Origin of the sequence: Variovorax boronicumulans (assembly GCF_030812215.1) — a bacterium.
GTDB lineage: Bacteria > Pseudomonadota > Gammaproteobacteria > Burkholderiales > Burkholderiaceae_C > Variovorax > Variovorax boronicumulans_C.
Genome location: NZ_JAUSSG010000010.1, coordinates 220,935 through 275,819, shown reverse-complemented (window position 1 = coordinate 275,819; position 54,885 = coordinate 220,935). Strand labels below are relative to the sequence as shown.

Sequence of the window (54,885 nt, the reverse complement as noted above, 5' to 3'; positions counted from 1 at the left end):
ACCAGCAGGCCGGCACCATGTCCGGCGGCGAGCAGCAGCAACTGGCCATCGGCCGCGCGCTGGTGGGCAACCCGGCGCTGATGCTGCTGGACGAGCCCTCCGAGGGCATCCAGCCCTCGATCGTGCAGCTCATCTGCGACGTGCTGCGCGCGATCCGGCGCGACCTCGGGACCACCATTCTTTTCGTGGAGCAGAACCTCGACACGATCCTGGACGTGGGCGAGCGCGCCTACGTCATGGAGAAGGGCCGCATCGTCGGGCGCATCGAGCCCGGCCAGATGAACGCGCAGGCAGTGCGCGCCCACCTGATGCTCTGAACAAAACCCACCAAGGAGAAGACCCGATGAACTGGCTCGACCAATCGATCATGCACACCCGAGGCCTCGGCCGCGGGCGCAGCGTGGACACGCACGAACTCACCGAGGCGAAGCAGGGAAAATTTCACTTCACCATCGGCCCCTACACCGAGCCTGTACTGACGGTGAAGCCCGGCGACCGCATCGTGGTGGAGACGCGTGACGCCTTCGACGGAAAGGTGAAGACCGAGCAGGACCTGCCTTCGAAGGTGCTGACCATGCCCTTCGTGAATCCGCAGAACGGGCCGATCATGATCGAGGGCGCCGAGCCCGGCGACACGGTCGCGGTGCACATCGAATCGATGGCGCCGCGCGGGCCCAATCCGCGCGGCACCTGCTGCATGATCCCGGACTTCGGCGCGCTCAGCGGCACGGCCTTCACCGCGCTGCTGAACCAGCCGCTGCCCGAGACAGTGCGCAAGATCGACGTCGATGAAGAGGGCGTCTACTGGAGCAAGCGCGTCACCTTGCCCTACAGGCCGCACATCGGCACGCTCAGCTGCTCGCCCGAGATCGACTCGATCAACAGCCTCACGCCCGACCAGCACGGCGGCAACATGGACCTGCCCGACATGGGGCCCGGCAGCATCACCTACCTGCCGGTGCGCACGGCCGGCGGGCGCCTCTTCATCGGCGATGCGCACGCCTGCCAGGGCGATGGCGAGGTGTGCGGCACGGCGGTGGAGTACCCGAGCCTCACGACGATCCGCGTTGATCTCATCAAGGGCTGGAGGCTCGAATGGCCGCGGCTGGAGACCGAGGACATGATCATGGCGATCGGCAGCGCCCGTCCGCTGGAGGACGCGACCCGCATCGCCTACAAGGAACTCATTCTCTGGATGGAGGCGTCGTACGGCTACGACCGCTGGGACGCCTACATGATGCTGAGCCAGTGCGGCAAGGTGCGGCTCGGTAACTTCGTGGACCCGAAATACACGGTGGGCGCAGGCATCTCGAAACAGTACCTGGCGCCCTGAACCGCTAGATCACGCCCTCGAAGAGCATCACGTCGACTTCTTCGCCGGCGGCGACGTGGCCCTGGTCGTGATGCAGCACCACGAGGCCGTTGGCCTCGACCATCGAACTCAGCACGCCCGAACCCTGATTGCCCGCGACGCAGACCTCGGGCAGTGAACCCGCCACAGCCTTCACGAAACCACGCTGGTACTCGGTGCGACCCGGCTTCTTGCGGATGGGGCCGCTGCTGCGTGCGCGCAGCAGCGGCGGCGGTGCCGAGGCCGCATCGTGGCAGCCCATCATGCGCAGCAGCGCGGGCCGCACGAAGGCGAGGAACGTGACCATCACCGCCACCGGATTACCGGGCAGGCCGAACAGCACGGCAGGGCTCCTGGCCTCGCCCCCGTCACGCGGAATCAGGCCGACGGCCAGCGGCCGGCCCGGACGCATCGCGACGTGCCAGAAGGCCATCTCGCCGATCTGCTGCATCACCTGGCGCGTGTGGTCTGCCGCGCCCACGCTGACGCCGCCGCTGGTGACGATCGCATCGGCTTCGCTTGCAGCCCGCTTCAACGTTGCCGCCAACGTGGCGGGATCGTCGTGCACGAGGCCGAGGTCGATCACCTCGCAGCCCAGGCGCGCGAGCAGGCCGAACACGGTGTAGCGGTTGCTGTCGTACACCGCGCCTTCGCGGGGCGGCTCGCCGATGCAGAGGATCTCGTCGCCCGTCGAGAAGTACGCGACGCGCAATTTCCGCAACGCCGGCACGCCCGCCAGGCCAAGGCTTGCGACCATGCCGAGGGCGGCGGGCGAAAGCCGCTCGCCGCGCTTCAGCGCAGGCTGGCCCTTCATCAGGTCCTCGCCGGCGAAGCGGCGGTTGTCGCCGCGGCGCAGCACCCGGTCGGGGAAGCTCACGATGTCGCCTTCGACCCGGCAGAACTCCTGCGGGATCACGGTGTCCAGGCCAGCCGGCATCATCGCGCCGGTCATGATGCGCACCGCATCGCCCGCAGCCAGCGCGCCGCGCCAGGCCGCACCGGCGAGCGCGGTGCCCACCACGCGCAGCTTGATGGAATGGTCGGTGGGGGCGTCGGTCGGGAGGATCGCTCCATCGAAGGCATAGCCGTCCATTGCCGAGTTGTCGTGCGGCGGCACGCTCACGGGCGAGACGATGTCTTCGGCCAGCACGCGGCCCAGGGCGTCGCGCAGCGAAACACTCTCCTGCTGTGTGACGGCAAGGGGCGCCACCAACTGGGCCAGCGAGACCTGGACCGCATCGACGCTCAGCGTGTCGGTGTCATGGCCAGGCAGAGCGGCGGCGATGTCGGCAAGGCTGCTCATCGATTCTCGAGTGCTTGCAATTCGGCGAGCGTGTTGGCGTTGAAGAAGGCGTCGGGCGCATCGCCGGGCCGGTCGAAGGGAACGAACACGGTGCGGTGTTGCGCGGTCCATGCCTGCACCTTGCGACCGCCGGCTTCGGTGAAGCGCATCAGGCTTTCGTGCAGATGGGTGCGCAGAAGGCAGAACACGGGCTGCGGGCGCAGCACCGGCGCCGTACCGCCTTCGGTATCGGGTGCGGTGACCATCGCGATCTCGGCATTGCCGGCTTCCAGGGCTTCGGCCAGACGCGCTGCCAGGTCGGTCGGAAAGCGCGGCGTGTCGCAAGGCACGGTGAGCAGGAAAGGCGTCTCGCAGTTCTCGAACCCCGTGAGAAATCCCGCGAGCGGCCCGGGGTAGTCCGCCAGGCTGTCGGTCAGCACCGGAACGCCGAAGGCTTCGTAGGCCGCCAGGTTCCGGTTGGCATTGATCAGCATCTGGCCGACCTGCGCGCCCAGGCGCAGCACCGCATGCAGGGCGAGCGGCACGCCGTTGAAGTTCTGCAGGCCCTTGTCGACCCCGCCCATGCGGGAGCCGCGTCCGCCGGCCAGCAGCAATCCGGTGATGTCGGCGGGCGCGATGGCGGGGTGCGTGGGCATGGCGGCAGTCACCGTCATCCGCCGATGTAGCTCATCTCGACGCGGCGCGGCGCCTTGTCGCCGGCATCGCCGTGCGCAGCGTCGTCGGGACCGCGCAGGGCGCGCAGCTCGGAGTAGCGGTCGGCCCGGCCCTGCCAGATGTGGCCGATGGCCGAGGAGATGTCGTCGTCGCTGGCGGCGCCGCGCAGCAGCGGGCGCAGGTCGTGGCCGGCGCTGGCGAAGAGGCAGAGGTACAGCTTGCCCTCGGTCGACAGACGCGCGCGGCTGCAGTCGTGGCAGAAGGCCTGGGTCACGCTGCTGATCACGCCGATCTCGCCACGGCCATCCGCATAGGCCCAGCGCTGGGCGGTTTCGCCGGGGGTGGTGGCTTCGAGCGGCACCAGCGGAAATTCTTCTGCGATGCGCGCGACGACGTCGGCCGAGGGCAGCACCTCGTCCATGCGCCAGCCGTTGGTGGCGCCCACGTCCATGTATTCGATGAAGCGAAGCACCACGCTACCGCCGTGGTGCTCGCGGAAGTAGCGCGCCATCGGCAGGATTTCCTGCTCGTTGGTGCCGCGCTTGACCACCATGTTGACCTTGATGGGCCCGAGGCCGGCGGCCTGCGCCGCGTCGATGCCGGCCAGCACGTCGGCCACCGGAAAGTCGACGTCGTTCATGTGGCGGAAGACCGCGTCGTCCAGGCTGTCCAGGCTCACCGTCACGCGCTGCAGGCCGGCGGCCCTGAGCGCGGCGGCCTTGCGTGCGAGGAGGGAGCCGTTGGTGGTGAGCGTGAGTTCGAGCGGTGCGCCGTCGGGCGTGCGGATCTCGGCCAGCTGCTCGATCAGCGCCTCGATGTTCTTGCGCAGCAGCGGCTCGCCGCCGGTGAGCCGGAGCTTGCGTACGCCGTGCGCTGCGAACAGGCGGGCCAGGCGCGTCATTTCCTCGAAGCTCAGGAGCGCGCTGTGCGGCAGGTACTTGTAGTCCTTGTCGAACACATCCTTGGGCATGCAGTAGCTGCAGCGGAAGTTGCAGCGGTCGGTCACGCTGATGCGCAGGTCGGTCAGCGGGCGGCCCAGGCGGTCGTGCAGCCGGCCCGTGGCGGGCACGGCGATGTCCGGCACGGCCACGGCGGGTGGCGTGCGGCCGATCTGCGAGATCGGGATGACGGTGCTGTGGCTGCTGCTGCTGTTCTTCATGGCTTCGAGGGGAGGGCCCGATTTTGCGCCAGGCCTCAAGAGCCTGTGAGCAGCAGGCTACTTGATCACCGCCGCATAAATCATGTCCCGGGTCAAGGATCTGTAATGTGTCCGGTATTTCGGCGACTGCAGCATCAGCACGACGAACATCTCGTTCTTCGGGTCGACCCACATGTAGGTGCCGCCCGCGCCGCCCCAGTTGTATTCGCCGCCGGCCGAGGGGTAGGGCGCCTCGCCGTCGTTGCGGCGCACCGCGAAGCCCAGCCCGAAACCGTAACCCGGTCCCGGCAGGTAGAGCGGGCCGGGGGTGATGCCGGCGCCCGCGTTGGAATGGTCGGCGGTCATCAGCGCGATGGTGCGCGGGCCCAGGTAGCGCTTGCCGTCGAGCGAGCCGCCGTTCAGCAGCATCTGCAGGAAGCGCGCGTAGTCGCCGGCCGTCGACACCAGCCCGCCGCCGCCCGATTCGAGCTTGCGCACGATGCGCGGGTCGTTCAGGTCGGCGCCCACGCCGAAGCTGCGGTCGGTGGGCAACGGCTCGGCAATGCGCGACTGGCGGGCCGGCTCGGGCACGTAGTAGGTGGTGTCCTTCATGCCCAGCGGATCGAAGAGGCGCGCCTTCTCGAACTGGTAGAGCGACTGGCCCGACACCACCTCGATCACGCGGCCGAGGATGTCGGTCGACTGGCTGTAGTCCCAGGTGGTGCCCGGCTGGTAGGCCAGCGGCAGCTTGGCCAGGCGCTGCGAGAACTCGGCGTTGGTCGGGTCGTTGGCGCCCAGGCCGGCCGCGTTGTAGGCCTGCTTGACCAGGCCCGGCCCGAAGAAGCCATAGGTCAGGCCCGAGGTGTGGCGCATCAGGTCCTGCACGGTGATCGGGCGGCGCGCGGGCACGGTCTCGAGCACCGGCTTGCCGTCGGCGCCGAGCTTCTCGATGCCGACGGTCATGCTGGCGTACTCGGGCAGGTACGCCGAGATCGGGTCGTCCAGCTTCAGGCGGCCATCTTCCACCAACATCATCGCGGCCACAGAGGTGATGGGCTTGCTCATCGAGTAGATGCGGAAGATGCCGTCGCGCGGCATCGGCGTGCCTGCGGTCGCATCGAGCTTGCCGACCGGCTCGAACCAGGCCACCTTGCCCTGGCGGGCCACCAGCAGCACCGCGCCGGGGATCTTGCCGGCGGCCACGTCGGCCTTGAGCACGTCGGTGAGCATCTGCAGGCGCTCGGTCGACAGGCCGACGCGCTCCGGGGAGGCGGTCGGCCGCGACTGCGCGGCCGCCAGCAGCGGCATCGCCAGGCCGAGGCCGAGCACGGCCGTGCGCAGGGTGCGCTTGAAGAAGTTCATGGTGTTGTCTCCGTCCTTTTGTCGTTGATGGAAGGCTGGCATGACGGTCTTGGCGCCGTCTCCGGAAGTCTTGTTCGCGAGGCTGGCTAGCCGCGGCAGAGCTTCAGGTTCGTGCGGGTTGCGCGGACCACGGGCAGGATGTCCTCGGCGTCGGCGGGCGGGTAGTTGTCCTTCACGCCCTGGTCGGTCCGCGCGGCGTCCTCGGCCAGCGGCTCCAGCGTCTTGAGGCAGCCCGCGCGGTCGCCGAGCTTGAATTGGGTCAAGGCCAGGTCGTTGCGCACGCGGCCCGTGGTGATCCAGTCGAGCGTCTTGCCGCACTCGCCGAGCACGGGGGTGAGGGTGGTCAGGGCGGCGCTGTAGTCCTTGGCGTCGTACTGGCGCTTGAATGTCTTGCGCGTGGCGGCCACCGCCTTGTCGGCGCAGGCCGGCGTCGGCTTGATGAAGATGCCCTCGAAGGAGGCGCGCATGCCGCAGCTCTGGCGACAGTCGTCGGAGCCGTTCGTGGCGACCTCGACGTTGCCGCCCTTGAGCGTGAAGCTCACCACGCAGCCGGTGTCGTCGATCTTGGCCTTGCCGCGCGCGATGGTGCCGTCCAGCGTGCACATGTGGGCATTCGAGCCGACCGTGGTGATGTTGAAGCGTCCGTTGGGCTTGACCTGCAGCGACCCACCGCCGCCTTCGTAGATGTAGTCGCCGGCCGGCGGTGTGGCGAGTTGCGCACAGGCGACGCCGGCACCGAGGAGCAGCAGCAGGAAGGTCGACACGAGGGGCAGGACGCGGTGCAGTTTCATCGGTGCAAAGCCTTTCGAAGGACGCGGGGCAGTGTATCGGGCTCGTCGCGGAAGCCGTCCGATTTGGCTTGTTTGCAGCATGTCGAGGTGTGATGTCTTGACGTCGCCAATGCGAATTACTATCATCTGCGTGCCTGAGTACGCACACGTCGACAACGCAAAGGGCTCTTTCAATCAAGGAGCTTCCGACCGTGCCGTACACCCTCCCAGCCTTGCCCTATGCCTTCGATGCGCTCGAACCGCACATCGACGCGCAGACGATGGAAATCCACCACGGCAAGCACCACCAGACCTATGTGAACAACCTCAACGCGGCCGTCAAGGACACGCCGCACGAGGGCACGCCGGTCGAGCGACTGATCGTCGACATCGAGCAGTTGCCCGAGGCGCTGCGTGCGCCGGTGCGCAACAACGGTGGCGGCCATGCCAACCACAGCCTGTTTTGGACCGTGATGGCGCCCGCCGGCCAGGGCGGCGGCGGAACGCCCACGGGCGATCTCGGCAAGGCCATCGATACCGACCTGGGCGGCTTCGACGCGTTCAAGGAGGCCTTCACCAAGGCTGCGCTTACGCGCTTCGGCAGCGGTTGGGCGTGGCTCTCGGTCGCCAGGGACGGCAAGCTCGCGGTGGAGAGCAGCGGCAACCAGGACAGCCCGCTGATGCGCGATATCGGCTCCGGCCACACGCCGATCCTCGGGCTGGACGTGTGGGAGCACGCCTACTACCTCAAGTACCAGAATCGCCGTCCCGAATACATCGCGGCGTTCTACAACGTGGTGGACTGGGCCGAGGTGGCCCGGCGTTACGCCGCCGCCGTTGCGGCCACCGGCAGCTGAGGACATCGCCCATGAACGACGAGCCGCAACACCCGCAGGGCACGGTCGCCACGGCCCGGTCGAGGCCGACGCCCTCGGTGCGCGAATGGATCGGGCTGGCCATCGTCACCGCAGGCGCGCTGGCGCTGGCCTCGCAGTTCTGGCAGTTCGTGCGGTCCGATCCGGTGGTGTGGAACGCATTGCTCGGCGGCTCCATGGCCGCGCTGGCAACCGCGCTGGGCACGCTGCCCGTGGTGTTCTCGCAGAAGCTGCCCGAGCGGCTGCAGGACACTCTTTTCGGTTTCGGCGCCGGCGTGATGCTGGCGGCCTGCGCCTTCTCGCTGATCATTCCCGGCCTCGACGCGGCGAAGAACATCGGCGTCTTCGGCGGCGGCAGCTGGGCTGCGGGCGGCGTGATCGGCGCGGCCATCCTGCTGGGCGGGATCGTGCTCATGGTGATGGACCGGGTGCTCCCGCACGAACACTTCATCAAGGGGCGCGAAGGGCAGTCGGCAAAGCAACTGCGGCGCACCTGGCTCTTCGTGTTCGCGATCGCGCTGCACAACGTGCCGGAAGGCTTGGCCATCGGCGTGGGCTATGCGGGCAACAACGGGCTGCGCGCCGACGCACTGGCCACCGGCATCGCGATCCAGGACGTGCCGGAGGGGCTGGTGGTTGCGGTCGCGCTGCTGGCGGCCGGCTACAAGCGCTGGTTCGCGGTCGTGATCGGCATGGTGTCGGGGCTGGTCGAGCCGCTGGGCGCCGTGTTGGGCGCGGCCGTCGTTGGCCATTCGGCACTGCTGCTGCCGTGGGGGCTGGGTTTCGCGGCGGGCGCGATGCTGTTCGTGATCAGCCACGAGATCATTCCCGAGTCGCACCGCAAGGGGCACGAAGCCTTCGCGACGAGCGGGCTGATGCTCGGCTTCGTGCTGATGATGTTGTTGGACACAGCGTTGGGGTAAGACTTTCCCCGTCTCCTTCGTGGGACACCGCGGAACCGGCTTTGCCGGGCCGCTGGTGTCGCCCCCGGCGAGGGGGTTGGCGAAGCGACACGAAGTGCGCGTAGCCTGGGGGAGAGCCTATTGCTAGCCGTGCTTGACGGCGACGGTCTTGAGCGTCGTGAAGCCGTACAGCGCCTCGAAGCCCTTTTCGCGGCCGTAGCCTGACGACTTCACGCCGCCGAAAGGCAATTCAACCCCGCCGCCCGCGCCGTAGTTGTTGATGAACACCTGCCCGCTGCGCACGCGCCGGGCCATGCGGAACTGGCGCGAACCGTCGGCGGTCCACACGCCGGCAACCAGGCCGAACTGGGTGGCGTTGGCCAGCGCCACCGCCTCGTCTTCGTCGGCAAACTGCATCGCCGCGAGCACCGGGCCGAACACTTCTTCCTGCGCCAGGCGGTGGCCGACCGGCACGTCGCGCAGCAGGGTGGGCGCCTGGTAGAAGCCGGTCTCGGGTGCTTCCTCGACAACGACGCCCTGCGCCACCATCGGGATGCCGGCATGTTGCGCGTCGCTCAAAAAGTCCCACACGCGCTGCTGCTGCGTCTGGCGGATCAGCGGGCCGACATCGAGGTCCATGGCCGCGGGGCCGACGCGCAGGGCTTCGAAGGCGTGGCCGAGGCGCTCGAGCAGCGGCTCGTAGATGGCGCGCTGGATCAGCACGCGCGAACCGGCCGAGCAGGTCTGGCCGGCGTTCTGCACGATGGCGTTGATGACGACTGGAATGGCCGCATCGAGGTCGGCATCGGCAAAGATGATCTGCGGGCTCTTGCCGCCCAGTTCGAGCGTGACCGGGCAATGCCGTTCGGCCGCCACCTGCTGGATCAGCGTGCCGATCTTCGGGCTGCCGGTGAAGCTGATGTGGTCGATGCCTTCGTGCCGCGCGAGCGCATCGCCTACCTCGTGGCCGTAGCCCGTCACGATGTTGAGCGCGCCGGCCGGAAAACCGACCTCGGCCGCGAGCTGCGCCACGCGGATCAGCGAAAGGCAGGCGTCTTCAGCCGGCTTCACCACGCATACGTTGCCCGCCGCCAGCGCACCGCCCACGCTGCGTCCGAAGATCTGCATCGGGTAGTTCCACGGAATGATGTGGCCGGTGACGCCGTGTGGCTCGCGCCAGGTGAAGACGCTATAGCCGTCCTGGTAGGGGATGGTCTCGCCGTGCAGCTTGTCGCAGGCGCCGGCGTAGAACTCGAAGTAGCGCACCAGCGCCGCCGCATCGGCACGTGCCTGCTTGACGGGCTTGCCGCAGTCGCGCTGCTCGATCAGCGCGAGCTCGTCGACGTGCTCGGCAATCTTCAGTGAGAGCTTGTAGAGCAGGCGGCTGCGGTCGGCGGCGCTGACCTTGTGCCACACGCCTTCGAAGCAGTCGCGCGCGGCGCGCACGGCGGAGTCGATGTCGGCGGCATTGCTGCGCTGGATTTCGTCGAAGGGCTGGCCGTCGGAAGGATCGATGACGGGGAGGGTGCGGCCGGAGGAGGACGGGACGCCGGCGTTGGCGATGTAGTTGAGCTGCATGGGGCGGGATTTTGCGCGATGCACGCCAAACCCGCGGTCCAGCGGCTGGCTTGCCTTACTTCGCCGCCGTGGCTTTCGGCAGCGCCCGCACCGCATTCAGCATGCGCTCCACATGCTTGTCCGGATTCAGGTTCTGGTAGTAATAGGCGACCTTGCCGTCCGGCGAGATCACGTACGACAGCCTGTTGGCGAAGTCCGGGCGGGTCTGCATCAGCGCGTCGAAGCCGTTGATCACGGTCTTGGCTTCGTCCGAGGCCACCGGAAACCGGCTCTGACAGGACTTGACCGAGAACTTCGACAAGGTGTCGATGTCGTCGGCCGAAACGCCGATCACGCTGGCACCCAAAGCCGCGAACTGATCCACCGCCTCGGCGAAGGCGTGGGCTTCGATCGAGCAATCGTTGGAGTCGGCCGCCGGAAAGAAGTACAACACCACCGGTCCCTTGGCCAGCGCGTCGGCCAGCGAATAGCGGAAGGTCTTGCCGCCCAGCGCGGCGTTGGCGGTGAACTTGGGTACGGGGTCGCCGATGTCCAGGGCCGCCCAGGCGGGGTGTGCGAGAGCGCCAAGGGCGGCTAGGGCCGTCGTCAGCGCGATGCGTGAGAGGATCGAGCGGGCCATGATGTAACTCCGTGCAGGTGTGACGCGAATTCTAGGACGGCGCACCTTTCGGAGAAGCGAAATGAAACTGCCGCACCCCGGCCAGCGTATTCATGGCAGCGACTGAAAAACGAAAGATGGAAATCATCATCATGAACGGCTGGGATCGACTTCTGCGCATGGCGTTCGCGGGCCTTCTTCTGGCCGTGCTCGCCGCCTGCGGCTCGCTGCCGCCGGCGAAAGATCGCCCTGCCGAACACGCCGCCTTGGCCGACCCATCGACCAGGCTTGCCAGGATTGCGGCCGCTTCCACGCCGCCGGGAGAGCATTCGGGCTTTCGGCTGATGCCGCTGGGCGTCTATTCGCTCGACGCGCGCATCCAGCTCGCGCAACGCGCGCAGCAGTCGCTGGTGGTGCAGTACTACCAGCTCGAGAACGACGCCGTCGGCCGCCTGCTGCTGCGCACGCTGCGCGAGGCCGCGGCGCGGGGCGTGAAGGTGCGGGTGCTGGTGGACGACCTCTACACCGCCAGGAGCCAGCAATTGCTGCTGGCGCTCTCGGAAACGCCCAATGTGCAGGTGCGGCTCTACAACCCGTTCTGCTGCGGCCGCAACGGTTTTCTCTCGCGTCTTGTGGCCTCGCCCTTCGAGATCGTGCGGCTCAACCACCGCATGCACAACAAGCTTTTCATCGCCGATGGCACGATGGCGGTGGTGGGCGGCCGCAATATCGCCGACGAGTATTTCGTGCTGAGCGAGGCGCAGAACTTCATCGACATGGATGCGCTGGTGGTCGGCAAGGTGGTGCCGCAGCTCGAATCCATCTTCGATGCCTACTGGAACAGCGTGCAGGTCTGGCCCATTGCCGACATCGTGAAGGGCGAGGGCGGCCGCACGCCCGGCAGCGCCGAGTTCGACGACTGGATCGGCATGGCTGCGCCGCCGCCGAAGATCGTGCTGCCGCCGTCCGACATCCTGGGCTATGGCCCGATCGCCGAAGAGCTCGATGGCGGCCGCATGGGCCTCCTGTGGGGCGAGGCGCGCGCCATCGCCGACCCGCCGACCAAGCCCGAGACGATGACGGCCGATGAAGCGATCTCCACGAGCGTGACGATGAAGGTCTGGGGGCTTCTGATGGACGCCAAGACCGAGGTCGACCTGACCTCGCCGTACCTCGTGCCGGGCGAACGCGGCATGGCGGCATTCGACGATCTGGCCAAGCGCAAGGTCAAGCTCACGCTGCTGACCAATTCGCTCGCCGCCAACGACGAGCCGCTGGTGCACACCGGCTATGCGCGCTACCGCGAGCGGCTGCTGCAAAGCGGCGCCGACCTGTACGAGCTGAGCCCGCAACGCACGAGCAAGGGCGAGCGCTTCGGCATGTTCGGCAAGTCGCTCGGGCGGCTGCACGCCAAGACCGCCGCCATCGACAGGACGCGCATCTTCATCGGCTCGATGAATCTCGACCCTCGCTCGGCCAGCCAGAACACCGAGATGGGGCTGGTGGTCGACAGTCCGCAGTTGGCGCGCGAGATGCTGCGCATCATCAACATCAGCAAGCTGCAGAACTCCTACCGCCTGCGGCTGGCCAAGGACACCGGCACGCTGCAGTGGCTGACCAACGACGGCGAGAAAGAGGTGATCCTCACCTCCGAGCCCGAGTCAGGGTTCTTCCAGCGCTTCTACAACCGGCTCATCGCCCCGATCGTTCCCGAGATGCTGTTGTAGCCTCGGGGGATGGCGCAGACCTTCACTTCACTGCCCGCCCTGCAGGTCATGCTGTGGGGCTTGCTTTTCTTCGGCGGCATCTACCTGGGCTTCGGCGCCATCACCTGGCTGCTGACGAAGCGGGTGCTGCCGGCGCTGGGCATCGGGCGGGTGCTCGATCCGCGGCCATTGCAGCCGGGGCAGTTGCGGCGGGAGCTCGGGCAGTCGGGCATCTCGGTGCTGATCTTCGGGCTGGGCATGGTGTTTCCGTGGGGCTTGCTGCAGCTGGGATGGGCGCGGCTCGACCCGGATGCAGGATGGCGGCAGATCACTGTCGAGATCCTCGTGCTCGCGGTTTGGAACGACGTGCATTTCTGGATCAACCACCGCCTGCTGCACACGCGGCTGCTGCGCCGCTTTCACGGGCCGCATCACCGCTCGTTCGTCACCACGCCATGGGCTACCTACAGCTTTCACCCGATCGAGGCGCTGATGCTCGGCAACGTGATCCTGTTGCCGATGGTGGTGCACGACTTCAGCTTCTGGTCGCTGGCAGCGGTGCCGGTGTTCAGCTTGTTCTTTAACTGCGTCGGGCATTCGAACTACGACTTCTTCACCGGGGTGTCGTACAGCCACTGGTTCGCGGCGAGCCGCCGGCACCATCTGCACCACGCCTGCCACAACGGCAACTACGGCTTCCAGTTCACCTTCATGGACCGGCTGTTCAGGACGCGCATCGCGGCGGACGCGGCCGAGCCGCACTTCCAGGCCTTCCGGGACAAAGAGGCGCGGCGGCATGGCACGCCTGCCTGAGACGCCGTTGCGCCGCCTGCCGCGCCTTCGCCATTGGCGCGACTGGCAAAGCCTCGCGTACCTCGTCGCGCTGCCGGCGTTGGTCGCGTGGCAGTGGGTGCACGGCTTCAACGCGCTGCTCTATGCGCTGATGCTTTTCCTCACGCTCGGCGTCGGCGTGATCCACCACAACCACGTGCACCTGCGCATGTGGCGCGGGCGGCGCATGAACCGGCTGACCGATTTCTGGATCACGCTGCTGCAGGGCCATCCGACCTTCGTGTTCTGGCCCGCGCACGTTGCCAACCACCACCGCCACCGGCATGGACCGAAAGACGTGGCACGAACCTACCGATTCGGCGGCGACACCAACCACCTGTGGGGCTACCTGCTGCATCCGTTCCAGGCGGTCTGGGTGCTGATGCCGGTGTTCGTCGGCTGGCTGGCGCGGCTGCGGGTACACAAGCGCGGTGCGTGGCACTACTGCATCGCGCAGTACGCCGTTTGGCTTGCGAGCTGGGCCGTGCTGCTGGCGGTCGATTGGCGCAAGGCCTTGCTCTTTGTGATCGTGCCGCAGCTGCATGGCCTGCACTGGCTGCTCGCGACCAACTACCTGCAGCATGCGCACGCCGATGGCCGGAAGGCGCCGCGCAACGCTGCGGACCAGGGAGCACCGGGCGATACCGCCGGTGGCCGATTGAACTACGCACGCAATTTCGAAGGGCTGGTGAACCCGTTGCTGTTCAACATCGGCCTGCACACCGCACATCACGAGAACCCGCATGCCCATTGGTCCGAGCTCACGCACCTGCACCGTACGCGCTACCGCGCGCAGGTCAATCCCGTGCTCAACGAGGGCGGGCTGGTTCCCTACATGGCGCGGGTCTTCGTGCTGGGGACCGTGTGGCCGCGTTTTCGCAGCCGCTCGCTGATGCCTCCCGATTCCTCCACTCACTGAACCATGCCTGTTTCATTCCAACGCGTGTACCTCGAGAGCGCCGGTTATTTCATGCCGGGCGATCCCATTCCCAACGACCGCATGGACGCGTACATCGCGCCGCTCAACCGCATGTCCGAGCGCATCAAGCGGCGCATCCTCACTGAGAACGGCATCCTCACGCGGCACTACGCCATCGATGCGGAGGGCGTGACGCAGCACAGCAATGCGCAACTCGCCGCCGGTGCGATCCGCGATTGCCTCAAGCGCGGCGGCGCGGAGCTGTCGCGCGTGTCGCTGCTGGCCAGCGGCTCCTCGGGCGGCGACACGCTGATGCCGGGCTTCGCCAACATGATCCAGGGCGAGCTCGCCGCCCAGCCGATGGAGACGCATTCGGTGCATGGCATCTGCGCGGCCGGCGTCTCGGCGATCCAGACGGCTGCGCAGGGCATCGAACTGGGGGCGCATCGCAGCGCGATCGCGGTGGCGAGCGAGATGCCGTCGCGGCTCTTCAAACGCTCGCGCTTCGCGGCGCGTGGCTATGAAACCGACTTCGACTCGCACTTCCTGCGCTGGATGCTGTCCGATGGCGCGGGGGCGTTGCTGCTGTCCGATGGTTCGCCTGCGCTGGCCGGCGCGCCCGGGTTGCGCCTGAAGTTGAGGTGGGTACATCAGCGCGCCTTCTCGGGCGACTACCCCGTGTGCATGCAGCTCGGCCTGACCGAAGACCGCGCGCGCGGCCACCTCGACTTCGGTTCCTGGGCGGAGGCCGAAGCCGCCGGCGCGTTGTCGCTGCGGCAGGACATCCGCCTGCTGCCGCACCTGTTCGACATCGGCATTCACGAGTACGCGGGGCTGGTGCGCGACGGCTGGGTCGATCCGAAGCGGGTCGATCACTTCCTGTGCCACTACTCGTCGGAAAAATTCATCCCGGTGGTCGAAGACCTGATGAACAAGGCCGACCTGTCGATTCCGCGCGAGCGCTGGTGGAGTAATCTCGCGTGGCGCGGCAACACGGGCGCGGCGTCGATCCTCGTCATGCTGGCCGAATTCCTGCACACCAAGACGTTGAAGCCGGGCGAGCAGATCTTCTGCTACGTGCCCGAGTCAGGACGCTTCATGGCGGCGTACATGCTGCTCGAAGTCGAAGCGGCCGATGCAGCGCCCGTGACGATGGCGGCACCCCACGCGGCCGCCGTACCGGACGACGATCTCGTCATCGCGCCCCCGCACGATCCCGCCGCCGCTCCCGAAGGCCTGGGCGCCTTGCTCACCGAACTGGCCGCCATCTGGCACGACTACCGCTCCCGGGTCTGGCGCACGCCGCTGATCCGGCAGATCCGCGAGCGCCGCCTGGCCTTGCCCGACTACCTGAACTGGATGGAGCAGTGGGTGCCGCAGGTGCGCGAAGGCAGCAAGTGGATGCGCGAAGGCGCCGCCTCGCTGAGCGAGCCGTACCAGATGCTGGCTTCGCTGATCGATGTGCACGCAGGTGAGGAGCAGAACGACTTCAACATCCTCTTCAGCGACTACAAGAAAGCCGGCGGCACGGTTGCGCAGATCGACGACCTGCGCCGCAACCCCGGCGGCGAGGCGCTCAACGCCTACCTGCACGGCCTGGCCGCCACACGCGACCCGATCGGCCTTTTGGGCGCGATCTACATCATCGAAGGCACGGGCCAGCGCATCGTGCCGGCGCTGCTGCCGCTCATCAAGGCGAGCGTGAAGCTGCCGCCCGACGCCTTCCGCTTTCTGGAGTACCACGGCCACAACGACGAGAACCACCTGAACCGCTGGCTCGCCGCGGTCGAGATGGTCATGGCCATCGAAGGACAGGCCCGCGCGGCCCGCCAGATCATCGATACGGCGCGGCATACGGCCGCGCTGTACCTGATGCAGTTCCAGCACATCACGGAGCGGATGCCGCATGAGCCGCCGGGCCGCCCCAAGACGAATACCGCAGCCGCAGGCGGAGGTTTCCAATGAGCCGAACGCCTGAATTCCTGACGCAAGCGCACGACGAGCGCGATCCGAGCCCGTGGCTCGCGCTCTATCTCGACCAGAGCACGCCGCTGCCGGACAACGTCAAGTCGGCGTGGCTCGCCGATTCGAGCTCGGGCTCGCGGCAGTACCTGCTGCCGTTCCTCAGGCCGATCGCGCGGCTGACGATCATCCTGATCCAGGTCGTGAAGGTGTTCGTGCCGCGCAACTGGTCGCACTCGATGCTGCTGCACCGCTTTCTGGCATGGGGGCTCAAGCGCTTCGTGTCGCCGGAGGCGAACTGGCTGATCCTGCGGCATTTTCACCTGGGGTCGCAGGTGCTGGCGTTCATCGGGCGCAACTCGCCGGCACCCGTCACAACAAACCCGCTGGAGCCGGCGGACATCGACGCGCTGAAGGACGAGATGTTCCTCAAGCACGACCTGAACCTCTTCAATTTCGTGATCCGCCTGAACACCGCGCTGCGCGAGAAGGGCGTTGCGCTGTGCAAGGCGGAGGAGGTCGATTTCTCGATGATCAAGGAGCCGGGGCTGCGGCTGGAGGACATGCCCCATGGCAGGCTCAATTTCCTCGACCTGCAAAGCGCCATCGAACTTTTCACGCCGCTCTACCAGCTGATGCTGACCGACAACGATTTCTGGCGCGCGGCCAACTCCCTGCAGCTGGACGAAACCATCGGCATCTACACGGCGACCATCCTGAACGCGCCCGAGCATCTGATTCTGGTCAACAACAAGCACCCGTTGGTACCCCTGTCGACCCTGCGGGCGGGGCACCGGCTGGTGATCCACGGGCTGTCCACGGAAATGCTCCACAGCCTGCTCCAGCGCATGCAGGCAGCCCGGAAAGCAGGGGAGCCGGAGACGGCCCTGTACGACCAGCCACTTGCATAGGCGTATGCTGCCCCCAGATGCGAACCATGAACACGACCCATAATCCGTCCCCCAAGACCGATCTGGCAGTGACCCATGTGCTGGCTCAACTGCTGGAGCGGCTCGAGCACAGCGCCGTGCCCGTTGGCGCCGAGCAGTACCGCTCGGTGGTCGAGCACCTGGTGCATGCGTTCGAGGATGTCGCGCCAGGCGCCGATCTGGGCCGCCTGCTCGATGCCTATCCGGCCGCATCCGAGGTTTATGAGAACCTCAACTATCAGCACGCCGGGCTTTGCCGCTCGGCATTGGATGTTTCCCTTGCGGCTGAAGTCAGCGCTCGGGAAGCCATTGCACGCGCCATGGGCGGTGCCAAAACGAACAAGGACAAGACGCATGGCGAAGGGTGAAGTGAAGACGGCAGTGGTGGCGGACGGCCTGCGCTACAAGACCAAGACACCGGGTTCCCCGTTCCGCGCTTCGGCGTCTTTCAGCGGGGCGACCATGTCCTGCTTCATGTGCGGCAAGCACCGTGTGCGCTCGCAACTGCGCACACGCCAGGTGCTGGGCAAGTCGCAAACCGTGTGCGCGCCTTCGTGCAAGGCGCTCGATGAAGCGCTGGAACAGTCGGAAGCCTCTTCGGGCTAACTTTCAGCTAGCACGAAGCGGCGACGTTTTGGCGACATGCCCGCGTGAACATGTCGCAGATATCCTTCCAAAACGGACTTAATCGATATACAGTTAGACACAATTGATGCATGTGATTGCATTCATTCAAAAGTTCTAATCTGTAGCCGATGACAAAACAAATCCAGCAAGGCCTTGGCTGCCCGGCATCGGGCGTGGACGTTGACGTCGACGCATGCAAAGGGGGGCAGCCGTGAGCAAACCCCGCCATGTCGTCATGCAGGTGGTCAAGCGCTCGTCCGGCAGCGCGACGCACCATGTCGAATTCCTCATGGACGACAACTTCGCGGAGCGCCTGCGGCAGTTGCGTTCGCTGGTGCCGCCCCTGGGCACGCTCAACAAGCAGCGCGATCTGGTGATCGACAAGGTGCGCGTGCGCCTGCCCAATGCCATCTGGCGTTCCGGCAACGAGATCGACATGGACGGCGGCGTCGAAGGCTCCTGCATCGTCATCGCGGCGGAAGGCTCCTTCAACTGCGGCGGCAAGGATCGCAAGACGCGCGAGAAGCTTGTGACCTACAACTTCTCGATCGCGCGGCTGGTCGAGCTCCACGCCGAGCGCCCCGAGGGCGAAACGCTCTACATCCGCGATGGCACCTTCGCCAACGACGAGCCGGCCGACTCGGCGGCCGGCCGCTGGGTTGCGTCGATGCATGAGCTCGAAGTGGTGATGCGGGTGCCCGATGCGCCCTCGGATTTCGACACCCTGCACGACCTGTCGCCGCGTGCCGAGCAGCAGCAGGGGATTGGCCGCGGCACGCACCGCGCCAGCATGTTCTAAGCCGCTACGGCGGCAGCAGGGGGCGCCTCTGGCGCGGCACCCACGGGCGTGTACTGCGCCCGGTTGTCGGCCAGCCAACGCGTCGACAGGCTGCTGTCCTGCTGCGCCGGATGGAAGTCGGCACGCAGGTAACTGCGCCAGCCGCCCAGGTTGCCGCGCAGCAGGCCGTTCTTGCTCAGCAGGATGCGCGCCGCGCTCTTCCAGGTGGCCCATTTCCACAACTGCTTTTCATGGCGCAGGTTGTCGATGGTCTGGTGCATCAGGTCGCCGAGGAACATCACGGTCACGCGGCGGAACCAGCGCCTGCGCCATTCGTCCGAACCACCCGTGGCCTTGTAGATGTCGAAGGCGACGGACTTGTGCTCCAGCTCTTCGGCGCTGTGCCACAGCCACATGGTGCGCAGCCGCGGCTCCGCGCCGTCGAGGATCTCGGGACGAGCCAGCAGCCACTCGGCGAACATCGCGGTGAAGTGTTCGGTGGCGGCGGTGACCGCCAGCGCGTGGCGCGGATCGGCTTCTTCCATCAGCGCCAAGCGCTTGTTCGCGCGTGCCGTCCAGCCATCGACCAGCCCCTGGTTCTCCAGGTGGTTGTTGAAGAGCGAGTGAATGCGCCGGTGCGTGGCCTCCTGGCCGATGAAGCCGCGCACGTCGGCGCGGTACTTCTCCTGCACCTCGGGCGGCAGCGTGGCCACGGCGTCGCGAACGGCATCGATGAAGAACTGCTCGCCGAAGGGAAAGCTCATCGACAGGGCATTGAAGAAGGCGGTCGAGAATGCATCGCCGCCGCACCAGTTGCGGGCAAAGGGCGATTGCAGGTCGATCAGCAGGCGGCGAACAACGAGTTCAGTCATGAAAACAATCCTCGGGACATCATGGGCAGAAAGATTGGTACAGATGCGTACCGCATGCCTCCATGGTGCGGACCGATGCTGGTACTGTCAAGTACCAAGACGTAGGAAAATGTGCCATTCATGAGCGACACCATCGAAAAAACCGTGGCCTCCAAGTCTGCCGAGGGCACGGAAAGCGAGCACTATGCGCGCCTTTTGCAGGGCATGGCGCAGGCCGTGGCGGCCAAGGGCTATGCCGACACGACCATCGCCGACATCGTGCGCGAGGCCGCCGTGTCGCGCCGCACCTTCTACGAGCACTTCGGCACCAAGACCGAATGCCTGATCGCGCTCTACGAAACCGCCAGCCGCCTCGCATTGCAGGCCGTGAGCGAGGCCTTCGATCCCGCGCAGCCCTGGCATGCACAGGTCGAGCAGGCGATGACCGCGTACTTCGATTACCTGGCGCAAGACCCGGTCCTGCTGCGCACGCTCTTTGTCGAGATCCTGGGGCTCGGGATGCCGGGCCTGGCCGCGCGCCGCCGGGTCAATGACGAGATCGCCAACTTCATCCAGGTCGCGATCAACAGCAGCGGTACCGAAGGGGGCCCGGCCGCTCACCTGACGAGCGAGATGGCGATGACGGTCGTCGGCGGCATCAACGAACTGGTGCTGCAGGCCATCGAGCAGGAGCGTGCCGGCGACCTGCGCGAGCTGGTGGCGCCCGCCACGCGCCTCGTGCGCGCCGTGGCAGCCGAGAGCCAGCGCTAGGCGGCTTCGCGGTCTGCGCGCCGCGGCGTGGCGGCGACCCGGAGCACCAGCAGCCCCGCAACGGCGAGCGACAGCAGCACGCCGAGATAGGGCAGCACGTCGTGCAGCGGCGCGCCCATCTGGTTGAGCCTGAGCGACGCCTGGATACCCGCTGTGCTCGGAAACACCCAACGCAGGGCCTGCAGCGGCTCCGGCAACGCCTCGACGGGCCACGAAAACCCCGAAAGAAACGCCATCGGCAAGGCGGTGAACAGCAGCACCTGCAAAGCCCGCTCGCGGTCGCGGAACCAGCACCCCAGCAGCAGCCCGGCCGTACAGATCGCAGGCACGTAGAAAAGCAGCAGCACCAGCGCGCCGAGCGGATTGCCGCCACGCGGATAGTCCTGCAGAAAGAACACCCAGCCGAAGTAGAAAAGGCCGCTCAGGAAGCCGAAGGCCGACAGCGCCCCCAGCCGCCCGAACCAAGCCCTCATCCCCGCGCGCAATCGCCCAGCCTCGGCCCAGGTGCCTGCCAGCATCGCCGCGCCCATCAGAAGCGTCTGCTGCAGGATCAGCAGCGCCACCGCAGGCACCACATAGCTCCCGTAACCCTCGGTCGGGTTGAACAGCGCCACCAGTTGCGTGTTGAGCGGACTGCGGCTTCGCGCCGCCTGCACCGCGCTTTGTCCGCCGGTCTGCAGCTTGCGGATCTCGACCCCCGCCGAGACCGTGCCCACCGCCTCCGAGAAGCCGTACAGCACCGCCTTGTTCAGCAGCGCATAGGCGCCGTTGCCCTCGATCGTCACCACCGCCGAGAGCCCGCGGATCACGTTGCGCTTCAGGTCCGACGGCAGCAGCGCATAGCCCTCGATCTCGCCGCGCCAAAGCGCCTGCTGCGCCTCGTGCACGTCGGACGTGACCAGGCGCACATCGAGCCGCGGATTGGCCATCGCGAAGCGCGCGATCTGCCGCGACAGCCCGCTGTGGTCTTCGTCGACCACCGCCACCGGCACGCGCGTCACGGCCTGCGCGCCATAGGGCCACGGGTAGAAGAAGCCGTAGATGATGGGCGCGAGCAGCATGATCAGCAGCACGCCCTTGTCGCGCAGCACGGCGAGCGCGGTGTCGCGCCAGGCGGCGCCGAAGCGGGTGCGCTTGGGGTCGAGGTGCATCAGCGGCCTCCCCAGGTGTCGGGCGCGGCCGCGGCGCGCACCAGCGCAGCGGCCGATGCGGCCAGAAGCAGGGCAGTGCCCAGCACCATCCACAGCGGCGTGGCGACCGAATACGCGAGCGGCGCGCCCATCTGCAACTGCTCCATCTGCACGCGGATGTAGTGCGTGTAGGGCAAGAGGCTCGCCCACATCTGGGCAAGGAGCGGCATAGCCACCAGCGGAAAGCCCACGCCGCCGAAAGCGAACGCAGGCGCGGTGATGAAGCCCGTGGCCGAGAGCGCGGTGCGCAGCGACCGCGTGAGCGCCGAGACGAACGCGCCGAGCGCAATGGAGAGCGCGAGGAACACCACCAGCGCGAACAGCGTCCAGCCCACCGACCCGACCGGGTGCCAGCCGCGGCCGGCCGTGATCCACAGCATCGCCGCGATGCCTACCACCGACAGGCTCGCGAACGGCAGCACGAGCTTGCCCGCCAGCGCGGCCAGTGCCTCGTGCCAGCGTGGCGCTGCGCCCAGCCATTCGGCGATGCTGCGATCGCGCAGTTCGCGCCCCACGGCCCAGGCACCCGCCGTCATCGCCAGGATGTGCAGCAATGCCGGAATGAGCGCCGCGCCCAGGAACTGCTCGTAGTCCGTCGAAGTGTTGAACAGCGCCACCATGCTCGCCTTGATCGGCTCCATGCTTACGCGCGCGGCCATCATCGACTCGCCGCGCTTGTTGCGCACCGCGAGCTCGACGCCGCCCGAGACAGTGGCCACCACCGTGCGCACGTCGCGCTGGATCAGGCTCGAATGCGTGCCCAGCTGCGCGTTGTGCAGCAGCACGACCTGGCCGACGCGCCCGCGCTTCACATCGCGGTTGAGGTCGCGCGGCAGTTGCACCGCCGCATCGACCGCGCCGCTGGTCAATGCGCGCGCCATGGCGCCTTCGTCCGCGTAGTACTGGGTCACGCGCAGGCCGGGCGTGGCATCGAGAAAGCGCACCACCTGCCGCGAAAGGGCTGTGCGGTCCTGGTCGAGCACGCCGATCGGCAAGCGCTCGGGCAGGCCGGCCGAGAAGATCCACCAGATCAGGAACACCGCGAGCAGCGGCACCCACGAGACCATGGCCAGGTCCCAGGGCCGGGTGCGCAGCAGCGCGAATTCGCGCTGTGCGCTCGCTGCGGAGAAGCCGCGCAGGCTCATCGCCGGACCGTCAATCGACCAGCACGCTCATGCCGGGCCGCGCGCCGTCGATGAGCTTCAACGGCCGTGCGCGGACTTCGAAGGTGCGCACGTCGAAGCCGTTGCCGCCACGCGTCGCGCGCCAGGTCGCGAAGTCGGGCAGGGCGGCGCTGTAGTAGACCTTGAAGCGGGCCACGCGGTGCGCGTCGGACTTGTCCTTATCGTTCACCAGCGCCGGCAGGCGGGCATCGAACTCGCTGCCGACCGCAAAGCGCGCGAGCCGGTCTTCGCGCACGTTCAGCACCACCCACTGGTCGTTCAGGTCGACCACGGTGACCACCGCCACGCCCTGCGGCGACAGCTCGCCGACCTTCGCGAGCACCTTGGCCACTTCGCCGCCCACCGGGCTGCGCAGCTCGGTCTCGGCCTTGGCGGCTTCCGCCTCGGCGACCACGCCGGCGACCTGGCGCGCCTGCGCGCTGGCTGCCGCCTGGTCCTCGGGGCGGGCGCCGATGCGCGCCATGTCGTACTGCGCCTTCGCCGCAATGGCAGCGTCGCGCGATGCCTTCCAGTTGGCCTCGGCCTCGTCACGTTTCTGGTCGGCGACCAGGCCTTCGCGCGCGAGGCCATCGACGCGGCGGAACGAGGTCTGCGCAAGCTGCGCCGCGGTCTCGGCGCGCTGCCACTGCATGCGTGCCATCTCCACTTCCTGCGGGCGGGCGCCGTTCTGCGCCTTGTCGGCGACGGCCTGCGCGGCCTGCTCGGCGGCCGTGGCCTGCGCGAGCTTGGCGCGCACTTCGGGGCTGTCCATGCGCACCAGCAGCGCACCGGCCTGGATGCGGTCTCCTTCCTTCACCGCCACCTCGGCGATGCGCGCAGTGACCTTGCCGGCCACGTCGGTCTCGCGCGCCTCCATCTGGCCCTGGAACACTTCGGCCGCGGGCTGCGAGGCGCGCCAGAAGCCCCAGACGAGCAGCGCCAGCACCAGCAGCGCCGCGGCGATGGCAATCAGTTTTCGGGTCTTGGCACTCATCATCAATTCACCTTCAAGTCGGCACGCGCGATGTACTCGGAAAACTTCTCGGAGAGGCCCGCGCTCTCGAGCAACTGCGCGAGCGCCTGCACGTACTCGTTGGCGGCCTGCGCGCGCTCGGTCAGCACTTTGGCGCGGTTGGTCTCGGCGTCGATGAGGTCGAGCGTGGTGCTCGTGCCTTCGCGCAGGCCCGCCACGCGCAGCTTCACCACTTCTTCCGAAAGCTCGACCGAGACCTTCATGTCGAGGTACTGGCGGCGGGCGTTCTCGAGCGCACGCCAGTTGCGCTCGACCAGCAGCGAGATGTCGCTGCGCGCCTGCGCATCCGTGTGCTCGGCCTGTTCGACCTGCTTTTGCGAAGAAGCCGAGAGCGCATCGCGGTCCACCGAGTCGTACAGCGTCCAGCGCACGCCGAGGCCTGCCACCCAGTCGGCATTGCCGCTCTTGAGCTGGCGTGTACCGAAGGCAATGACCTGCGGCCGGCGCAGCGCCTCCTCGCCTTCGTGCAACTGCTCGGCCTGCGACTTCTTGGCCGCGACCTTGCCGAGGCCGGGGTGCCGCATGAGCGCCGAGTCGATGAAGTAGTTGAGCGGCTCGATGGGCGTGCTGATGAGAAAGAGCGGCGTCTGCGGCGCCACCGTACCGTCGGCGCGCACCGTGCGGGCGAGGGCGACGGCCGCCAGCGCTGCGTCATCCTCGGCCTTGCGTGCGTTGCGCCGGGCCTCTTCGTAGGCGGCGCTCGCCTGCAGCCGCTCGACGCGCGAGATCACGCCAGCCGCGAGCATCTTCTGCGCAGCCGCGTCATGCTGGGCAATCGTGCGCTCGGCCTGTGCGCGCAGCGTGGCCGCGCGCTGCGCGAGCTGGGCGCCGAAGTAGCGCTGCACCAGCAGCGTGTCGACTTCGTGGCCGGCCTGCTCGGCATCGGCCTGCGCCTCGCGCGTCTGCGCCGAGACGAAGCCGCGCACCGCATCGGTCGCACCGCCGAGGTAGATCGGCCAGACCGCCGAGATCGATGTGTTGGTGCCCGTGTCGTGCCGGTTGAGCGTGTAGCTGTTGGGCAATTGCGGAATCGGCACGCGCGAGATGAAGCTCTGGATCGACGGCGGCAGCGACTGGCCGATCTGCCCGAGCTTCTGGTTGAGCGGATCGAGGTCCAGGTTCAGGTTGGCGTTGTACGCGTAGGCCAGCCCCGAGACGTTCACCACCGGGCCGCCCAGGCGCTTCAACCCCTCGCTCTGCAGCTCCTTCGATTCGACGGCCGAGCGTGCGGCGGCCAGCTTGTCGGAGCGCTCGACCATGCGGGCACGCGCCGCATCGAAACTCAGGGGCAGGGCGTCGGGGCGGCTTTGGGCAAAGGCCGCCGCGCCCAGCGCCAGGGCGGGCAGCGTGAGCAGCACGAACCGGAGGGGGCGATGCGGAATGAGCACCTGGCCGTTGCGTGTCAGCCCGGCTTTCGCTGCGCCGGGTCGTAGAAGAACTGTTCTTCGGCGATGCGTTCGCCGTCCCAGCGCTGCCAGGCGATTTCTTCCATGCGCATGCGGGCGCCTCCCTTGAAGGTGAATTCGAAGATCCAGTGAATGCCCACGTGGTCGCCGTTCACCAGCACCGGCCGCACGCAGGTGGGCACCACCGATTCGGTGCGGTCGAGCACGGCGCTCTCCTGCGCGACCAGCGTGCTGCGGCCCCGCCGCGGCTCGGTCTGGTTCTCGCGCATGGTGGCATCTTCGGTGTAGTAGTCCTCGATGGCCTTGGCATGCGCGCCGCCCTCCACGGCGGCAATGAAGGCTTCGAGCCGTGCGGGTGTGGGCATGTTCAGGACTTCACTTTCACTTCGACGCGGCGCGCCTCGGAAGGCGGGCCATCGGCCTGCGACTGCTCGGGCTTGGCCAGCTCGATCTTGTCTTCGGGCGCGCCCGCGGCCTTGAGCGCATCGCTCACGGCCATGGCGCGCTGCTTGGCCAGCTCGGCGTTCTTCGCCGGGTCGCCGCTCGCGTCGTGGTAGCCGCTCACGAGCACGGTGCTGCCGCTTTGCACGGCCTTGATGACATCGGCCAGCGCCTCCTTGGCGTTGGGCGCGACCTCGGAACTGGCGCTCGCGAAGTAGAACTTCACGATGCCGTTCTCGACCTTCACCGCAGCGGCTTCGGCCGCCGTCACGGCGCCGGTGGCAACCGCCGCAGCCGGCGTGGCCGGGGCCATGGCCGCGGGTGCCGGCGCAGGCGCGGTGGCGGCCGGCGGCGTCTCGACCTTGGCGGGTGCCATCGCCGCCGCATCGCCAGAATGGAACTTCACCACCAGCGGCACGATGAGCAGCGCCACGATGTTGATGATCTTGATCAGCGGGTTCACGGCCGGGCCGGCGGTGTCCTTGTAGGGGTCGCCCACGGTGTCGCCGGTGACGGCTGCCTTGTGCGCCTCGGAGCCCTTGCCACCGTGGTGGCCGTCTTCGATGTACTTCTTGGCGTTGTCCCATGCGCCGCCGCCCGTGCACATCGAGATGGCGACGAAGAGGCCCGTGACGATCGTGCCCATCAGCAGGCCGCCCAGTGCCTTCGGTCCGAGCACGAGGCCCACGACGATCGGCACCACCACCGGCAGCAGCGACGGGATCATCATTTCCTTGATGGCCGCGCCGGTCAGCATGCCCACGGCCTTGCCGTACTCGGGCTTGCCGGTGCCTTCCATGATCCCGGGGATCTCGCGGAACTGACGGCGCACTTCCTCAACCACCGCACCGGCTGCGCGGCCGACGGCTTCCATGGCCATCGCGCCGAAGAGGTAGGGAATCAGCCCGCCGATGAAGAGGCCCACGATCACCATTGGGTCGCTCAGGTTGAAGCTGATATTCAGCCCGAAGCTCTCCAGCTTGTGGGTGTAGTCGGCAAAGAGCACCAGCGAGGCGAGGCCGGCCGAGCCGATGGCGTAGCCCTTGGTCACGGCCTTGGTCGTGTTGCCGACGGCATCGAGCGGGTCGGTCACGGCGCGCACGCTGTCGGGCAGCTCGCTCATCTCGGCGATGCCGCCGGCGTTGTCGGTGATGGGGCCGTAGGCATCCAGCGCGACCACGATGCCTGCCATGCTCAGCATGGAGGTGGCGGCCACCGCGATGCCGAACAGGCCGGCCAGCGCGTACGACGCCAGGATCGCGATGCAGACGAAGATCACCGGCCAGGCCGTCGAGCGCATCGAGACGCCCAGGCCCGCGATGATGTTGGTGCCGTGGCCCGTGGTCGAGGCCTGCGCGATGTGCTGCACCGGCTTGTACTGCGTGCCGGTGTAGTACTCGGTGACCCACACCAGCGCGGCGGTGAGCGCGAGGCCCACGAAGCAGGCGCCGAACAGCTTCAACTGGCTGCCGCTCGCGGCGATGGCGTTGTCCGGAATGATCCAGGCCGTGACGAACCAGAACGCGATCAGCGACAGGACGCCCGCGACCGCCAGGCCCTTGTAGAGCGCCGGCATCACGTTGACCATGCCCGGCGACGCCTTCACGAAGAAGCAGCCGATGATCGACGCGATGATCGACACGCCGCCCAATGCGAGCGGATACAGCACCGCGTTGCCGGGCGCCGTGGTGACCATCAGCGCGCCGAGCACCATGGTGGCGATCAGCGTCACCGCGTAGGTCTCGAACAGGTCGGCCGCCATGCCGGCGCAGTCGCCGACGTTGTCGCCCACGTTGTCGGCGATCACCGCCGGGTTGCGCGGGTCGTCTTCCGGAATGCCGGCCTCGACCTTGCCCACCAGGTCGGCGCCGACGTCGGCACCCTTGGTGAAGATGCCGCCGCCCAGCCGCGCGAAGATCGAGATCAGCGAGGAGCCGAAGGCAAAGCCGATCAGCGGGTTGAGGATGGCCGCGAGGGTGTGGTCCGACTTCGGCGCGCTGCCGGCCAGGAACCAGTAGAAGACGGTCACGCCCAAGAGGCCCAGGCCCACCACCAGCATGCCGGTGATGGCGCCGCCGCGGAACGCCACGTCCAGCGCCGGGCCGATGCCCTTGGTGGCCGCCTGCGCCGTGCGCACGTTGGCGCGCACCGACACGTTCATGCCGATGAAGCCGCAGGCGCCCGAGAGCACCGCACCGACCACGAAGCCGACGGCCGTGGTCAGGTCGAGGAAGAGGGCGATGAGGACCGCCAGGACGACGCCGACCACCGCGATGGTCGTGTATTGCTTGGCAAGGTAGGCCGAGGCGCCGGCCTGGATGGCGGCGGCGATTTCCTGCATCCGGGCGTTGCCCGGGTCCTTGGCGAGAATCCAACTTCGGGCCCAGAAACCGTAGCCGACGGCCACGAGGCCGCAGACGATGGCGAGTATCAGGGGGGTGTTGCCGATCATGCTTTGCTTCTCCATTCGTTCGTTGTGACTTGTGGAGACGGACAGCATGGGCCCTGCGTGCAACGCGTACGGGACCATGTTCTCCGCCGCGTTGCTTCCTCGAAGCTCGCTGCACCGAAAAGGTGAGGAGCCGATTGGCCAACGGCTGCAATTTACAGGCAAAAACGCGGTCGTGTGCGACCGCCCGGTGACACGGAAAGTAAACTCAGGGTTTGTCCCCGTCTCCCCAATACTTTTCAACTACTCGAAAAACGTCATGTCCTTCGACAAAGTCTCCCCCGGCAAGAACGTCCCCGATGCCTTCAACGTCGTGATCGAAATCCCGATGAACGCCGACCCGATCAAGTACGAAGTCGACAAGGAATCCGGCGCGATCTTCGTGGACCGCTTCATGACGACGGCCATGTACTACCCCGCCAACTACGGCTACGTGCCGCAGACCCTGTCGGGCGACGGCGACCCGGTCGACGTGCTGGTGATCGCCCCGTATCCGCTGCTGCCGGGCGTGGTCGTGCCCTGCCGCCCCCTGGGCATCCTGATGATGGAAGACGAAGCCGGCGTCGACGGCAAGGTGCTCGCCGTGCCCACCGACAAGGTGCTGCCGATCTACAGCCACTGGAAGTCCGTCGACGATGTGAACCCGATGCGCCTGAAGGCCATCAGCCACTTCTTCGAGCACTACAAGGACCTGGAAGCCGGCAAGTGGGTCAAGGTGCTGGGCTGGGAAGGCATCGATGCGGCGAAGAAGGAAGTCGTCGACGGCATCGCCGCGTACAAGAAGTAATTCAGTCTTTCACTTCGCGCCCTCGAGTTCGAACGGCGAGCGGCGCGGGTCGCGCACATAAACGCCTTTCAGCGCGGGTGCGCATTCGGGCCCGTCGCCGACCGTGATGCGGTCGGCGGCGAACTGGAAAGTGCGGGTGCAACGCCCGCTTTCTGCCACCCGCAGGCGCTGCCCGGCTTCGAGCTCGTTCCTGCCCTGCAGCAGCATGTTGCCGCGCGGGTTGGGGCAGACGTAGATCTCCACATCGAGCTGCCCGCCATCGCCGGGCGTGACGTCGAGGAAGCGGCCTTCGTGCGGGCATTTGCCCTGCACGTAGCGGCCCATCCATTGCAGCAGCGGATGGCTGAGGTAGGTGATGCGGCGCTGGTAGTCCTGCTTCAGGCAATCGAAGTTGCCCTTGCATTCGCGGTTGCGCACGACGATCCAGTCGCGCTGGTCGCGCCGCAGGATCGCTGCCCATTGGCCCGTATCGGGCATATCGAGCTGGCGCTGGTAGAGCGCAGCCAGGGCTTCGTCCTGCCGCGACAGGCCGGGGTCGGCGCAGATGGCTTTTTCGGTCGCGTTGCCGGCTTTGGCGCAGTCGAAGCTCGCGGCACTTGCGGCCGAGATGCCGGCTCCCATGAAGACACCCAGAGCGAGTTGAGCGAGGGCTTGCTTGATCCGCATGCGTCTTCCTTTGGCAGGGTGTTACTGTCCGCTCGCATGCTGCGGGAAGCACTGCAGCCTGTCGATCCGACGAAAGGTGAGGGCGGCTATGCCTTTCGCGGGGCCGGTGCAGATTGGCGCATCAATCCTGCGCCGGGGTTCCGGGTAGCTTGTCCACGGGAGGCGTGAAGGCGATATCGACCACGGCGATGCTTGGAACGTTCGCGCCGCCCCGATTGGCAGGCTGGCAGCGAATTTTCAGCAGGGCTGCCTTTGCCGGCTCATCGAACAGACTCGCATTCGTCGGAATTCGGCCGATGACGGCCATTCCGTTCCTGGCGGGCCAGCCGTTTGCGTCCAGATTCACGAAGACGCCAACCGTGGCTTCGATCCCCGCAGCGCGGGCAGCCTCTGGGTAATGTGCTGCCGTGTCCACCGTGCAGCGTGGCGGTGTCTCGCCATTGAGCGCGTACCTGAACGGCTGCTCGACCCACATTGCGGTCGGTTTTCCGTTTTCATCCAGGCCTGGGCTATAGCGGACACCCATGGCCGAACGACGCGAGGCGTCGTCGAAGATATCCAGGAACATGGGCTCGCGCGAAGCGATCCGCGTCTTGAGAGGCCGACCGTTTTCGTCGACGAACACAGCGACGGTCACTCGACCTCCCATGCCTGCCCGTTTGGCAAGGTCGGGGTAGTCGACTTCGGCCCTTGCTCCCAACGGCGCGGGCATTCTGGCAAGGCCTCCCACTGCCCCGGTTCTCTCGATGTGAGACGCGACAGACTCCAAGGCCTGCGCGGCCAGAGCGTTTCCTTGGCCCCAGGACAGTGCTGCGCATGCAGCGGCGATCAGGCAGCGACGCCTGGACTCAGTGATCTTCATTGCCGGTACTCCCTTTTTTTCTTTTGGTGAAGGCGATCAGGCCCGCGTGGCACCCTCGGCCAGCCGCATCCACTCGCGATTGACGGACCGTGCGTGCGAATTCCAATGGCGAGCAGATTGCTGGAGCTCGTTCCAGTGGCGCTGTGCGCCATTGGTGTCGCCCTGCTCGGCCAGCCACGCGATGTAGCGGGCGCGGATCTCGACGGTGTTGTACTGGCTCAGCGCGGCCTCGAAGGCCTCGCGTGCTTCCGCCTGGCGGCCATCGGCGGCGAGCGCGCGAGCGGTGAGCACTGCGACCTCGTCCTTGCGGTAGTCGTCACGTGCGGTGCGCAGGGCCTGGAGTGCCTGCAGCGCTTCGCGACCCGAAGCAGCACCGCCTGCGGCGAGCAACGCGCTGGCCAGGCCGAACTGCAGTTCGGGGTCCGAGGAGAGCGGGCCTTTCAGTGCGTCGCGGTAGTGCCCGACCGCATCGGCAGCCTGGCCCTTGTCGAGAGCGGCCTTCGCGAGGCGCAGCTTGTTCTGGGCTGTAGGGGCGAGGTCGTAGGCTTCGGTAGCTGCGCGGTACTCGCGCTCGGGGTCGATGAAGCCGATGGCGGCAGTGGCCACCTTCCCTGCGGTGCGCTGCATTCGCGAGGCGGGCAGGTACTCGACTACGAAATACACCACGCTGCCCAGCAGCGGGAAGCTGAACAGGATGATGAGCCAGTAGATCTGCTTGCCGTGGCGCATGGCATGCACGGCGAAGAACAGCGCGATGAGGACGTGCAGTCCCAGTCCGATGAATGGCATCGAAATCCCTCCTTGTTGTCTGAATATTGGGCGCTTTTATAGCAGCCCGGGGAGGCAATTCGGAGGCCCCGATCAGCCGGCCTTGAACGGGCTGCGCTCGCCCAGGTGGTCCATGTAGTTCTCGATGCCGGCCCCTTCGCGTTCGAGGAAGCGCTCGACCGCATCCGAGAACGCCGGGTGCGCCAGCCAGTGGGCGCTGGTGGTCTTCACTGGCATCAGCGCGCGCGCCATCTTGTGCTCGCCCTGCGCACCGCCCTCGAAGCGCTTGGCGCCGTGTTCGATGCACCAGGCAAGGGGCTGGTAGTAGCAGGCCTCGAAGTGCAGGCAGTCGACGCGCTCCAGCGCGCCCCAGTAGCGGCCGTATGCCACGAGAGGTTCGTCCGGCTGCGTGGAGAGCGCGATCAGGCTCGTCGCCATGGGCTTGCCGTTGCGCTCGGCGACGAACAGCAGCCAGGCCTCGGGCAGGGTGTCGGCCATGCGCTGGAAGAAATCGCGTGTGAGATAGGGCGGGTTGCCGTGCTCGCGGTAGGTGCGCTCGTAGCAGCGGTAGAAGAAATCCCAGTCGGCCTTGGAGATGTCCTTGCCGCGCGACCAGCGGAAGCTCACGCCGGCGTCGGCGACCTTGCGGCGCTCCTGGCGGATCTTCTTGCGCTTGTCGTGGGCGAGGCTGGCGAGGAAGGTGTCGAAATCCGGATAGCCGGTTTCGCCGCCGGGCCGCCCCAAGGCGAAACGCGCCCCCTCGGGGGGCAGCGAGGACACGTCAGTGCCGAGCGTGGGGGCCACATTCGTCCAATGGAACTGCACCGTATTGCGCAGCATCAGCCCGGCTTCGGTGCATGCGGCGATGTCGTCATCGGCACCGAAGAGCAGGTGCAGGGACGACAGTTCTTCCTGCTTGCACCACGCGACCAGTGCCTGCACCAGCAGCGTGCGGCTCTGCGCATCGCGCGCCAGGAGACGCGTGCCTGGCACCGGCGTGAACGGCACGGCGACGACGGCCTTGGGGTAGTAGGCGGGCCCGTGCTGCTCGTACGCATTCGCCCAGGCCCAGTCGAAGACGTACTCGCCGTAGGAATGGTCCTTGATGTAGACCGGGCAGGCGGCTTCGAGCTGCTTGCCGCGCCAGAGCGTGAGGAACTGCGCCGTCCATCCGCTCGCTGGCGATGCGCTGTCGCTTTCGTGCAGTGCCGCGAGGTATTCGTGGCGCATGAAAGGCGAGGGCTCGGCCTGCGCGGCGAGCAGCGCGTTCCAGGCTTTCGGGCTCACGTCCGACGGCGACGCCAGAACCCGAATGACATAATCGTTCAAGCCTTTTTCTTCCTTCTGTATGACGCTCAAGCTCGCCATCGCGCAACTCAATTTTGTGGTGGGCGACGTTGTCGGCAACGCAAAAAAGATCGTCGATGCCGCACGCGAATCCCATGCACAGGGTGCGCGTTTGCTCCTGACGCCCGAACTCTCGATTGCCGGCTACGCAGCGGAGGACCTCTTCCTCCGTCCCGCATTCACCGAAGCCTGTGATGATGCCGTGAAAGGCATCGCCGCTGCGCTCGCCGACCTCAAAGACATGGTCGTGGTGGTGGGGCATCCCACCGGCGGCAGCCTTCGCAGCCGCTCCGTGGCAGTGCAGATGCGGCACAACGCGGCCAGCGTCATCAAGGAAGGCCGCATCCTGGAGACCTATGCCAAGCGCGAGCTGCCGAACTATCAGGTGTTCGACGAGCGCCGCTATTTCACGCCGGGGCAGGGCACTTGCGTGTTCGAGGCGGGCGGGGTTTCCGTCGGGCTCTTGATCTGCGAGGACGCGTGGTTCGACCAGCCGGCCGAGCTGGCGCGGGAAGCTGGTGCCGAGGTGCTCGCCGTGATCAACGCTTCGCCGTACCACGTGGGTAAGGAGGGCGAGCGCGTGGCACGCATGGCCGATCGTGCGCGTGCCGTGAGGTTGCCGCTGGTCTATGCGCACCTGGTCGGTGGGCAGGATGAAGTGGTGTTCGATGGGGCTTCCTTCGCGCTGCAGGCTGACGGCGCGCTCGCGATGCAGGCCGAGAGCTTCCAGGAGAAGTTGGTCTTTGTGCAGTGCGGGCGCGCACCTCAAGGTGGCGTCGGCTTCGTGGCGGAGCCCGGTGCGGTGGCGGCCCCGCGCGATGCCGAAGCGCAGCTGTGGGATGCCCTCGTGCTCGGCGTGCGCGACTACATCGGCAAGAACGGCTTTCCGGGCGCCATCCTGGGGCTCTCGGGCGGCATCGACTCCGCATTGGTGCTCGCGATTGCCGTCGATGCACTCGGTAAGGACAAGGTGCGGGCGGTGATGATGCCTTCGCCTTACACCGCCGACATCAGCTGGATCGATGCGCGAGAGATGGCGAGCCGTCTTGGCGTGCGCTACGACGAGATTTCGATCGAGCACACCTTCGAATCCTTCAAGGGCGCCTTGGCCGAGGAGTTCGAAGGCCTGGCCGAGGACACGGCCGAGGAAAACATCCAGGCCCGCATCCGCGGCACGCTGCTGATGGCCTTGTCGAACAAGTTCGGCTCGATCGTGCTCACCACCGGCAACAAAAGCGAAATGGCCACCGGCTATTGCACGCTCTACGGCGACATGGCGGGCGGCTTCGCTGTCATCAAGGACCTGCTCAAGACCACGGTGTTCGCGCTCGCGCGCTGGCGCAATGCCCACGACCCGTACGGCACCGGCACCGAGCCGATTCCCGAGCGGATCATCACGCGGCCCCCGAGCGCCGAGCTTCGGCCCGACCAGACCGACCAGGACAGCCTGCCGCCCTACGACATCCTCGATGGCATCCTGGCACGTTACATGCAGGATGACGAGGGCATCGACGAGATCATTGCCGCGGGCTACGAACGCGCGGTGGTCGAGCGGGTTGCACGGCTCATCAAGGTCAATGAATACAAACGGCGCCAGGCGCCGGTAGGAATCCGGGTCACCCACCGCAGCTTCGGCAAGGATTGGCGTTACCCTATCACCAGCAAATTCAACGAAACCGCCGGAGCACGAAAACCATGAAGCAGATCACCGCCATCGTCAAACCCTTCAAGCTCGAGGACGTGCGCGAGGCCTTGGCCGAAGTGGGCGTCACCGGCCTGACCGTGACCGAGGTCAAGGGCTTCGGCCGCCAGAAGGGCCATACCGAGCTCTACCGCGGTGCCGAGTACGTGGTCGACTTTCTGCCCAAGATGAAGGTCGAAGTGGTCGTCAACGAGGGCGACGTGGAGCGCTGCATCGAGGCCATCGTCAATTCGGCGCGCACCGGGAAGATCGGCGACGGCAAGATCTTCGTCACTGCCGTCGAGCGCATCGTGCGCATCCGGACTGGCGAAGAGAACGAGAACGCTGTCTAAGCAAAAAAGCCCCATCGAGCGGGGCTTTTTCTTTGGAGACGGGCGTCAGAGGTTTTCCGACAGCCTGTCTTCGCGAGGATGGAGCGGCGCTTCGGCGCGCAGCGCAGTGAGCAGTTCGGTGGCGTCGGTGCCGGTGCGGATCAACTGCATCTGCCAGTCGCCCATGAAGCCCTCGCGCACGCTGTGCGCAAGAAAATCGAGCAGCTTGTCGTAGTAGCCGGCGGTGTTGAGAATGCCGGTCGGCTTGTCGTGGTAACCAAGCTGGCGCCAGGTCCAGATCTCGAACAGTTCCTCGAAGGTGCCAATGCCGCCCGGGAGGGCGATGAAGGCATCGGCGCGCTCGCCCATCATGGCCTTGCGCTCGTGCATGGTGTCCACCACGTGCAGTTCGTCGCAGAGGGGGTTGGCCAGTTCCTTGTCGACCAGGGCCTTGGGGATGATGCCGACGACGCGGCCGCCGGCCAGACGGGTGGCTTCGGCCACCGTGCCCATCAGGCCGGTGCGGCCGCCACCGTAGACCAGTTGGCCGCCATGCTGGCCGATCCATTGGCCGACCGCCTTGGCGGCCTCGGAAAACTCGGGACGCTCGCCGGGGCGCGAGCCGCAATACACACAGATCGAAAATTCAGGATTCATCCCGCCATCATGCCTCGGGATCCGGGCCCGCTCATGACACGAAGCGCGCCCACAATGCCGCCGCCCAGATGCCACCGCACAGGGTGAGCGAGAGCAGCACTGCGGCGCTGCCCATGTCCTTGGCGCGCTTGGAGAGGTCGTGCCATTCGGGGCCGATGCGGTCGATGGCGGCCTCGACCGCGGTGTTGAGCAGCTCCACGATCATCACCAGGATCGCGCTGCCGGCGAGCAGCGCCACCTCGACCCAGCTGCGCCCGAGCCAGAAGGCGGCCGGGATCATCACGATCGACAGGATCGCTTCCTGCCGGAAGGCGGGCTCGCTCCAGCCGGCGCGAAGCCCGTGCAGCGAGATCAGCGTGGCATGAAAGACGCGCTCGAAGCCCTTGCGGGCCTTCTGCGGATTGACGGCGGGGTCGGGAAGCTCGGGCAGGGCACTCATCGGCGGCTCATGGGCTTGGAGGTGATGAGCCGCGTACCGGCCCAGGCGTCGTGCCAGAACTGGCGATCGGGGTGAAAACGGGCAAGCACGGCCCAGACGGCGACCCAGCCGAAGATCAGGACGGTCGATTCGCCGCCAGACAGCTTGAAAGGCGCGATCGCGGCGAGCGGTGGCAGGAACCAGATCCAGCTCAGAAGGTAGCGAGCCAGGGCTCGGCCCTGGCTGACGGGCTGGCCGCGGACGTCGACGATGCGGATGTTCCAGGTCTTCATCGCGAGCGTCTGGCCCTTTGCCCAGAACCAGACGAAGTACACGCCGAACACCACGAAGAGGAACGCCTGGAACAGGTGCCGACGCGAATCCATGGCGTCGCGCATCTGGCCCAGCGTGCTGAACAGCCAGCCCGAGACGAACACGACCGCGAACAGCAGCATGCCTTCGTAGAGCCAGCAGGCCATCCGGCGCCAGAGGCCGGGCACTATGGAAGGAGGGGCGCTGGTTTCCGAGGAAGCCGGCGAGGCGGGCTGATCGGGCCCCGAAGCCTCGGGAGAACTGGAAACCATCGAAGCCTTGGTGTCAGGGGGCGGAGGGTGGGGGCTCGGCCGCGGCCGGCGCCGGAACCTGGGCCTCGGCAGGAACCGGTGGCGAAGTGACGTTGGCGGGTGCAGGCGCCGCAGTGGGCGCAATGCTTGCGGCAGCAGGCGTCCGCTCCAGCGGGGTCGTCACCAGGATGGCCGAGGGCATGGACGGCGGGGTTGGCGGCGGTGCCAGCACGATGCGGGGCGTGTGCTGGCCGGGCGGCGTGACAGCTGGCACCGGCACCAGCTTTTGCGACGAGACAGGACGCACCGGAATGGCTGCGCCACGCGGCTTGGCCGGCGCACGCTCGGCGAGCTTGCGCTTTTCTTCCTCGCTCAGGGCCTGGTACTGCTCCCACTTGGCCTTGCGTTCGTCGGCCGGCACGCGCTTGACTTCGGCGAAGTTCAGGCGCGCCTGGGCCCGCTGCTGATTGCTCAGGGCGGCCCATTCGATCATGCGGCTGTGCAGGGTGACTTGATCATCCGCCGACATGTTCGCGAAGTTTCGTGACAGTGCCAGCCATTTGCGCTTCTGCCCGGTGTTCATCGTGGTCCAGTGCGAGACCAGGGGCTTGAGGGCTTGCTGCTGTTCGGCGGTGAGCTCGCTCCAGAGCGGCTTGGTCGCGGGAACTGCCTTGACGGCGCCGGCCGACGCGGAGCTCGCGGCACTCGTCTGCCCGGCTCTGTTGACCTCGGAGGGTGGCTGGGCAGAGGCCAGCGTCAGGCCGAAGGCGGCGACAGCGAGCGCACCCGCCCAAACGAATGCGCCCGTCGTGAGCGGGCGCAAGGGGCGGTGGGTGTTCGCGCTGGAATTGGAACGGCGTCGCATTCGGTCGGAGAGGGTCAGTCGGAGGCGCCGTCGGCCTTCAGGAATTGGGCGAAGCCCGGGTCGGTGTAGGCGGCCGGAGGCAGATCGCCGGTGAGGAGCGCGGAATCGACTTCGGCCAGCTCGCTGACGCGGTCGTCGTCCTGCATCACGCTGATGGTGATGAGGCCGGCCACGAGGGCGATCAGCGGCACCACCGACCCGATGCGGGTCCACCAGCCACCGCCGAGCGTGAGCGCGTGGCCGGACTGCACCACTTCAGGCGCAGTCCGCAATTGCGGAGCTTGCTTGCGCGCGGCCACGGCCTGCGCACGCGCAACGCGCAGCCGCTCGCCAATGTCGTGAGACAGCTCCTGGTTGCCGTCAGACAACCGGGCAGCCAGACGCTGACCGAACTGATCTTCGGCGGCGTTAGAAGAAGTTGGAACCTTAGTGTTCATAGCGATATTCCCTTGGCCTTGAGCGCCTTGCTCAGAGCGTGGACGGCTCGCGAGCAATGGGTTTTGACGCTGCCCTCGGAGCAGCCCATCGCGGCGGCCGTCTCTGCAACGTCCATTTCCTCCCAGTAACGCATCAGGAAAGCCTCGCGTTGACGGCCCGGCAATGCGGCGATCTGTTCCTCGATCTCGTGGAAGACCTGGGCGCGGCGGGTGGTGTCTTCGGCGCTTTCCGTTTCTCTGGAGTCGGTTGGCGAGACGAAGTTCTCCAGAAGGTCAAAATCCCCGTCGTCGTCGACCGAGTCGAAGTCACTCAGGTTCGAGAACAGCGCGCGCCGGGTTTTCTGGCGGCGGAACCAGTCGAGGGTGCAGTTCGACAGGATGCGCTGGAACAGCATCGGCAGTTCGTTGGCCGGCTTGTCGCCATAGTGCTGCGCCAGCTTCATCATGCTGTCCTGCACGATGTCGAGTGCCGCTTCTTCGTCCCGCACGTGGTAGACCGAGCGCTTGAAAGCGCGTCGTTCGACGCTTTTCAGGAAGTCGGAGAGTTCTTGTTCAGTGGCCAAGCGAGAGGGGGCGCGCAAAGGCGCGCCGCGTGGGAAGGGATGTCTAGCGAACGCGTATGTTTTCCGCCGCGGATTATGCCCCGATGCCTTTACAAGCCGCCTGAAGCGAATCTGAACCGCCGTGTAATGTCATAATCCGCCCTGCAAGTCAAAAGGCAAACGGGTCAAGGTCCGGCGGAACATCAGTCCGCTCATGGCTATGGCCTCAAGTCCTGGCGCGACCCCACAAGGGTTGGCAAGGGGCACCCAAGGTTTTTCGTTCCCGAAAAAACACAAAGGTTGATCATGGAAATCTCGAAGGCGGAGATCATCTCCGCAGCGGCCGCGTCCTCTGGCGCCGGCAACCCAACGCAAGAACTCATGGGCGCTGAAGTGCTGGTCAAGGCACTGCAGGCCGAAGGCGTCCAGTACATCTGGGGCTACCCCGGCGGCGCGGTTCTGTACATCTACGACGCGTTCTACAAGCAGGACACCATCCAGCATGTGCTGGTGCGCCACGAGCAGGCCGCCGTGCACGCAGCCGATGGCTATGCGCGCGCTACCGGCGAGGTCGGCGTGGCACTGGTCACCTCCGGCCCCGGCCTGACCAACGCGGTCACCGGCATCGCCACGGCGTATATGGACTCCATCCCGATGGTGATCATCTCGGGCCAGGTTCCCACAGCTGCCATTGGCCTGGATGCCTTCCAGGAATGCGACACGGTCGGCATCACTCGCCCCATCGTCAAGCACAACTTCCTCGTCAAGGATCCCAAGGATCTGGCCATGACGATGAAGAAGGCCTTCCACATTGCACGCAGCGGCCGTCCCGGCCCCGTGGTCGTGGACGTGCCCAAGGACGTTTCCTTCAAGAAAACGCCCTACGCCGGCTATCCCGACAAGGTCGAGATGCGTTCGTACAACCCGGTGCGCAAGGGCCACGGCGGGCAGATCCGCAAGGCGCTGCAGTTGTTGCTGGCGGCCAAGCGCCCCTACATCTACACCGGTGGCGGTGTGCTCCTGGGCAACGCCTGCAACGAACTGCGCACGCTGGTCGACATGCTCGGCTACCCGGTCACCAACACACTGATGGGCCTGGGCGCCTACCCGGCGAGCGACCGCAAGTTCCTCGGCATGCTGGGCATGCACGGCACCATCGAAGCCAACAACGCGATGCAGAACTGTGACGTGCTGCTGGCCGTGGGTGCGCGCTTCGACGACCGAGTGATCGGCAACCCCAAGCACTTCGCGACGAACGAACGCAAGATCATCCACGTCGACATCGACCCGTCGAGCATCTCCAAGCGCGTGAAGGTCGACATCCCGATCGTTGGCGACGTGAAGGACGTGCTCACCGAACTGATCTCGATGATCCGCGAGAGCACGACCAAGCCCGATGCCGGTGCGCTGGCCGACTGGTGGAAGACCATCGAGGCCTGGCGCTCGCGCGACTGCCTCAAGTACGACCGCGGCAACAAGGACGTGATCAAGCCACAGTACGTGGTCGAGACGCTCTGGAACATGACCAAGGATGCTGACGCGTACATCACGTCGGACGTGGGCCAGCACCAGATGTGGGCCGCCCAGTACTACCGCTTCGACGAGCCACGCCGCTGGATCAACTCTGGCGGCCTGGGCACCATGGGCGTGGGCATTCCCTACGCCATGGGGATCAAGCTCGCGAAGCCCGATTCGGAAGTGTTCACCATCACCGGCGAAGGCTCGGTACAGATGTGCATCCAGGAACTCTCCACCTGCCTGCAATACAACACGCCGATCAAGATCTGCTCGCTCAACAACCGCTATCTGGGCATGGTGCGCCAGTGGCAGGAGATCGAATACTCCGGTCGCTACAGCCACAGCTACATGGATGCATTGCCGAACTTCGTGAAGCTTGCCGAGGCCTATGGTCACGTCGGCATGCTGATCGAGCGTCCACAAGACGTGGAGCCCGCGCTGCGTGAAGCGCGCAAGCTCAAGGACCGCACGGTGTTCATGGACTTCCGTACCGACCCCACTGAGAACGTGTTTCCGATGGTGAAGGCCGGCATGGGCATCACCGAGATGCTGTTGGGCTCCGAAGACCTCTGAGCGGTCTGCGGCGCATTCGCTTTAACTCTTTACTGACGAATCTATTGTCCGCCGAGCCCGCGCATTACCGTGCACGGGGGAGGGCGGCGAAAAGAGGAGTCACGCAAACATGAAACACATCATTGCAGTGCTGCTGGAAAACGAGCCGGGTGCTCTTTCCCGCGTGGTGGGCCTGTTCTCGGCCCGTGGCTACAACATCGAATCGCTGACCGTCGCGCCGACCGAGGATGCCAGCCTCTCGCGCATGACCATCGTCACGACCGGTTCGGACGACGTGATCGAGCAGATCACCAAGCACTTGAACCGCCTGATCGAGGTCGTGAAGGTCGTCGACCTGACCGAAGGCGCCTACACCGAGCGCGAGCTCATGATGGTCAAGGTGCGCGCGGTGGGCAAGGAGCGGGAAGAAATGATGCGCATGGCCGAGATTTTCCGCGGCCGCATCATTGACGTCACCGACAAGAGCTACACCATCGAACTCACCGGCGATCACGGCAAAAACGACGCTTTTTTGGAAGCGATCGACCGTAGCGCTATCCTCGAGACTGTCCGCACCGGTGCCAGCGGCATCGGGCGCGGCGAGCGCATCCTGCGCGTGTAGGGGGTGAAGATCCCCTCAGTTTCATCGTTTATCAACACGACATGAGGAGAAGGTAATGCAACAGTTGTTGGGCTTCGACAAAATGGTGACCCCCATCATCATCCGGATAGTCTATTTTCTCGGACTGCTGGTGGTATTGATTACCGGGGTCGCGACGCTTTTCAGCGGCGGCCTCCGAGGGGTTCTTACCGGCCTCGCCATTTTGGTTTTCGGCGCGATCATGGTTCGCGTCTACAGCGAATTGCTGATCCTGCTGTTCCGCATTCACGACAACCTCGTGTCCATCAACCAGCAAATGAAGGACCGGAATCCCTCCGGCCAACTGTGAGTGAACGCACCCCCGCTTGAGGGGGTGCTCGAGATTAATTAGGAAAGACGCATCATGAAGGTTTACTACGACAAGGACGCCGACCTCAGCCTCATCAAGGGCAAGACGGTCGCAATCATCGGTTACGGGTCGCAAGGTCATGCGCACGCGCAGAACCTGAACGACAGCGGCGTCAAGGTCGTGGTCGGCCTGCGCAAGGGTGGCGCTTCGTGGGACAAGGTCGGCAAGGCTGGCCTGCAGGTCGCCGAAGTGGCCGACGCGGTGAAGTCCGCCGACGTCGTCATGATCCTGCTGCCCGACGAGCAGATCGCCAACGTCTACAAGAACGACGTGGCCCCGCATATCAAGGAAGGCGCCTCGCTCGTCTTCGCACACGGTTTCAACGTGCACTACGGCTTCGTGCAGCCGCGCGCCGACCTGGACGTGTGGATGGTCGCCCCCAAGGCTCCGGGCCACACCGTGCGCAGCACCTACACGCAAGGCGGCGGCGTGCCCCACCTCGTGGCCGTGCACCAGGACAAGACCGGCAAGGCGCGTGACCTCGCGCTGAGCTACGCCACCGCCAACGGCGGCGGCAAGGCCGGCATCATCGAGACCAACTTCCGCGAAGAAACCGAGACCGACCTGTTCGGCGAGCAAGCGGTTCTGTGCGGCGGCACGGTCGAGCTGATCAAGGCCGGTTTCGAAACGCTGGTGGAAGCCGGCTACGCGCCCGAAATGGCGTACTTCGAATGCCTGCACGAACTCAAGCTGATCGTCGACCTGATCTATGAAGGCGGCATCGCCAACATGAACTACTCGATCTCGAACAACGCCGAGTACGGCGAGTACGTCACGGGCCCGCGCATCGTGACCGACGAGACCAAGAAGGTCATGAAGCAAGTGCTGCGCGACATCCAGACCGGCGAATACGCCAAGAGCTTCGTGCTCGAAGCCGCTGCCGGCCAGCCCGCGCTGATCAGCCGCCGTCGCTTGAATGCGGAGCATCAGATCGAAGTCGTCGGCGAAAAGCTGCGCGCGATGATGCCCTGGATCAAGAAGAACAAGCTGGTCGACCAGACCCGCAACTGATCTGGAAATCAGAAACCGGAAGGGGTGCTCGGCACTCTTTTCCCAAGGGCCACCCGTTGCGGTGGCCCTTTTGTTTGCCGGGGGCGCAGCGCCCCTGAACTACACTGCGAACCATGCGACTTACAGATCAAAACGCTATCGAATGGATAGCTGCTCGCGCAGTGCCCATGAGGGACGGAGGCAACTTCAATGCATGACGACACGCTCCCCGACGATGTGCAGCCGCGCAAGCGTCGCAAGGGCATCTACATCCTGCCGAACCTGTTCACGCTGGCGGCGTTGTTCGGCGGCTTCTACTCGGTCGTGATGGCCATGAACGCGCGCTTCGACCTCGCGGCGCTCGGCGTGTTCGCCGCGATGATCCTCGACAGCCTGGACGGGCGCGTCGCACGCATGACCAACACGCAAAGCGCGTTCGGCGAGCAGATGGATTCGCTGTCCGACATGGTGTCGTTCGGCGCCGCGCCGGCGCTCATCGCCTACGAATGGTCCCTCAAGGGCCTGGGTCGCTGGGGCTGGATCGCGGCCTTCGTGTACTGCGCCTGCGCGGCCCTGCGCCTTGCGCGCTTCAACGTGAACACCGGCGTGGTCGACAAGCGCTGGTTCCAGGGGCTGCCGTCGCCCGCGGCCGCGGCGCTCGTGGCGGGCTTCATCTGGCTCGTGAACGAATGGGGCAAGCGGGGCGGCGAGGTGCTGTACCTCTCGTGGACGCAGATCACCTGGGTCACCTTTGCGTTCACGCTGTATGCCGGCCTCAGCATGGTCACCAACGCGCCGTTCTACAGCTTCAAGGACGTGCAGATGAAGAAGAGCGTGCCCTTCGTCGTGATCGTGCTCATTGCGCTGGGCATCGCGGTCATCAACATCCATCCGCCGACGGTGCTGTTCGGCCTCTTCGTGGCTTACGGTTTGAGCGGCTACGTGGTCTATGCGTGGCGCAGGGCCAAAGGGCAGCCGGTCAGCGTGATCAGCACCTCGACCGAGGAGCCCGACGAGCGGGGCTTGCATAACTGAATGTCGCTTGTGCTACATTCGCAACCCTCATGACCAAGATTTCGCTGCTGGCCCTACTAGCCCTCCCTCACGGGCGGAGACGGTAGCGCACGCGCAAATCCCTCACCACGGCCCGTTCGCACCAGCAACGGGCCGTTTGTTTTTGGGGTTGCTGGTTGATTACCAACCATCACAGAGAAATCGACATGCTCAAGCAACCTCAAGCCAAATACCGCGCATTCGCCCCGATCGGCCTCAAGGACCGCACCTGGCCCGATGCCGTGCTGACCAAGGCCCCGATCTGGCTGTCGACCGACCTGCGCGATGGCAACCAGGCTCTGGTCGAGCCCATGGACATTGCCCGCAAGATGCGCATGTTCGAGACCCTCGTGGCGATCGGTTTCAAGGAAATCGAAGTCGGCTTTCCCTCCGCATCGCAGGTCGAATTCGACTTCGTGCGCAAGCTCATCGAGGAAGACCGCATCCCCGATGATGTGACGATCCAGGTGCTGACGCAGGCACGCGATCACCTCATCGCCCGCACCTTCGAATCGCTGCAGGGCGCCCCGCGCGCCATCGTGCACCTCTACAACGCGGTAGCCCCGGTGATGCGTCGCGTAGTGCTCGGCATGGACGAAGACCAGATCGTCGAACTCGCCAGCAGCCACGCACGTATGTTCAACGACTTCGCCGCGAAGCAGCCGAACACGAAGTGGACCTTCCAGTACTCGCCAGAAATGTTCTCTGGCACCGACGTGGTCTTTTCCAAGCGCGTGGTCGATGCGGTCACCGAGGTCTGGGCGCCGACGCCCGAGCGCAAGTGCATCGTCAACCTGCCCACCACGGTCGAGCACTCCACGCCGAACATCTTCGCGGACATGATCGAGTGGATGCACCGCAACCTCGCGCGTCGCGATTCCATCGTCTTGTGCGTGCATCCGCACAACGACCGCGGCACCGGCACCGCCGCCGGCGAGCTGGCCTTGATGGCCGGCGCCGAGCGCATCGAAGGCTGCCTCTTCGGCAACGGCGAGCGAACCGGCAACCTCGACCTCGTGAACGTCGCGCTCAACCTCTACACGCAGGGCGTCTCGCCCGAACTGGACTTCTCGAACATCGACGAGATCCGCGCGACGGTCGAGCACTGCAACCAGATCCCCGTGCATCCGCGCCATCCCTACGTCGGCGACCTCGTCTACACCTCGTTCTCCGGCTCGCACCAGGACGCGATCAAGAAGGCCTTCGCCGCGCGCAAGGAAGGCGACATCTGGGACATGCCCTACCTCCCCATCGATCCGAAGGATGTGGGGCGCAGCTATGAGGCGGTGATCCGCGTGAACAGCCAGTCAGGCAAGGGCGGCATGGCCTATCTGCTCGAGAGCGAGTACGGCCTCGAGATGCCGCGCCGCCTGCAGATGGAATTCATGCAGACCGTGCAGCGCGTGATGGACGTCGCCGGCAAGGAACTCACGGCCGCCGACCTCTGGCAGCTCTTCGTGAGCGAGTACGGCATCGAGACCGCGCAGTCGCTGCAGCACCGCGTGATCGAGGAAGAAGGCGAGGGCGCCAATGCCTCCGTCATCCTGCGCGGCGACCTGCCCTGGGACGGTGAAACCCGCGCCATCGAAGGCCGCGGCAACGGTCCGATCGACGCCTTCACCCAAGCGCTGAGCAAGGCCACCGGCCATACGGTGCGCGTGATGGACTACCACCAGCATGCAATCGGCGCCGGCGCCGATGCGAAGTCGGTGGCTTACCTCGAGCTGCGCGTGGACGAGAGCCAGACGCTGTTCGGCGTCGGCATCGACGCGAACGTGATCACGGCGTCGCTGAAAGCCATCGTCTCGGGCGTGCAACGGGCGCGAACCCGGGGCGCGCACAGCGCACAATCGGTGGTTGAAGTCGCCTGAAGGCATGACCCCCACGCTCCCCGCACTGCGTGTCGTCGCTGCCCCCCGAGGGGGCCGCAGGCCGCCTTGGGAGCGGCCCGGCGTCGGCCTGATCGACGGCTGAATAAAACCCAAGGAGATTCACGATGGCTGACCAACTCATTATTTTCGACACCACCTTGCGCGACGGCGAGCAATCGCCCGGCGCCTCCATGACGCGCGACGAAAAGATGCGCATCGCCAAGCAGCTCGAAAGGCTGAAGGTCGACGTCATCGAGGCCGGTTTCCCGGCCAGCTCGAACGGCGACTTCGAGGCGGTCAAGGCGATTGCCAACGCCATCAAGGAATCGACCGTGTGCGGCCTGTCCCGGGCCAACGACCGCGACATCGGCCGCGCTGCGGAGGCCCTCAAGGGCGCCGCCCGCGGGCGCATCCACACCTTCATCGCGACCTCGCCGCTGCACATGGAAAAGAAGCTGCGCATGTCGCCCGACGAGGTGCATGAGCAGGCCAAGCTCGCCGTGCGGTTTGCGCGCAACCTCGTGGGCGACGTGGAGTTCAGCCCCGAAGACGGCTACCGCAGCGACCCGGACTTCCTGTGCCGCGTGCTCGAAACCGTGATCGCCGAGGGCGCTACCACCATCAACGTGCCCGACACCGTCGGCTACGCCATCCCCGAGCTCTATGGCAACTTCATCAAGATGCTGCGGGAGCGCGTTCCCAACAGCGACAAGGCGATCTGGTCGGTGCATTGCCATAACGACCTCGGCATGGCGGTGGCCAACTCGCTCGCCGGCGTGAAGATCGGCGGCGCGCGCCAGGTGGAGTGCACCATCAACGGCCTGGGCGAGCGCGCGGGCAACTGCTCGCTCGAAGAAGTGGTGATGGCGGTGAAGACACGCCGCGACTATTTCGGGCTTGACCTGAACATCGACACCCAGCACATCGTGGCCGCGAGCCGCATGGTGAGCCAGACCACCGGCTTCGTGGTGCAGCCCAACAAGGCTGTCGTGGGCGCCAATGCCTTTGCCCACGCCTCGGGCATCCACCAGGACGGCGTGCTCAAGGCCCGCGACACCTACGAGATCATGCGTGCGGAAGACGTGGGCTGGGCCGCGAACAAGATCGTGTTGGGCAAGCTCAGCGGCCGCAACGCATTCAAGCAGCGGCTGCAGGAGTTGGGCGTGACGATGGCCGGCGAGGCTGACATCAACGCCGCCTTCCTGCGCTTCAAGGAGCTGGCCGATCGCAAGTCCGAAATTTTTGACGAGGACATCCTGGCGCTCGTCAGCGCGGAAGAGCTGTCGAACGTTGACGAGCAGTTTGCATTTGTCTCTCTCTCCCAGCACAGCGAAACCGGCGAGCGCCCCCAGGCGAAAGTCGTCTTCACAGTCCAGGGCAAGGAAGTGACCGGAGAATCCGACGGCAATGGCCCGGTTGATGCTTCTCTGAAAGCCATCGAGTCGCATGTCAAGAGCGGCGCCGAGATGGTTCTTTACTCGGTGAATGCCATCAGTGGCTCGACAGAGAGCCAAGGTGAAGTTACAGTTCGGTTACAAAACGCAGGGCGGGTGGTCAATGGTGTGGGTGCAGACCCAGACATCGTGGTCGCTTCGGCGAAGGCTTATTTGAGTGCTCTCAATAAGTTACAGAGCCAAGCTGAGAGAGTTGCAGCGCAAGGTTAGGTTTTCAGGCGTTCCTTGGTATTCGAATGAAGAAGAGGATGCAAGTAACTGATATTGCGTGTCTTTTTTGAATTCGATACACTGCGGTCCTCGTTTGTCGCCGCTGGAGATTTATTAATGCCTGAAGCCCGTCTCCGCCGAGTTTCCAGCCAGCGGTTTCTGCCCGCATTCAAATTCATCGCCGTCGCGCTTTGCGCCACGGCGTTTTTGCTGCCTGGCGCCCAGGCTGCAAAGAAAGAAAAGCCAACGGCCGCCAAGACCTCCGTCGCCAAAAAGGCGAAGGGGCCCGTGCCGGTCGAAGTCAAGCGCAATGCGGCTTCCAGCAAGACGGTCGCCAAGCGAAGCGAAAAGGCTGAAAAAGTCGTTCGCGGCGGCCGCAACGTGGTGGCCACCATCCGCAAGAAGAATGGCAAGACCGTGGTGGCCGTCCAGCGCCGCTCGGTGGTGCGCGTCGAAACGCCGGCGCGCCAGTCCTTCGGCCAGATGGCCGGCCTGCACGGCACCGACGACGCACTCGACCTGAAGTCGAGCGTCGCCCTCGTGATCGACCAGGACACGCACGAAGTGCTTTTCAGCAAGAACGACCACGCCGTGCTGCCGATCGCCTCGCTCACCAAGCTGATGACCGGCTTGCTCATCAGCGAAGCCCATCTGCCGAACGACGAGCTGATCACCATCACGCAGGACGACGTCGATACCGAAAAGGGCAGCCGCTCGCGCCTGACCGTCGGCACGATGTTGTCTCGCGGCGAACTGCTGCATCTGGCGCTGATGTCGAGCGAAAACCGTGCGGCGCACGCGTTGGGCCGTACCTATCCGGGCGGCCTCACGACCTTCGTGAGCATCATGAATGCCAAGGCCAAGATGCTCGGCATGAAGGACACGCGCTACGTTGAGCCCACGGGCCTGTCGAGCCGCAACCAGTCGAGCGCGCAAGACCTGGCGCTGCTGGTCAATGCCGCCTACGCCGATGCCACGGTGCGCTCGCTTTCCACGTCGCCTGAATACCAGGTCGAGGTCGGCAACCGCGTGCTGCAGTTCAACACCACCAACCGACTCGTGAAGAGCCCCGATTGGGAAATCGGCGTGCAGAAGACCGGCTTCATCAACGAAGCTGGTCAGTGCCTCGTGATGCAGGCCAAGGTGGCTGGCCGCAAGCTGATCATGGTGTTCCTGGATTCGGCCGGCAAGTTCAGTCGTATCGCCGATGCCGAGCGCGTTCGCCGCTGGGTCGAGGCGACGCACGCCGTGCCGGGCTCACCGGCCGCTTCGCGCAGTGTGAGCTACCAGGTCGCAGGCTGAATCGCTGCAGCGCCGCGATAGCGGTCGACAAAAGTAAAGCGGGCCAAGAAGGCCCGCTTTGTCTTTTGGTGTCCCGCAAAGGGGTCAGGCGCTCGCTGAAGGCGTGTTGCTTGTCGGGGAAGGCGTTGCCGCAGCCACGCCATCCTTGAAGCCCAAGGCGCTCGAGATTTCATTGGCCGTTGCCTGCAGCTTGGGCAGCCAGCCTTCGTCCAGCCGGTCGGCCGGCGCCGAGATCGACAGGCCTGCCACCAGCTTGCCCTGGTCGTCGTAGATGCCGGCGGCCATGCAGCGCACGCCCAGCTCCAGTTCTTCGTTGTCCCGGGCAATGCCGTATTGGCGAGCCTTCGACAGTTCGCGCTCCAGCGCAGGCAGTTGGGTGATGCTGTTGCGGGTGTGGCCGGCCAGTCCGGTGCGGGTGGCATAGCTGCGCACCCGTGCCGGGTCATCGGCTGCCAGGAAAAGCTTGCCTGTCGAGGTGAGGTGCAAAGCTGCGCGCCCACCGATGGCGCGCACCACCTGCATGCCCGAGCGCTCGCTGTACGAGCGCTCGATGTAGACGATCTCGTCGCCCTGTCGCATGCTGAGGTTCACCGGCTGCTGCGTGAGCTTGTGCAGCTCGCGCATCGGGCCCAGCGCGGCATCGCGCACATTGAGCCGCCCCTTCACCAGGTTGCCCAGTTCCAGCAGGCGCATGCCCAACCGGTAGCTGCCCGCCTCGGGCCGGTCGACGAAGCGGCCCACGGCCAGGTCGTTGAGGATGCGGTGCGTGGTCGAAGGGTGGAGCCCGGTTTTCTCGCTGATTTCCTTCAGGGAGATGGCCTCCTCGCGGGACGCCAGGACGTCGATCAGCGCGAACATGCGCTCGATCACCTGGATCACGGGAACGGCAGGAACGTCGGATTGGTTTTTTCTCATGGCGCTGTGCGGTGATGACCGAGCGCCATTTTACCTTGTGAAATCGCTGGATGGCTGCCAGTGTCCATCCACCAACACTTCGTGCGGAGAAAAGCGCGCCTTGTAATGCATCTTGGGGCTGCGCTCGATCCAGTACCCGAGGTAGACGTGCGGCAGGCCCAGCTTGCGGGCCTGCTCGATCTGCCAGAGCACGCTGTAGGTGCCATAGCCCGTGGATGAGGCCCCCACGCTCGGCGCTGCCTGCTCTTGCTGCCCCCCGAGGAGGCCGTTCGCTTGCTTGGGGTGGCCCGGCGCTGCGCGGGCATCGGGTTCATAGAAGGTATACACGGCCGAGATGCCGTCGTTCAGCACGTCGAGGATCGACACCATCTTGAGCGCGCCCGCGCTGCCGTCGGCCAGCGTTTCGCGAAACTCGACCAGCCGCGAATTGACCCGGCTCTGCAGCAGGAACTGGGTGTACTGGTCGATGCTGTCGTGGTCCATGCCGCCGCCTGCGTGGCGGCCGTTCTGGTAGCGCAGGTAGAGCTGGTAATGCTCGGGCACGAAGCACAGCTTGAGCACGCGGGCCTGCAGGTCGGCATGCTGTTTGGCGGCACGGCGCTGGCTGCGTGTGGGCCGGAAGCTGTTGACCAGCACGCGCAGCGGAATGCAGGCGCGGCAGCCGTCGCAGTAGGGCCGGTAGGTGAACATGCCGCTGCGCCGGAACCCGCTGAGCACGAGGTCGGAATAAGCGTCGTTGTGGATCAGGTGGCTGGGCGTGGCCACCTGCGAGCGGGCCTGCCGGTCCGGCAGGTAGCTGCAGGGATAGGGCGCCGTCGCGTAGAACTGCAGCGTGTGAAGCGGGAGATCCTTGAGGTGCGTCACGTCGGTGAAAGAGGTCGCGCGGAAAGGAGTTCGGTCCAGTATACGGGCTCGAATTGCCACCGTGGCCCCTCCTGTTCCCGGGCCTTGGCCACGTGGGCGACGAAGCGCTTGCGCGGTATCTCGTGGGCACCCAGGCTGGCGAGATGGGCGGTGTTCTGCTGGCAGTCGATCATCTGCACGCCGGCGCGGCGGCACAGGCTCACCAGCGCCGCCAGCGCGATCTTCGAGGCGTCCGGGCGGCGGGTGAACATCGACTCGCCGAACACCGCGCGGCCGAGCGCCACGCAGTAGAGTCCGCCCGCGAGCTCGCCGTCGATCCAGGTCTCCACGCTGTGCGCATGGCCTGCCGCGTGCAATTGCGTATAGGCCTGCACCATGTCCGGCACGATCCACGTGCCCGACTGGCCGACGCGCGGCGAGAGCGAACAGGCCTTGATGACCGCCGCGAAGTCGTGGTCGATGCGCACTTCGCAACCGGGCGTTTCCGCGAATCGGATCAAGGTCTTGCGAAGCGACCGGTGCAGCCTGAACTCGGCCACCTGCAGCACCATGCGCGGGTCGGGGCTCCACCACAGGATCGGCTGGTCGTCGCTGAACCAGGGGAAGACGCAATGGCTGTAGGCCTGCACCAGAGTATCGACATCGAGTGCGCCGCCCGCCGCGAGAAGGCCTGGAACGGGGTCGGCCACCCCCCATGCCGATGCCGGGTCGGGCAGGGTGTCGCCGGGTTCGAGCCAGGGCAGTTGTCGCATGGCCGTAGGTATACACGGCTTCGCCGGCGTCCCCTGTGGGATGAGGGAAAATGAAGGCCCGGTCGCCGGGTGTCGCAAACGATTGCGGTCCGTGCGCCACAGGCCTGCCGTCGCAGCGGACAAGAACCCCCGAAGCCCATATAGTGCTGCTTCCATTTGCCCCCCATAAAGCGGATCCAGCGGGCCAGCGTTGCCCACCGGGAATCAGCACAAGAGGACCACGTTGACCACTGAACTCAACCCCACCCGCTTCGGCAGCGGCCAGGCGGTGCGCCGCCTCGAGGACGAAAGCCTGCTGGCAGGCGCCGGACGCTACACGGACGACGTCACGCTTCCCGATCAGGCGCATCTCGTTTTCCTTCGCTCTCCCCATCCGCACGCACGCATCGTTTCCATCGACACAAGCGCCGCCGCCGCCATGCCCGGCGTGTTGCGGGTCATCACCGGGGCCGAGCTGGCAGCCGCGGGGGTCAAGCCGATGCCGGGTGCCGCCGGATTCAAGCGCGCCGACGGCAGCGACAGCGCCAGCCCGCCGCGCTACGCCATGGCGAACGAGCGCACGCGCTTCGTGGGCGAGGCGGTGGCCGCGGTGATTGCCGACACCGTCCAGCAGGCGCGCGATGCCGCCGAGGCCGTGATGGTCGACTACGAAGACCTGCCCATGGTGGTCGACCTCGCCAGCGCTACCGCCGAAGGCGCGCCGCAGCTGTGCGAAGAGGCGTCCGGCAACATCGCCGCCGAAATGCGGCACGGCAACAGCGAGGCCGCGACCGCCGCCTTCGCCAAGGCCAGCCACGTGGTGGCGCTCGACGTCATCAACCAGCGCGTGGTCGCGCTCACCATCGAGCCGCGCTCGGTGCTCGCCGTGCACGACGCCAAGACCGATCGCCTCACGATCCGCATGAGCACGCAGATGCCGTCGGGCGTGCGCGATTCCGTGTGCGCTGCCATCGGCCTTGCGAAAGAAAAAGTGCGCGTGGTGGTGGGCGACGTGGGCGGCGGTTTCGGCATGAAGACCGGCGCCTATCCCGAAGACATCGCGGTCGCCTTCGCCGCGCTGCAGGTCAAGCGCCCGGTGAAATGGGTGGCCGACCGCAGCGAAGAATTCCTCTCCAGCGCACACGGCCGCGACATCGAAGCGCGCGCCGAGCTCGCGCTCGATGCCGAAGGAAAGATCCTCGCGCTGCGCATCAAGACGCTGGCCAACGTGGGGGCCTACGCCACCGGCACGGGCGTCGCGATCCAGCTGCTCATCGGCCCCTGGGTGCAGACCAGCGTCTACGACATCCAGACCATCGACTTCCATTTCAAGGCGGTGCTCACCAACACCGCGCCGACCGGCGCCTACCGCGGCGCGGGCCGGCCCGAGGCCATCTTCACCATCGAACGCCTGATGGACGAGGCCGCGCGCCAGACCGGCATCGACCGCATCATCCTGCGCCGGATGAACTTCATCCAGCCCGACCAGATGCCCTACAAGAACCCGATGGCGCAGGTCTACGACACCGGCAACTTCGAGTCGGTGATGGACCAGGCGCTCACCCTGGCCGACTGGCAGGGCTTCGAGGCCCGCGCCGCCGAGTCCGCGAAGAACGGAAAGCATCGGGGCCTGGGCATTGCCACTTTTCTCGAATGGACCGGCGGCAACGTGTTCGAGGAACGCGTCACGGTATCGGTGCAGGCCGACGGCGTGATCGAGGTGTTCTCCGCCGTCAACGCCATGGGGCAGGGCATTGCCACCTCGCTCGCGCAACTCGCGGTCGATGCCTTCGGCGTGCCCATCGAGAAGGTGCGCGTGGTGCTCGGCGACACCGACCGCGGCGACGGCTTCGGCAGCGCAGGTTCCCGCTCGCTCTTTACCGGCGGCTCGGCCGTGCGCATCGGCGCGGAGCGCACCATCGACAAGGCGCGCGAACTCGCGGCGCAGGAGTTCGAAGCCGCCATCGACGACATCATCTACAGCCGCGGCAGCTTCTCGGTGGCCGGCACCGACCTGGAGCTCGACCTCTTCACGCTCGCGGGCAAGCAGCCCGAGCGCGAGATCTTCGTGGACTCCACCAGCACCGTCGCCGGCCCGACCTGGCCCAACGGCTGCCACATCTGCGAGATCGAGCTCGATCCGCCGACTGGCGAAATCAGCGTGGTGGCCTACAGCTCGGTCAACGACGTGGGCCGCGTGATCAACCCGATGATCGTGCGCGGCCAGCTCGAAGGCGGCGCGGTGCAGGGCATCGGGCAGGCGCTGTACGAGCAGGTGGTGTACGACAACGAAACCGGCCAGCCCGTGACCGGCAGCCTGATGGACTACGCCGCGCCGCGCGCCGACATCGTCGACACCATGTTCCACATGGAGATGGACGAATCGACGCCCTGCACGAACAACCCGCTGGGCGTGAAGGGCGTGGGCGAGCTGGGCACCATCGGCGCCACGCCGGCCATCGTGAACGCGGTGGCCGATGCCTTCGCGCGCAACGGCCTCGCCGCGACCGCGCCGCGCCTGCACATGCCGCTGTCCCCCTCGCGGGTATGGGCGGCCATGCACACAGTGGACTGAGAAGGTGTGAATAAACCTACTGCGCGGTCCGATCTCGCACCTGCGGTCCTCACCGTACAGAGTACGGCTCCTGTCCTCGGTGCAAGCTCGAACCGCTCGCTACGGTTTCTTCACACCTTCTGAGCGCTTCCCACGACAGGGTGTACAAAGAGCAGACGCGCCATGCTCATCACCACCGAACTGCAGACCGATCCGATCCGCGTGTCCAGCTACCGCTGCGACGCGGGGCCGGGTGCGCCGTCCTTCACCGAGATGCACGAGGACTACTCGGTCTCGTACGTGCGCAAGGGCAGCTTCGGCTACCGCACGCGGGGCAACGCCTACGAGTTGGTGGCCGGCTCGGTGCTGGTGGGTTGCCCGGGCGATGAATACGTCTGCACCCACGACCACCACCTCTGCGGCGACGAGTGCCTGGCGTTCCACCTCTCGCCCGGCTTCGTCGACCTGATCGGCGGCGACAAGCAGACCTGGCGCACCGCAGGGCTTCCGCCATTGCCCGAACTCATGGTGCTCGGTGAGCTTGCGCAAGTCGCGGCCGAGGGCGAGAGCGATATCGGGCTCGACGAACTGGGCATGTGGTTCGCCAGCCGATTCGTCGAGGTGGTGGGCGGCCGCGGCAAGCCGTCATTGCCGCAGTCCGCCGCGCCCCGCGACAGGCGCCGTGCGGTCGATGCCGCGATCTGGATCGATGCCAATTCGCACGACGACATCGGGCTCGAAGGCGCGGCCTCCGAAGCGGGCCTGAGCTCCTTCCATTTCCTTCGCCTGTTCTCGCAGGTGCTCGGCGTCACGCCGCACCAGTACCTGGTCCGCTCCCGCCTGCGCCACGCGGCACGCCTGCTGGCGGACGACGATCGGCCCGTGACCGATGTGGCGTTCGACGTGGGTTTTGCCGACCTCAGCAACTTCACGCGCACCTTCCATCGTGCGGCCGGCGTGTCGCCGCGCGGCTTCCGGCAGGCCGCCAAGGGCGACCGCAAGATTCTCCAAGACCGCATGGCAGCCCTGCTCAATGATGACCGCCTGGTTCATTCATCAAGCAGGAAGTCATCGCCATGTACGACCACATCGGACTGAAAGTCAAAGACCTCGCCGCGAGCCGGCGCTTCTACGAAGCCGCGCTCGCACCGCTCGGCCATGTGCTGGGCAGCCACGACGACAGCTATGCCGGCATCGGCCCGGCCGACGCACCCGCGCTCTGGCTCTATGCGGCCAAGGGCGCCAAGGGGCCGGGCACGCACATCGCGTTCCGCGCACCCGATCACAAGGCTGTCGAGGCCTTCCACAAGGCGGGCTTGAAGGCCGGCGGCACCGACAACGGCGGCGCCGGTCCGCGCGCCGACTACAGCCCGACCTACTACGCGGCCTTCCTCATCGACCCCGACGGCAACAACGTCGAGGCGGTCTGCCCTTGAAGCGCGGAAAGGAAAAAGCACCATGGCCACGATCTACAAGGAATTCAGCGTCGAGGCCGATGCTGCGCAGGTGTGGGATGCGCTGCGCGACTTCGGCGCCGTGCACACGCGTCTCGCACCCGGCTTCCTCACGGACTGCAAGCTGGACGGGCAGGGCGCCCGCATCGTGAGCTTTGCCAACGGCCTCGTCGCGCGGGAGCTGCTGGTGGGCATCGACGAGGCGAATCGCCGGCTCGCCTACACGATCACCGATGGCAAGGCGAGCCACCACCATGCATCCGCGCAGGTGTTCGCCGATGGCGAAGGGCGTTCGCGCTTCGTATGGATCACCGACGTGCTGCCCGACGAGTTCGCCGCCTACGTCGGGCCGATGATGGAGAAGGGCGGTGAAGCGATGAAGAAGACGCTGGAGACACAACGCAGATGAGCAGTTCCGCCGCTTCGAGCGAGATCCACGCGGTCGTCCAGCGCTATGCAGATGCCTGGGCCGCCAACGACCTGAAGGGCATCTTCGACTGCTACCACGGCGAGGTCGTCTTCCACTACTTCGGGCAGAGCCCGCTCGCGGGCACACACCGCGGCAAGGCGGCCTGCCTCGCCGTGCTCAAAGAGGTGAAGGAAAAGACGAACCGCCGGCTGGTCGCGATCCGCGACGTGCTGGCCGGCGAGCACTTCGGTCTCATCGTCGCCGTCGAGCAGTTCGAGTACGAAGGCCGCACCTTCGAACTGGAGCGCCTGCTGCGCTACGCGGTGAAGGACGGCAAGCTCTCCGAGTGCTGGATCTACGACGAAGACCAGCGGCGGGTCGACGAAGTGCTGGGCCTAGCCGCTCAGAAATCCTCGAGCGGCAGCCCCACGTAGTTTTCCGCCAGCGCGGTGGAAGCCGCGTGCGAATGCACGAGGTAGTCGAGCT

At 66.2% G+C, this 54,885-nt stretch carries 58 protein-coding genes (2 of these 58 running past the window's edge); 29 read left to right on the top strand and 29 right to left on the bottom strand.

The annotated features are described in order from the left end of the window. Positions 1 to 317: the 3' end of an ABC transporter ATP-binding protein gene (locus J2W23_RS25485; protein WP_307650729.1), read on the top strand. It extends 394 nt beyond the left edge of the window; the window shows 317 of its 711 coding nt (coding positions 395-711); the start codon falls outside the window, past its left edge; the stop codon is at positions 315 to 317. 26 nt (positions 318 to 343) lie between these two features. After that, positions 344 to 1,333, top strand: a complete 990-nt coding sequence (locus J2W23_RS25480) for an acetamidase/formamidase family protein (protein WP_176657064.1) — start codon at positions 344 to 346, stop codon at positions 1,331 to 1,333. 4 nt (positions 1,334 to 1,337) lie between these two features. Here the strand turns inward: J2W23_RS25480 and moeA are convergent, their stop codons facing one another. The 5 genes from moeA to J2W23_RS25455 form a co-directional block, all read right to left on the bottom strand. Further along, positions 1,338 to 2,654 (bottom strand): molybdopterin molybdotransferase MoeA, encoded by a 1,317-nt coding sequence (gene moeA, locus J2W23_RS25475; protein WP_307650728.1) that lies wholly within the window; start codon positions 2,652 to 2,654, stop codon positions 1,338 to 1,340. Further along, complete coding sequence (mobA, locus tag J2W23_RS25470; RefSeq protein ID WP_176657066.1) at positions 2,651 to 3,307, bottom strand: molybdenum cofactor guanylyltransferase MobA; 657 nt, start codon at positions 3,305 to 3,307, stop codon at positions 2,651 to 2,653. The genes moeA and mobA overlap by 4 nt, the downstream gene beginning before the upstream one ends. Continuing rightward, positions 3,304 to 4,467, bottom strand: coding sequence for a GTP 3',8-cyclase MoaA (gene moaA / locus J2W23_RS25465; RefSeq protein ID WP_307650727.1), 1,164 nt, complete (start codon positions 4,465 to 4,467; stop codon positions 3,304 to 3,306). Before moaA ends, mobA begins: the two co-directional genes overlap by 4 nt. 57 nt (positions 4,468 to 4,524) lie before the next feature. Next, a complete protein-coding gene (locus J2W23_RS25460) occupies positions 4,525 to 5,808 on the bottom strand; it encodes a serine hydrolase domain-containing protein (RefSeq protein ID WP_307650725.1) in 1,284 nt (427 codons plus the stop codon). A gap of 86 nt (positions 5,809 to 5,894) precedes the next feature. After that, entirely contained in the window at positions 5,895 to 6,599 is a 705-nt protein-coding gene (locus J2W23_RS25455) for a hypothetical protein (protein WP_307650724.1), read from the bottom strand. 191 nt (positions 6,600 to 6,790) lie between these two features. Here J2W23_RS25455 and J2W23_RS25450 point away from each other — a divergent pair, with 191 nt between their 5' ends. After that, the gene (locus J2W23_RS25450) at positions 6,791 to 7,435 is read left to right on the top strand and encodes a superoxide dismutase (RefSeq protein ID WP_307650723.1); all 645 of its coding nucleotides are present in this window, start codon (positions 6,791 to 6,793) and stop codon (positions 7,433 to 7,435) included. An 11-nt stretch (positions 7,436 to 7,446) separates the two neighbouring features. Further along, on the top strand, positions 7,447 to 8,376 hold the full coding sequence (locus J2W23_RS25445; protein ID WP_307650722.1) for a ZIP family metal transporter: 930 nt from the start codon (positions 7,447 to 7,449) through the stop codon (positions 8,374 to 8,376). A gap of 123 nt (positions 8,377 to 8,499) precedes the next feature. Here J2W23_RS25445 and J2W23_RS25440 read toward each other — a convergent pair whose 3' ends face one another. Both J2W23_RS25440 and J2W23_RS25435 read right to left on the bottom strand, forming a co-directional pair. Continuing rightward, complete coding sequence (locus J2W23_RS25440; RefSeq protein WP_307650721.1) at positions 8,500 to 9,933, bottom strand: aldehyde dehydrogenase family protein; 1,434 nt, start codon at positions 9,931 to 9,933, stop codon at positions 8,500 to 8,502. Positions 9,934 to 9,988: 55 nt separating this feature from the next. Beyond that, complete coding sequence (locus J2W23_RS25435) at positions 9,989 to 10,552, bottom strand: peroxiredoxin (protein ID WP_307650720.1); 564 nt, start codon at positions 10,550 to 10,552, stop codon at positions 9,989 to 9,991. Between the two features lie 116 nt (positions 10,553 to 10,668). Between J2W23_RS25435 and J2W23_RS25430 the strand changes: the two genes are divergently transcribed. From J2W23_RS25430 to J2W23_RS25395, 8 genes are all read left to right on the top strand, one after another. Next, entirely contained in the window at positions 10,669 to 12,258 is a 1,590-nt protein-coding gene (locus J2W23_RS25430; RefSeq protein ID WP_444875752.1) for a phospholipase D family protein, read from the top strand. A 9-nt stretch (positions 12,259 to 12,267) separates the two neighbouring features. Continuing rightward, positions 12,268 to 13,050, top strand: coding sequence for a sterol desaturase family protein (locus J2W23_RS25425; protein WP_307650719.1), 783 nt, complete (start codon positions 12,268 to 12,270; stop codon positions 13,048 to 13,050). Further along, entirely contained in the window at positions 13,034 to 13,987 is a 954-nt protein-coding gene (locus J2W23_RS25420) for a fatty acid desaturase family protein (RefSeq protein ID WP_307650718.1), read from the top strand. Before J2W23_RS25425 ends, J2W23_RS25420 begins: the two co-directional genes overlap by 17 nt. 3 nt (positions 13,988 to 13,990) lie before the next feature. Then, positions 13,991 to 15,952, top strand: a complete 1,962-nt coding sequence (locus tag J2W23_RS25415; RefSeq protein ID WP_307650717.1) for an iron-containing redox enzyme family protein — start codon at positions 13,991 to 13,993, stop codon at positions 15,950 to 15,952. Continuing rightward, a complete protein-coding gene (locus J2W23_RS25410) occupies positions 15,949 to 16,860 on the top strand; it encodes a DUF6999 family protein (protein WP_176657076.1) in 912 nt (303 codons plus the stop codon). Before J2W23_RS25415 ends, J2W23_RS25410 begins: the two co-directional genes overlap by 4 nt. A gap of 17 nt (positions 16,861 to 16,877) precedes the next feature. Continuing rightward, positions 16,878 to 17,246, top strand: coding sequence for a hypothetical protein (locus J2W23_RS25405; protein WP_176657077.1), 369 nt, complete (start codon positions 16,878 to 16,880; stop codon positions 17,244 to 17,246). Then, the gene (locus tag J2W23_RS25400; protein ID WP_013540963.1) at positions 17,233 to 17,484 is read left to right on the top strand and encodes a hypothetical protein; all 252 of its coding nucleotides are present in this window, start codon (positions 17,233 to 17,235) and stop codon (positions 17,482 to 17,484) included. Before J2W23_RS25405 ends, J2W23_RS25400 begins: the two co-directional genes overlap by 14 nt. Before the next feature lie 232 nt (positions 17,485 to 17,716). Next, positions 17,717 to 18,304: a hypothetical protein gene (locus tag J2W23_RS25395; protein ID WP_176657078.1), complete on the top strand. Its 588-nt coding sequence runs from the start codon at positions 17,717 to 17,719 to the stop codon at positions 18,302 to 18,304. On the opposite strand, the gene J2W23_RS25390 is transcribed toward J2W23_RS25395, so the two are convergent. After that, positions 18,301 to 19,155 (bottom strand): metal-dependent hydrolase, encoded by an 855-nt coding sequence (locus tag J2W23_RS25390; RefSeq protein ID WP_307650716.1) that lies wholly within the window; start codon positions 19,153 to 19,155, stop codon positions 18,301 to 18,303. The two genes, J2W23_RS25395 and J2W23_RS25390, sit on opposite strands and share 4 nt — an antisense overlap. A 120-nt stretch (positions 19,156 to 19,275) precedes the next feature. On the opposite strand from J2W23_RS25390, the gene J2W23_RS25385 reads away from it, so the two are divergent. Then, positions 19,276 to 19,905 (top strand): TetR/AcrR family transcriptional regulator, encoded by a 630-nt coding sequence (locus tag J2W23_RS25385; RefSeq protein WP_307650715.1) that lies wholly within the window; start codon positions 19,276 to 19,278, stop codon positions 19,903 to 19,905. On the opposite strand, the gene J2W23_RS25380 is transcribed toward J2W23_RS25385, so the two are convergent. From J2W23_RS25380 to J2W23_RS25355, 6 genes are read right to left on the bottom strand one after another with little or no spacing between them, the layout of a single operon-like run. Beyond that, positions 19,902 to 21,056, bottom strand: a complete 1,155-nt coding sequence (locus tag J2W23_RS25380) for an ABC transporter permease (RefSeq protein ID WP_307650714.1) — start codon at positions 21,054 to 21,056, stop codon at positions 19,902 to 19,904. The genes J2W23_RS25385 and J2W23_RS25380 overlap by 4 nt on opposite strands. After that, positions 21,056 to 22,240, bottom strand: coding sequence for an ABC transporter permease (locus J2W23_RS25375; RefSeq protein WP_307650713.1), 1,185 nt, complete (start codon positions 22,238 to 22,240; stop codon positions 21,056 to 21,058). Before J2W23_RS25375 ends, J2W23_RS25380 begins: the two co-directional genes overlap by 1 nt. A gap of 10 nt (positions 22,241 to 22,250) precedes the next feature. Next, positions 22,251 to 23,255 carry an HlyD family secretion protein gene (locus tag J2W23_RS25370; protein ID WP_373423983.1) on the bottom strand — a complete coding sequence of 335 codons (1,005 nt, stop codon included), beginning with the start codon at positions 23,253 to 23,255 and terminating at the stop codon, positions 22,251 to 22,253. Continuing rightward, on the bottom strand, positions 23,255 to 24,649 hold the full coding sequence (locus tag J2W23_RS25365; protein WP_307650711.1) for a TolC family protein: 1,395 nt from the start codon (positions 24,647 to 24,649) through the stop codon (positions 23,255 to 23,257). Before J2W23_RS25365 ends, J2W23_RS25370 begins: the two co-directional genes overlap by 1 nt. A 44-nt stretch (positions 24,650 to 24,693) precedes the next feature. Further along, positions 24,694 to 25,062: a nuclear transport factor 2 family protein gene (locus tag J2W23_RS25360; RefSeq protein ID WP_307650710.1), complete on the bottom strand. Its 369-nt coding sequence runs from the start codon at positions 25,060 to 25,062 to the stop codon at positions 24,694 to 24,696. A 2-nt stretch (positions 25,063 to 25,064) separates the two neighbouring features. Next, entirely contained in the window at positions 25,065 to 27,590 is a 2,526-nt protein-coding gene (locus J2W23_RS25355) for a sodium-translocating pyrophosphatase (protein WP_307650709.1), read from the bottom strand. A 256-nt stretch (positions 27,591 to 27,846) separates the two neighbouring features. Here J2W23_RS25355 and ppa point away from each other — a divergent pair, with 256 nt between their 5' ends. After that, positions 27,847 to 28,374 (top strand): inorganic diphosphatase, encoded by a 528-nt coding sequence (ppa, locus tag J2W23_RS25350; RefSeq protein ID WP_042576736.1) that lies wholly within the window; start codon positions 27,847 to 27,849, stop codon positions 28,372 to 28,374. A gap of 9 nt (positions 28,375 to 28,383) precedes the next feature. Here ppa and J2W23_RS25345 read toward each other — a convergent pair whose 3' ends face one another. From J2W23_RS25345 to J2W23_RS25330, 4 genes are all read right to left on the bottom strand, one after another. Continuing rightward, positions 28,384 to 29,040, bottom strand: coding sequence for a lysozyme inhibitor LprI family protein (locus J2W23_RS25345; RefSeq protein WP_307650708.1), 657 nt, complete (start codon positions 29,038 to 29,040; stop codon positions 28,384 to 28,386). Positions 29,041 to 29,161: 121 nt separating this feature from the next. Beyond that, a complete protein-coding gene (locus J2W23_RS25340; RefSeq protein WP_307650707.1) occupies positions 29,162 to 29,902 on the bottom strand; it encodes a TonB family protein in 741 nt (246 codons plus the stop codon). Positions 29,903 to 29,938: 36 nt separating this feature from the next. Continuing rightward, entirely contained in the window at positions 29,939 to 30,691 is a 753-nt protein-coding gene (locus J2W23_RS25335) for a hypothetical protein (RefSeq protein ID WP_307650706.1), read from the bottom strand. Positions 30,692 to 30,763: 72 nt separating this feature from the next. Then, a complete protein-coding gene (locus tag J2W23_RS25330) occupies positions 30,764 to 31,999 on the bottom strand; it encodes a GNAT family N-acetyltransferase (RefSeq protein ID WP_307650705.1) in 1,236 nt (411 codons plus the stop codon). A gap of 19 nt (positions 32,000 to 32,018) precedes the next feature. Here J2W23_RS25330 and J2W23_RS25325 point away from each other — a divergent pair, with 19 nt between their 5' ends. Together J2W23_RS25325 and J2W23_RS25320 are read left to right on the top strand one after the other, a co-directional pair. Then, positions 32,019 to 33,716 (top strand): NAD+ synthase, encoded by a 1,698-nt coding sequence (locus J2W23_RS25325; protein ID WP_307650704.1) that lies wholly within the window; start codon positions 32,019 to 32,021, stop codon positions 33,714 to 33,716. Continuing rightward, a complete protein-coding gene (locus J2W23_RS25320) occupies positions 33,713 to 34,051 on the top strand; it encodes a P-II family nitrogen regulator (RefSeq protein WP_013540975.1) in 339 nt (112 codons plus the stop codon). The genes J2W23_RS25325 and J2W23_RS25320 overlap by 4 nt, the downstream gene beginning before the upstream one ends. A 45-nt stretch (positions 34,052 to 34,096) precedes the next feature. On the opposite strand, the gene J2W23_RS25315 is transcribed toward J2W23_RS25320, so the two are convergent. From J2W23_RS25315 to J2W23_RS25290, 6 genes are read right to left on the bottom strand one after another with little or no spacing between them, the layout of a single operon-like run. Further along, the gene (locus J2W23_RS25315; RefSeq protein WP_307650703.1) at positions 34,097 to 34,687 is read right to left on the bottom strand and encodes an LOG family protein; all 591 of its coding nucleotides are present in this window, start codon (positions 34,685 to 34,687) and stop codon (positions 34,097 to 34,099) included. Positions 34,688 to 34,718: 31 nt separating this feature from the next. After that, entirely contained in the window at positions 34,719 to 35,126 is a 408-nt protein-coding gene (locus tag J2W23_RS25310) for a diacylglycerol kinase (RefSeq protein ID WP_042576733.1), read from the bottom strand. Next, the gene (locus tag J2W23_RS25305; protein WP_307650702.1) at positions 35,123 to 35,689 is read right to left on the bottom strand and encodes an RDD family protein; all 567 of its coding nucleotides are present in this window, start codon (positions 35,687 to 35,689) and stop codon (positions 35,123 to 35,125) included. Before J2W23_RS25305 ends, J2W23_RS25310 begins: the two co-directional genes overlap by 4 nt. 13 nt (positions 35,690 to 35,702) lie before the next feature. Further along, complete coding sequence (locus J2W23_RS25300; protein ID WP_307650701.1) at positions 35,703 to 36,533, bottom strand: DUF3106 domain-containing protein; 831 nt, start codon at positions 36,531 to 36,533, stop codon at positions 35,703 to 35,705. 14 nt (positions 36,534 to 36,547) lie between these two features. Continuing rightward, positions 36,548 to 36,970, bottom strand: coding sequence for a DUF3619 family protein (locus J2W23_RS25295; protein WP_307650700.1), 423 nt, complete (start codon positions 36,968 to 36,970; stop codon positions 36,548 to 36,550). After that, entirely contained in the window at positions 36,967 to 37,533 is a 567-nt protein-coding gene (locus J2W23_RS25290) for an RNA polymerase sigma factor (protein WP_013540981.1), read from the bottom strand. Before J2W23_RS25290 ends, J2W23_RS25295 begins: the two co-directional genes overlap by 4 nt. 285 nt (positions 37,534 to 37,818) lie before the next feature. Here J2W23_RS25290 and J2W23_RS25285 point away from each other — a divergent pair, with 285 nt between their 5' ends. The 7 genes from J2W23_RS25285 (at position 37,819) to J2W23_RS25255 (ending at position 46,170) form a co-directional block, all read left to right on the top strand. Then, positions 37,819 to 39,603, top strand: a complete 1,785-nt coding sequence (locus tag J2W23_RS25285) for an acetolactate synthase 3 catalytic subunit (RefSeq protein ID WP_013540982.1) — start codon at positions 37,819 to 37,821, stop codon at positions 39,601 to 39,603. Positions 39,604 to 39,712: 109 nt separating this feature from the next. Continuing rightward, positions 39,713 to 40,204 carry an acetolactate synthase small subunit gene (gene ilvN, locus J2W23_RS25280; RefSeq protein ID WP_013540983.1) on the top strand — a complete coding sequence of 164 codons (492 nt, stop codon included), beginning with the start codon at positions 39,713 to 39,715 and terminating at the stop codon, positions 40,202 to 40,204. Between the two features lie 55 nt (positions 40,205 to 40,259). Then, the gene (locus J2W23_RS25275) at positions 40,260 to 40,532 is read left to right on the top strand and encodes a DUF4282 domain-containing protein (RefSeq protein WP_013540984.1); all 273 of its coding nucleotides are present in this window, start codon (positions 40,260 to 40,262) and stop codon (positions 40,530 to 40,532) included. 54 nt (positions 40,533 to 40,586) lie between these two features. Continuing rightward, positions 40,587 to 41,603: a ketol-acid reductoisomerase gene (ilvC, locus tag J2W23_RS25270; protein ID WP_042579952.1), complete on the top strand. Its 1,017-nt coding sequence runs from the start codon at positions 40,587 to 40,589 to the stop codon at positions 41,601 to 41,603. Positions 41,604 to 41,792: 189 nt separating this feature from the next. Further along, positions 41,793 to 42,617 (top strand): CDP-diacylglycerol--serine O-phosphatidyltransferase, encoded by an 825-nt coding sequence (gene pssA / locus J2W23_RS25265; protein WP_093432073.1) that lies wholly within the window; start codon positions 41,793 to 41,795, stop codon positions 42,615 to 42,617. Between the two features lie 185 nt (positions 42,618 to 42,802). After that, complete coding sequence (gene leuA, locus J2W23_RS25260; protein WP_176657095.1) at positions 42,803 to 44,506, top strand: 2-isopropylmalate synthase; 1,704 nt, start codon at positions 42,803 to 42,805, stop codon at positions 44,504 to 44,506. 125 nt (positions 44,507 to 44,631) lie between these two features. Beyond that, on the top strand, positions 44,632 to 46,170 hold the full coding sequence (locus J2W23_RS25255; RefSeq protein WP_176657096.1) for a 2-isopropylmalate synthase: 1,539 nt from the start codon (positions 44,632 to 44,634) through the stop codon (positions 46,168 to 46,170). On the opposite strand, the gene J2W23_RS25250 is transcribed toward J2W23_RS25255, so the two are convergent. Then, positions 46,167 to 46,475, bottom strand: coding sequence for a hypothetical protein (locus tag J2W23_RS25250; protein WP_307650699.1), 309 nt, complete (start codon positions 46,473 to 46,475; stop codon positions 46,167 to 46,169). The genes J2W23_RS25255 and J2W23_RS25250 overlap by 4 nt on opposite strands. On the opposite strand from J2W23_RS25250, the gene J2W23_RS25245 reads away from it, so the two are divergent. Further along, positions 46,459 to 47,472, top strand: coding sequence for a serine hydrolase (locus J2W23_RS25245; RefSeq protein ID WP_307650698.1), 1,014 nt, complete (start codon positions 46,459 to 46,461; stop codon positions 47,470 to 47,472). The two genes, J2W23_RS25250 and J2W23_RS25245, sit on opposite strands and share 17 nt — an antisense overlap. A gap of 84 nt (positions 47,473 to 47,556) precedes the next feature. Here J2W23_RS25245 and J2W23_RS25240 read toward each other — a convergent pair whose 3' ends face one another. The 3 genes from J2W23_RS25240 to aat are packed head-to-tail and all read right to left on the bottom strand — an operon-like array spanning position 47,557 to position 50,003. Next, positions 47,557 to 48,387, bottom strand: a complete 831-nt coding sequence (locus J2W23_RS25240; protein ID WP_176657097.1) for an IclR family transcriptional regulator — start codon at positions 48,385 to 48,387, stop codon at positions 47,557 to 47,559. Between the two features lie 30 nt (positions 48,388 to 48,417). Beyond that, positions 48,418 to 49,251, bottom strand: a complete 834-nt coding sequence (locus J2W23_RS25235; RefSeq protein ID WP_307650697.1) for an arginyltransferase — start codon at positions 49,249 to 49,251, stop codon at positions 48,418 to 48,420. Continuing rightward, positions 49,248 to 50,003, bottom strand: coding sequence for a leucyl/phenylalanyl-tRNA--protein transferase (gene aat / locus J2W23_RS25230; RefSeq protein WP_176657099.1), 756 nt, complete (start codon positions 50,001 to 50,003; stop codon positions 49,248 to 49,250). Before aat ends, J2W23_RS25235 begins: the two co-directional genes overlap by 4 nt. Before the next feature lie 223 nt (positions 50,004 to 50,226). Between aat and J2W23_RS25225 the strand changes: the two genes are divergently transcribed. From J2W23_RS25225 to J2W23_RS25205, 5 genes are all read left to right on the top strand, one after another. Then, positions 50,227 to 52,557: a xanthine dehydrogenase family protein molybdopterin-binding subunit gene (locus tag J2W23_RS25225; protein WP_176657100.1), complete on the top strand. Its 2,331-nt coding sequence runs from the start codon at positions 50,227 to 50,229 to the stop codon at positions 52,555 to 52,557. A gap of 162 nt (positions 52,558 to 52,719) precedes the next feature. Next, positions 52,720 to 53,634: an AraC family transcriptional regulator gene (locus J2W23_RS25220; protein WP_176657101.1), complete on the top strand. Its 915-nt coding sequence runs from the start codon at positions 52,720 to 52,722 to the stop codon at positions 53,632 to 53,634. Then, positions 53,613 to 53,972, top strand: a complete 360-nt coding sequence (locus J2W23_RS25215; RefSeq protein ID WP_176657102.1) for a VOC family protein — start codon at positions 53,613 to 53,615, stop codon at positions 53,970 to 53,972. Before J2W23_RS25220 ends, J2W23_RS25215 begins: the two co-directional genes overlap by 22 nt. 22 nt (positions 53,973 to 53,994) lie before the next feature. Further along, positions 53,995 to 54,399, top strand: coding sequence for an SRPBCC family protein (locus J2W23_RS25210; RefSeq protein WP_307650696.1), 405 nt, complete (start codon positions 53,995 to 53,997; stop codon positions 54,397 to 54,399). Continuing rightward, on the top strand, positions 54,396 to 54,833 hold the full coding sequence (locus tag J2W23_RS25205) for a nuclear transport factor 2 family protein (RefSeq protein ID WP_307650695.1): 438 nt from the start codon (positions 54,396 to 54,398) through the stop codon (positions 54,831 to 54,833). The genes J2W23_RS25210 and J2W23_RS25205 overlap by 4 nt, the downstream gene beginning before the upstream one ends. Here the strand turns inward: J2W23_RS25205 and pobA are convergent. Further along, positions 54,803 to 54,885, bottom strand: partial view of a 4-hydroxybenzoate 3-monooxygenase gene (pobA, locus tag J2W23_RS25200; RefSeq protein ID WP_307650694.1) — the 3' portion only. 1,099 nt of this gene lie beyond the right edge of the window; 83 of the gene's 1,182 nt are visible here — the last part of the coding sequence; its start codon lies beyond the right edge, outside the window — the gene reads right to left on this strand; the stop codon is at positions 54,803 to 54,805. The two genes, J2W23_RS25205 and pobA, sit on opposite strands and share 31 nt — an antisense overlap.

Bases quoted from the DNA above. Each gene is read 5' to 3' on its own strand.
- J2W23_RS25480 (WP_176657064.1), top strand. From the start codon at position 344: ATGAACTGGCTCGACCAATCGATCATGCACACCCGAGGCCTCGGCCGC.
- moeA (WP_307650728.1), bottom strand. From the start codon at position 2,654: ATGAGCAGCCTTGCCGACATCGCCGCCGCTCTGCCTGGCCATGACACC.
- mobA (WP_176657066.1), bottom strand. From the start codon at position 3,307: ATGACGGTGACTGCCGCCATGCCCACGCACCCCGCCATCGCGCCCGCC.
- moaA (WP_307650727.1), bottom strand. From the start codon at position 4,467: ATGAAGAACAGCAGCAGCAGCCACAGCACCGTCATCCCGATCTCGCAG.
- J2W23_RS25460 (WP_307650725.1), bottom strand. From the start codon at position 5,808: ATGAACTTCTTCAAGCGCACCCTGCGCACGGCCGTGCTCGGCCTCGGC.
- J2W23_RS25455 (WP_307650724.1), bottom strand. From the start codon at position 6,599: ATGAAACTGCACCGCGTCCTGCCCCTCGTGTCGACCTTCCTGCTGCTG.
- J2W23_RS25445 (WP_307650722.1), top strand. From the start codon at position 7,447: ATGAACGACGAGCCGCAACACCCGCAGGGCACGGTCGCCACGGCCCGG.
- J2W23_RS25440 (WP_307650721.1), bottom strand. From the start codon at position 9,933: ATGCAGCTCAACTACATCGCCAACGCCGGCGTCCCGTCCTCCTCCGGC.
- J2W23_RS25435 (WP_307650720.1), bottom strand. From the start codon at position 10,552: ATGGCCCGCTCGATCCTCTCACGCATCGCGCTGACGACGGCCCTAGCC.
- J2W23_RS25430 (WP_444875752.1), top strand. From the start codon at position 10,669: ATGGAAATCATCATCATGAACGGCTGGGATCGACTTCTGCGCATGGCG.
- J2W23_RS25425 (WP_307650719.1), top strand. From the start codon at position 12,268: ATGGCGCAGACCTTCACTTCACTGCCCGCCCTGCAGGTCATGCTGTGG.
- J2W23_RS25420 (WP_307650718.1), top strand. From the start codon at position 13,034: ATGGCACGCCTGCCTGAGACGCCGTTGCGCCGCCTGCCGCGCCTTCGC.
- J2W23_RS25415 (WP_307650717.1), top strand. From the start codon at position 13,991: ATGCCTGTTTCATTCCAACGCGTGTACCTCGAGAGCGCCGGTTATTTC.
- J2W23_RS25410 (WP_176657076.1), top strand. From the start codon at position 15,949: ATGAGCCGAACGCCTGAATTCCTGACGCAAGCGCACGACGAGCGCGAT.
- J2W23_RS25405 (WP_176657077.1), top strand. From the start codon at position 16,878: ATGCGAACCATGAACACGACCCATAATCCGTCCCCCAAGACCGATCTG.
- J2W23_RS25400 (WP_013540963.1), top strand. From the start codon at position 17,233: ATGGCGAAGGGTGAAGTGAAGACGGCAGTGGTGGCGGACGGCCTGCGC.
- J2W23_RS25390 (WP_307650716.1), bottom strand. From the start codon at position 19,155: ATGACTGAACTCGTTGTTCGCCGCCTGCTGATCGACCTGCAATCGCCC.
- J2W23_RS25385 (WP_307650715.1), top strand. From the start codon at position 19,276: ATGAGCGACACCATCGAAAAAACCGTGGCCTCCAAGTCTGCCGAGGGC.
- J2W23_RS25380 (WP_307650714.1), bottom strand. From the start codon at position 21,056: ATGCACCTCGACCCCAAGCGCACCCGCTTCGGCGCCGCCTGGCGCGAC.
- J2W23_RS25375 (WP_307650713.1), bottom strand. From the start codon at position 22,240: ATGAGCCTGCGCGGCTTCTCCGCAGCGAGCGCACAGCGCGAATTCGCG.
- J2W23_RS25370 (WP_373423983.1), bottom strand. From the start codon at position 23,255: ATGATGAGTGCCAAGACCCGAAAACTGATTGCCATCGCCGCGGCGCTG.
- J2W23_RS25360 (WP_307650710.1), bottom strand. From the start codon at position 25,062: ATGCCCACACCCGCACGGCTCGAAGCCTTCATTGCCGCCGTGGAGGGC.
- J2W23_RS25355 (WP_307650709.1), bottom strand. From the start codon at position 27,590: ATGATCGGCAACACCCCCCTGATACTCGCCATCGTCTGCGGCCTCGTG.
- ppa (WP_042576736.1), top strand. From the start codon at position 27,847: ATGTCCTTCGACAAAGTCTCCCCCGGCAAGAACGTCCCCGATGCCTTC.
- J2W23_RS25345 (WP_307650708.1), bottom strand. From the start codon at position 29,040: ATGCGGATCAAGCAAGCCCTCGCTCAACTCGCTCTGGGTGTCTTCATG.
- J2W23_RS25340 (WP_307650707.1), bottom strand. From the start codon at position 29,902: ATGAAGATCACTGAGTCCAGGCGTCGCTGCCTGATCGCCGCTGCATGC.
- J2W23_RS25335 (WP_307650706.1), bottom strand. From the start codon at position 30,691: ATGCCATTCATCGGACTGGGACTGCACGTCCTCATCGCGCTGTTCTTC.
- J2W23_RS25325 (WP_307650704.1), top strand. From the start codon at position 32,019: ATGACGCTCAAGCTCGCCATCGCGCAACTCAATTTTGTGGTGGGCGAC.
- J2W23_RS25320 (WP_013540975.1), top strand. From the start codon at position 33,713: ATGAAGCAGATCACCGCCATCGTCAAACCCTTCAAGCTCGAGGACGTG.
- J2W23_RS25315 (WP_307650703.1), bottom strand. From the start codon at position 34,687: ATGAATCCTGAATTTTCGATCTGTGTGTATTGCGGCTCGCGCCCCGGC.
- J2W23_RS25310 (WP_042576733.1), bottom strand. From the start codon at position 35,126: ATGAGTGCCCTGCCCGAGCTTCCCGACCCCGCCGTCAATCCGCAGAAG.
- J2W23_RS25305 (WP_307650702.1), bottom strand. From the start codon at position 35,689: ATGGTTTCCAGTTCTCCCGAGGCTTCGGGGCCCGATCAGCCCGCCTCG.
- J2W23_RS25300 (WP_307650701.1), bottom strand. From the start codon at position 36,533: ATGCGACGCCGTTCCAATTCCAGCGCGAACACCCACCGCCCCTTGCGC.
- J2W23_RS25295 (WP_307650700.1), bottom strand. From the start codon at position 36,970: ATGAACACTAAGGTTCCAACTTCTTCTAACGCCGCCGAAGATCAGTTC.
- J2W23_RS25285 (WP_013540982.1), top strand. From the start codon at position 37,819: ATGGAAATCTCGAAGGCGGAGATCATCTCCGCAGCGGCCGCGTCCTCT.
- ilvN (WP_013540983.1), top strand. From the start codon at position 39,713: ATGAAACACATCATTGCAGTGCTGCTGGAAAACGAGCCGGGTGCTCTT.
- J2W23_RS25275 (WP_013540984.1), top strand. From the start codon at position 40,260: ATGCAACAGTTGTTGGGCTTCGACAAAATGGTGACCCCCATCATCATC.
- ilvC (WP_042579952.1), top strand. From the start codon at position 40,587: ATGAAGGTTTACTACGACAAGGACGCCGACCTCAGCCTCATCAAGGGC.
- pssA (WP_093432073.1), top strand. From the start codon at position 41,793: ATGCATGACGACACGCTCCCCGACGATGTGCAGCCGCGCAAGCGTCGC.
- leuA (WP_176657095.1), top strand. From the start codon at position 42,803: ATGCTCAAGCAACCTCAAGCCAAATACCGCGCATTCGCCCCGATCGGC.
- J2W23_RS25255 (WP_176657096.1), top strand. From the start codon at position 44,632: ATGGCTGACCAACTCATTATTTTCGACACCACCTTGCGCGACGGCGAG.
- J2W23_RS25240 (WP_176657097.1), bottom strand. From the start codon at position 48,387: ATGAGAAAAAACCAATCCGACGTTCCTGCCGTTCCCGTGATCCAGGTG.
- aat (WP_176657099.1), bottom strand. From the start codon at position 50,003: ATGCGACAACTGCCCTGGCTCGAACCCGGCGACACCCTGCCCGACCCG.
- J2W23_RS25220 (WP_176657101.1), top strand. From the start codon at position 52,720: ATGCTCATCACCACCGAACTGCAGACCGATCCGATCCGCGTGTCCAGC.
- J2W23_RS25215 (WP_176657102.1), top strand. From the start codon at position 53,613: ATGTACGACCACATCGGACTGAAAGTCAAAGACCTCGCCGCGAGCCGG.
- J2W23_RS25210 (WP_307650696.1), top strand. From the start codon at position 53,995: ATGGCCACGATCTACAAGGAATTCAGCGTCGAGGCCGATGCTGCGCAG.
- J2W23_RS25205 (WP_307650695.1), top strand. From the start codon at position 54,396: ATGAGCAGTTCCGCCGCTTCGAGCGAGATCCACGCGGTCGTCCAGCGC.